40 protein-coding genes and 1 riboswitch (2 of these 41 running past the window's edge) are annotated in these 57,671 nt (G+C 57.0%); of the genes, 30 read left to right on the top strand and 10 right to left on the bottom strand.

Annotated elements, in window-relative coordinates; all coding sequences use genetic code 11:
• Nucleotides 1-899: the 5' portion of a Gfo/Idh/MocA family protein gene (locus PGY33_RS00985; RefSeq protein ID WP_117750902.1), read on the bottom strand. It extends 121 nt beyond the left edge of the window; the window shows 899 of its 1,020 coding nt (coding positions 1-899); the start codon lies at nucleotides 897-899; its stop codon lies beyond the left edge, outside the window.
• A gap of 303 nt (nucleotides 900-1,202) precedes the next feature.
• On the opposite strand from PGY33_RS00985, the gene hrcA reads away from it, so the two are divergent.
• The 5 genes from hrcA to PGY33_RS14435 all read left to right on the top strand — a co-directional run bounded on the left by hrcA (nucleotide 1,203) and on the right by PGY33_RS14435 (nucleotide 6,264).
• A complete protein-coding gene (gene hrcA, locus PGY33_RS00980; RefSeq protein ID WP_158557228.1) occupies nucleotides 1,203-2,249 on the top strand; it encodes a heat-inducible transcriptional repressor HrcA in 1,047 nt (348 codons plus the stop codon).
• 28 nt (nucleotides 2,250-2,277) lie between these two features.
• On the top strand, nucleotides 2,278-2,805 hold the full coding sequence (gene grpE / locus PGY33_RS00975; RefSeq protein WP_116705396.1) for a nucleotide exchange factor GrpE: 528 nt from the start codon (nucleotides 2,278-2,280) through the stop codon (nucleotides 2,803-2,805).
• Nucleotides 2,806-2,861: 56 nt separating this feature from the next.
• Nucleotides 2,862-4,694 (top strand): molecular chaperone DnaK, encoded by a 1,833-nt coding sequence (gene dnaK / locus PGY33_RS00970; RefSeq protein WP_270476956.1) that lies wholly within the window; start codon nucleotides 2,862-2,864, stop codon nucleotides 4,692-4,694.
• Between the two features lie 127 nt (nucleotides 4,695-4,821).
• Nucleotides 4,822-5,973: a molecular chaperone DnaJ gene (gene dnaJ / locus PGY33_RS00965; protein ID WP_118360297.1), complete on the top strand. Its 1,152-nt coding sequence runs from the start codon at nucleotides 4,822-4,824 to the stop codon at nucleotides 5,971-5,973.
• A gap of 132 nt (nucleotides 5,974-6,105) precedes the next feature.
• Complete coding sequence (locus tag PGY33_RS14435) at nucleotides 6,106-6,264, top strand: hypothetical protein (RefSeq protein ID WP_442861216.1); 159 nt, start codon at nucleotides 6,106-6,108, stop codon at nucleotides 6,262-6,264.
• Nucleotides 6,265-6,484: 220 nt separating this feature from the next.
• On the opposite strand, the gene ribH is transcribed toward PGY33_RS14435, so the two are convergent.
• From ribH to ribD, 4 genes are all read right to left on the bottom strand, one after another.
• Complete coding sequence (ribH, locus tag PGY33_RS00955; RefSeq protein WP_118479122.1) at nucleotides 6,485-6,946, bottom strand: 6,7-dimethyl-8-ribityllumazine synthase; 462 nt, start codon at nucleotides 6,944-6,946, stop codon at nucleotides 6,485-6,487.
• Nucleotides 6,947-7,026: 80 nt separating this feature from the next.
• On the bottom strand, nucleotides 7,027-8,235 hold the full coding sequence (locus tag PGY33_RS00950; protein WP_117491331.1) for a bifunctional 3,4-dihydroxy-2-butanone-4-phosphate synthase/GTP cyclohydrolase II: 1,209 nt from the start codon (nucleotides 8,233-8,235) through the stop codon (nucleotides 7,027-7,029).
• Nucleotides 8,236-8,250: 15 nt separating this feature from the next.
• Nucleotides 8,251-8,886 (bottom strand): riboflavin synthase, encoded by a 636-nt coding sequence (locus PGY33_RS00945; protein ID WP_270476954.1) that lies wholly within the window; start codon nucleotides 8,884-8,886, stop codon nucleotides 8,251-8,253.
• Nucleotides 8,886-9,971 carry a bifunctional diaminohydroxyphosphoribosylaminopyrimidine deaminase/5-amino-6-(5-phosphoribosylamino)uracil reductase RibD gene (ribD, locus tag PGY33_RS00940; protein ID WP_270476952.1) on the bottom strand — a complete coding sequence of 362 codons (1,086 nt, stop codon included), beginning with the start codon at nucleotides 9,969-9,971 and terminating at the stop codon, nucleotides 8,886-8,888. The genes PGY33_RS00945 and ribD overlap by 1 nt, the downstream gene beginning before the upstream one ends.
• 172 nt (nucleotides 9,972-10,143) lie before the next feature.
• Nucleotides 10,144-10,270: riboswitch (FMN riboswitch) on the bottom strand.
• A 288-nt stretch (nucleotides 10,271-10,558) separates the two neighbouring features.
• Here ribD and PGY33_RS00935 point away from each other — a divergent pair.
• From PGY33_RS00935 to PGY33_RS00855, 17 genes are all read left to right on the top strand, one after another.
• Complete coding sequence (locus PGY33_RS00935) at nucleotides 10,559-13,939, top strand: PD-(D/E)XK nuclease family protein (RefSeq protein ID WP_270476950.1); 3,381 nt, start codon at nucleotides 10,559-10,561, stop codon at nucleotides 13,937-13,939.
• On the top strand, nucleotides 13,920-17,495 hold the full coding sequence (addA, locus tag PGY33_RS00930) for a helicase-exonuclease AddAB subunit AddA (RefSeq protein WP_118479128.1): 3,576 nt from the start codon (nucleotides 13,920-13,922) through the stop codon (nucleotides 17,493-17,495). The genes PGY33_RS00935 and addA overlap by 20 nt, the downstream gene beginning before the upstream one ends.
• A 639-nt stretch (nucleotides 17,496-18,134) precedes the next feature.
• The gene (locus tag PGY33_RS00925; protein WP_117491317.1) at nucleotides 18,135-19,640 is read left to right on the top strand and encodes an IMP dehydrogenase; all 1,506 of its coding nucleotides are present in this window, start codon (nucleotides 18,135-18,137) and stop codon (nucleotides 19,638-19,640) included.
• A gap of 87 nt (nucleotides 19,641-19,727) precedes the next feature.
• Entirely contained in the window at nucleotides 19,728-21,020 is a 1,293-nt protein-coding gene (locus PGY33_RS00920) for a chloride channel protein (protein WP_118479130.1), read from the top strand.
• Nucleotides 21,021-21,140: 120 nt separating this feature from the next.
• On the top strand, nucleotides 21,141-21,797 hold the full coding sequence (locus PGY33_RS00915) for an HAD family hydrolase (protein ID WP_118479132.1): 657 nt from the start codon (nucleotides 21,141-21,143) through the stop codon (nucleotides 21,795-21,797).
• 110 nt (nucleotides 21,798-21,907) lie between these two features.
• On the top strand, nucleotides 21,908-23,296 hold the full coding sequence (locus PGY33_RS00910) for an MATE family efflux transporter (RefSeq protein WP_118479134.1): 1,389 nt from the start codon (nucleotides 21,908-21,910) through the stop codon (nucleotides 23,294-23,296).
• Nucleotides 23,293-23,751, top strand: a complete 459-nt coding sequence (locus PGY33_RS00905) for an S-ribosylhomocysteine lyase (RefSeq protein ID WP_118479136.1) — start codon at nucleotides 23,293-23,295, stop codon at nucleotides 23,749-23,751. The genes PGY33_RS00910 and PGY33_RS00905 overlap by 4 nt, the downstream gene beginning before the upstream one ends.
• A gap of 87 nt (nucleotides 23,752-23,838) precedes the next feature.
• On the top strand, nucleotides 23,839-24,042 hold the full coding sequence (rpmE, locus tag PGY33_RS00900; RefSeq protein ID WP_016147979.1) for a 50S ribosomal protein L31: 204 nt from the start codon (nucleotides 23,839-23,841) through the stop codon (nucleotides 24,040-24,042).
• A 697-nt stretch (nucleotides 24,043-24,739) separates the two neighbouring features.
• Nucleotides 24,740-26,020, top strand: coding sequence for a GTPase HflX (hflX, locus tag PGY33_RS00895; RefSeq protein WP_118479138.1), 1,281 nt, complete (start codon nucleotides 24,740-24,742; stop codon nucleotides 26,018-26,020).
• A 112-nt stretch (nucleotides 26,021-26,132) separates the two neighbouring features.
• The gene (locus PGY33_RS00890) at nucleotides 26,133-26,768 is read left to right on the top strand and encodes a YigZ family protein (protein ID WP_118479140.1); all 636 of its coding nucleotides are present in this window, start codon (nucleotides 26,133-26,135) and stop codon (nucleotides 26,766-26,768) included.
• A gap of 121 nt (nucleotides 26,769-26,889) precedes the next feature.
• Nucleotides 26,890-27,891 carry a deoxyguanosinetriphosphate triphosphohydrolase gene (locus PGY33_RS00885; protein WP_118285636.1) on the top strand — a complete coding sequence of 334 codons (1,002 nt, stop codon included), beginning with the start codon at nucleotides 26,890-26,892 and terminating at the stop codon, nucleotides 27,889-27,891.
• A gap of 58 nt (nucleotides 27,892-27,949) precedes the next feature.
• Nucleotides 27,950-29,716, top strand: a complete 1,767-nt coding sequence (gene dnaG, locus PGY33_RS00880) for a DNA primase (RefSeq protein ID WP_117489419.1) — start codon at nucleotides 27,950-27,952, stop codon at nucleotides 29,714-29,716.
• Entirely contained in the window at nucleotides 29,713-30,951 is a 1,239-nt protein-coding gene (rpoD, locus tag PGY33_RS00875; protein WP_110436306.1) for an RNA polymerase sigma factor RpoD, read from the top strand. The genes dnaG and rpoD overlap by 4 nt, the downstream gene beginning before the upstream one ends.
• A gap of 627 nt (nucleotides 30,952-31,578) precedes the next feature.
• Nucleotides 31,579-33,663 (top strand): elongation factor G, encoded by a 2,085-nt coding sequence (locus PGY33_RS00870; protein ID WP_118479144.1) that lies wholly within the window; start codon nucleotides 31,579-31,581, stop codon nucleotides 33,661-33,663.
• A 392-nt stretch (nucleotides 33,664-34,055) separates the two neighbouring features.
• On the top strand, nucleotides 34,056-35,990 hold the full coding sequence (locus PGY33_RS00865) for a sensor histidine kinase (protein ID WP_118479146.1): 1,935 nt from the start codon (nucleotides 34,056-34,058) through the stop codon (nucleotides 35,988-35,990).
• Nucleotides 35,980-36,654, top strand: coding sequence for a response regulator transcription factor (locus PGY33_RS00860; protein WP_158575087.1), 675 nt, complete (start codon nucleotides 35,980-35,982; stop codon nucleotides 36,652-36,654). Before PGY33_RS00865 ends, PGY33_RS00860 begins: the two co-directional genes overlap by 11 nt.
• A 176-nt stretch (nucleotides 36,655-36,830) precedes the next feature.
• Nucleotides 36,831-46,835 (top strand): S-layer homology domain-containing protein, encoded by a 10,005-nt coding sequence (locus PGY33_RS00855; RefSeq protein ID WP_270476944.1) that lies wholly within the window; start codon nucleotides 36,831-36,833, stop codon nucleotides 46,833-46,835.
• A gap of 396 nt (nucleotides 46,836-47,231) precedes the next feature.
• Here PGY33_RS00855 and PGY33_RS00850 read toward each other — a convergent pair whose 3' ends face one another.
• The 5 genes from PGY33_RS00850 to PGY33_RS00830 all read right to left on the bottom strand — a co-directional run bounded on the left by PGY33_RS00850 (nucleotide 47,232) and on the right by PGY33_RS00830 (nucleotide 51,852).
• Nucleotides 47,232-48,158, bottom strand: a complete 927-nt coding sequence (locus PGY33_RS00850) for an ROK family protein (protein ID WP_158575088.1) — start codon at nucleotides 48,156-48,158, stop codon at nucleotides 47,232-47,234.
• Nucleotides 48,155-48,895 (bottom strand): phosphatase, encoded by a 741-nt coding sequence (locus tag PGY33_RS00845; protein ID WP_158575089.1) that lies wholly within the window; start codon nucleotides 48,893-48,895, stop codon nucleotides 48,155-48,157. Before PGY33_RS00845 ends, PGY33_RS00850 begins: the two co-directional genes overlap by 4 nt.
• A gap of 107 nt (nucleotides 48,896-49,002) precedes the next feature.
• Nucleotides 49,003-50,508: a D-alanyl-D-alanine carboxypeptidase family protein gene (locus tag PGY33_RS00840; RefSeq protein ID WP_118479154.1), complete on the bottom strand. Its 1,506-nt coding sequence runs from the start codon at nucleotides 50,506-50,508 to the stop codon at nucleotides 49,003-49,005.
• Nucleotides 50,495-50,737, bottom strand: a complete 243-nt coding sequence (locus PGY33_RS00835) for a hypothetical protein (protein ID WP_110436314.1) — start codon at nucleotides 50,735-50,737, stop codon at nucleotides 50,495-50,497. Before PGY33_RS00835 ends, PGY33_RS00840 begins: the two co-directional genes overlap by 14 nt.
• Nucleotides 50,738-50,829: 92 nt before the next feature.
• Nucleotides 50,830-51,852 carry a sporulation protein gene (locus tag PGY33_RS00830; protein ID WP_118479158.1) on the bottom strand — a complete coding sequence of 341 codons (1,023 nt, stop codon included), beginning with the start codon at nucleotides 51,850-51,852 and terminating at the stop codon, nucleotides 50,830-50,832.
• A gap of 117 nt (nucleotides 51,853-51,969) precedes the next feature.
• Here PGY33_RS00830 and PGY33_RS00825 point away from each other — a divergent pair, with 117 nt between their 5' ends.
• The 8 genes from PGY33_RS00825 to recO all read left to right on the top strand — a co-directional run.
• Complete coding sequence (locus tag PGY33_RS00825) at nucleotides 51,970-52,230, top strand: YabP/YqfC family sporulation protein (RefSeq protein WP_116705406.1); 261 nt, start codon at nucleotides 51,970-51,972, stop codon at nucleotides 52,228-52,230.
• A gap of 16 nt (nucleotides 52,231-52,246) precedes the next feature.
• Nucleotides 52,247-53,470 (top strand): sporulation protein YqfD, encoded by a 1,224-nt coding sequence (locus tag PGY33_RS00820; RefSeq protein WP_118479160.1) that lies wholly within the window; start codon nucleotides 52,247-52,249, stop codon nucleotides 53,468-53,470.
• A 20-nt stretch (nucleotides 53,471-53,490) separates the two neighbouring features.
• Nucleotides 53,491-53,913, top strand: a complete 423-nt coding sequence (locus PGY33_RS00815; RefSeq protein ID WP_118479162.1) for a hypothetical protein — start codon at nucleotides 53,491-53,493, stop codon at nucleotides 53,911-53,913.
• Between the two features lie 391 nt (nucleotides 53,914-54,304).
• Nucleotides 54,305-55,312, top strand: coding sequence for a PhoH family protein (locus PGY33_RS00810; protein WP_110436320.1), 1,008 nt, complete (start codon nucleotides 54,305-54,307; stop codon nucleotides 55,310-55,312).
• Entirely contained in the window at nucleotides 55,312-55,803 is a 492-nt protein-coding gene (gene ybeY / locus PGY33_RS00805) for an rRNA maturation RNase YbeY (protein ID WP_116705409.1), read from the top strand. The genes PGY33_RS00810 and ybeY overlap by 1 nt, the downstream gene beginning before the upstream one ends.
• A gap of 3 nt (nucleotides 55,804-55,806) precedes the next feature.
• Complete coding sequence (locus tag PGY33_RS00800; RefSeq protein ID WP_118285623.1) at nucleotides 55,807-56,274, top strand: diacylglycerol kinase family protein; 468 nt, start codon at nucleotides 55,807-55,809, stop codon at nucleotides 56,272-56,274.
• Between the two features lie 194 nt (nucleotides 56,275-56,468).
• A complete protein-coding gene (gene era, locus PGY33_RS00795) occupies nucleotides 56,469-57,365 on the top strand; it encodes a GTPase Era (RefSeq protein ID WP_118479168.1) in 897 nt (298 codons plus the stop codon).
• Nucleotides 57,366-57,671, top strand: the 5' portion of a protein-coding gene (gene recO / locus PGY33_RS00790; protein WP_118479170.1) for a DNA repair protein RecO. Its footprint extends 450 nt past the window's final position; 306 of the gene's 756 nt are visible here — the first part of the coding sequence; its start codon is at nucleotides 57,366-57,368; the stop codon falls past the right edge of the window.

Raw genomic sequence — 57,671 nt, 5'->3', positions numbered from 1 at the left:
TCGATGAAGTCGACCATTTCCAACAGGTATGCTTCTGCGAAACGCTGCGGGAAGTTCTCGATGATCTCCTGACGGGCGCCGTACTGGTCGTATACCATAACGCGGTCTTTCCACGGTACACCGGCAACGCGGATATGCGCCTCGGTGCCGACGATTTCGGTCTCGGTGTGGTAGCCGTGCGGTGCAGTGCGGCCAACGTGCAGGAAAGCGACCGTGCCATTATCAAACTTGAGCATTGCCATGCCGGTTTCGGTGTCACCGTTCTCGGCAAACTCGGGGTGCTTGAAGTTGGTGCCTGCGGCGTAAACCTCGGTAACCTCACCGCCGAGGAACCAGCGCATCAGGTCGATATCGTGGGAAGCGGCGTCGATGAAGATGCCGCCCGAGGTCTTGGAGAACTTGATGCAGCTCTCGACCAGTGCTTCCGGGTCCAGACCGGTAGCCTTTACCAGATACGGCTTGCCGATGCGGCCTGCGTCGATCTGTGCCTTTGCATCCGCGTAGGACGGATCGTAGCGGCGCATAAAGCCAAGGAAGAAGATCTTGTCCGGGTGACGTTCAACGGCAGCCTCAGCGCGCTTGCACTCCTCAAGCGAGCAGCCGAGCGGCTTGTCGGTGAAGACGTGCTTGCCTGCATCGAGCGCGTACTCGATCATCCAGCAGTGCTCCGGAGAGGAGGAGACGATAACGACAGCTTCAATGTCTGCCTCGTCAACCATTTTCTTGTAGTCCGTGGTGGTGTACTCTACCTTGAGGTAGTCCTTTGCCCAGTCCAGCTCCTTCTGCACGAGCGAGCAGGCAGCGACCAGCTTGCAGCCGGGAATCTTGAACGCGAGATTCTGCGCGTGTACCGAACCGAGACGGCCCAAACCAACGATGCCAACTTTGATTTCCTTCATGTTTGTTCTCCTTTTTATAGAGCGGATTTTCTCTCTACGGCAATCGAACGATTGCCTGTCTCTCTCATAGTAATTCTATCACTGCGTGGACGCGAACGCAAGGAAAAACGACCAAATCAGAGCATTTTTCATACGGTGAAAATTGACATTTCAGCACTCGGCAGACGAGTGTGATAAAATTCCGACCATCATTTCATAAATTGTTCACAAACAGCACTTGACTTTGTCCGTATGTGGTGGTAAATTAAGTTTAGCACTCGGGGAGATGGAGTGCTAACAACCGAAAGAAAGGAGTCTGCTTCGGTGGAGCTTTCGGAACGTAAAAAGCAAATACTCAAAGCCATTATCGGCGATTACATCCGCACGGCTGAGCCGGTCGGCTCCAAGGCATTGACCGAGGGACACGAGCTGCCGTTCTCGTCCGCCACCATCCGCAATGAGATGAGTGAACTGGAGGACATGGGCTACCTCGAAAAGCCGCACACCTCTGCGGGACGAATCCCCTCACCGCAGGGTTATCGACTGTATGTGGATGAACTGATGGAGCGTCCGGCCGACAATGCGGAGGACGGAAACGCACTGCAGAACAGCGTGCTTACCAAGGTACGCGAGCTTGACCACCTCATTCAGGAGGCCGGCAAGCTGCTCACCAGTCTGACGAATTACGCGTCGGTTGCTATCACACCGGCCATGACACAGATCGCCATCCGGCAGTTTGAGATCATCGCAGTCGATAAGATGAATTTCGTAATCGTAGTAGTTACGGATTCGGGCACGGTCAAGAACAAAATGGTCCGCACGGTAGCTGAGGTCTCCAAGGATGAGGCCGAGCTGCTCACCTATGTGCTCAACCAGACGTTGACCGGACTGCCGCTCTCGAGCATCACTGCCGAGCGATTCGACATTGTGCGCCGCGCCGCGGGATTGACCGCGCTGCTCGCTCCGGTAGCCGAGTACATCGCAGAGCTGATCACCGAGCTGAGCGACCAGAAGGTTTACCTCGATGGTGCCAGCAAGCTGCTTCGTTTTCCGGAGTACCGCGATACGAAAAAGGCGCAGACGCTGCTCGATTACATGGAGGACGACCGCAAGCACCTGCTGCCGGCCACCCGCAAGATCGACGGCATCCAGTTCTTCATCGGACCGGAAAACGGCGAAAACCCGCTGAGTGAAACCTCGGCGATCTACGCAAAATACGATATCGGTAAGATCGGTCAGGGCGCGATCGGCATCGTGGGCCCGACCCGCATGGATTACGCCAAGCTGTCCGCACAGCTCAGCCGCTTCGCAAAAGGGCTGAACAAGCTGATCGCCGAGACATTTTTAGATGAAAAAGACGGAAATCACTGATTTCCTGTAAACGGAGGCACAAAACGAAATGAGCAAAAAGACAAAGCCGGAGGCGGAAGAACAGGAGCAGGTAAAGACCGAGGCTCCCGCAGAGGAGACCGCCAAGGCTGAAGCGAAGCCCGCGACGGACTGGGAAGCCAAGTATAACGACCTGAACGACCGTTATCTCCGCATGGCGGCGGAGTACGACAACTTCCGCAAGCGCAGCCAGCGCGAGCGCGAGCAGGCATACACCGATGCAGTCAGCCGCGCCGTAACCGCACTGCTGCCGACCTACGATAACCTCGAGCGGGCGCTCAAGGCAGAGACTGCCGACACCGAATATAAAAAGGGTGTCGAGCTGACCATGACGCAGCTGACCGAAAGCCTCAAGGGTATTAACGTCACCGTCATCGACGCTGCCGCAGGCACCGCATTCGATCCGAACTTCCACAACGCGGTTATGCACGTTGAGGATGAAAACCTCGGCGAGAATGTCATCGCGGAAACCTTCCAGCAGGGCTTCCAGATTGGCGATAAGGTTATTCGCCATGCGATGGTGAAGGTTGCAAACTGATTACTAACTACTAATTAAAGTAAACAAAATCCTATCATTTAAGGAGTGTATTTATTATGGGTAAGATCATTGGTATTGACCTTGGTACGACGAACTCTTGTGTATCTGTTATGGAGGGCGGCGAAGCCGTAGTCATCCCTAACGCTGAGGGTGCGCGCACCACTCCGTCTGTTGTTGCATTTTCTAAGGACGGCGAGCGTATGATCGGTCAGGTCGCTAAGCGCCAGGCTGTAACCAACGCAGACCGCACCATTATTTCCATCAAGCGCCACATGGGCACCGACTACCGCGTAAACATCGACGGCAAGCCGTACTCCCCGCAGGAGATTTCCGCTATGATCCTGCAGAAGCTGAAGGCTGACGCAGAAGCATACCTCGGCCAGCCGGTAAATCAGGCGGTCATCACCGTTCCGGCTTACTTCTCCGACTCGCAGCGTCAGGCTACCAAGGATGCCGGCAAGATCGCAGGTCTGGAAGTTCTGCGTATCATCAACGAGCCGACCGCTGCTGCACTGGCTTACGGCGTAGATAAGGAATCCGAGCAGAAGATCATGGTATACGACCTCGGCGGCGGTACGTTCGATGTATCCGTTCTGGACATCGGCGAGGGCGTTCTGGAGGTTCTGTCCACCGCAGGTGATACCCACCTCGGCGGTGATGACTTCGACCAGCGCATCATCGACTGGATGGTTGACGAGTTCAAGAAGTCCAACGGCATTGACCTGTCGAACGACCGTATGGCTATGCAGCGCCTGAAGGAAGCTGCTGAGAAGGCGAAGATCGAGCTGTCCGGCATGAGCCAGACCTCCATCAACCAGCCGTACATCACGGCTGACGCTACCGGTCCGAAGCACCTCGAGCTGACCCTGACCCGTGCAAAGTTCAATGAGCTGACCGCAGACCTCGTAGAGCGCACCATGGGTCCGGTTCGTCAGGCTATGAGCGACGCTGGTCTGTCCGCTTCCGATCTGTCCAAGGTCCTGCTGGTTGGCGGTTCCACCCGTATCCCGGCTGTACAGGAGGCTGTTAAGGGCATCACCGGCAAGGAAGGCTTCAAGGGCATCAACCCGGACGAGTGCGTAGCAATCGGCGCATCCATCCAGGGCGGCGTACTTGGCGGCGAGGTCAAGGACGTACTGCTGCTCGACGTAACTCCGCTGTCCCTCGGCATTGAGACCCTCGGCGGCGTATGCACCAAGCTGATCGACCGCAACACCACCATCCCGACCAAGAAGAGCCAGATCTTCTCCACCGCAGCTGACAACCAGCCGTCGGTTGAGATCCATGTTCTGCAGGGCGAGCGCGAGATGGCAGCGGGCAACAAGACCCTCGGCCGCTTCACCCTCGACGGCATCGCTCCGGCACCGCGCGGTATTCCTCAGATCGAAGTTACCTTCGATATCGACGCAAACGGCATCGTAAACGTATCTGCTAAGGACCTCGGCACCGGCAAGGAGCAGAAGATCACCATCACTGCATCCACCAATCTGTCTCAGGACGAGATCGACAAGGCAATGCACGAGGCTGAGCAGTACGCTGAGCAGGATAAGAAGAACAAGGAAGCAGTTGAGGTTCGCAACAACGCTGAGCAGCTGGTATTCCAGTCCGAGAAGGCACTGACCGATCTGGGCGACAAGCTGTCCGCAGATGAGAAGGCAGGCGTTCAGGCTGAGATCGAAAAGGTTAAGGAAGCGCTCAAGGGCACCGATACCGATATGATCAAGGCTGCAACCGAGGGCCTGTCTAAGAAGTTCTCCGATCTGGCTGGCAAGATCTATCAGCAGCAGGCACCGCAGGGCGACCCGAACATGGGCGGCGCACAGGGCGGCCAGCAGGGCGACTTTGTAGACGCTGACTTCACCGAGGTTAAGGACGACGACAATAAGTAATAAGCAAGAGTGAAAATAGAAGAGTGAAGAGTGGAGAGAAAAACTCCTCACTCTTCACTCTCCACACTCCACTCTAATGGAGAGGCGCACTTTGGTGCGCCTATCCCTGTGTATAGGATGATTTTTTATGGCTGATAAAAGAGATTATTATGAAGTGCTCGGCGTACAGAAGGGCGCAAGTGATGATGAGCTGAAAAAGGCATACCGCAAGCTGGCGCGCAAGTACCACCCGGACCTCAACAAAGATAATCCGGAGGCTGCGGATAAGTTCAAGGAAGCAAACGAAGCGTACGAAGTGCTGTCCGACAAGGAGAAGCGCGCTAAGTACGATCAGTTCGGCTTTGCCGGCGTTGACCCGAGCTACGGCGGCGGTGCCGGTGCCGGTGGCTTCGGCGGCGGCTTTGATATGGGCGATCTGGGCGACCTGTTCGGTTCGTTCTTCGGCGGCGGCTTTGGCGGCGGACGGTCGTCCCGCCGTAATGCACCGCAGCGCGGCGAATCCATCCGTCAGACGGTGATCCTGTCCTTCGAGGAAGCCGCATTCGGCTGTGAGAAGGAGATCACGGTCGAGCGCATCGAATCCTGTGATGACTGCGGCGGCACAGGTGCCGCAAAGGGCACTACGGCGGAGACCTGTCCGAACTGCCGTGGTACCGGCGTTGTTACGCAGACCCAGCGCACGCCGCTCGGCATGTTCCAGACGCAGGGCGCCTGCCCGAACTGCCGCGGCACCGGCAAGATCATCAAGAAGCCGTGCCCGAAGTGCGGCGGTCAGGGTCGTGTCCGCAAGACCCGCAAGTTCAAGGTCAACATTCCGGCAGGTATCGACGATGGTCAGTCCATCCAGCAGCGCGGTCAGGGCAATGCCGGTGTAAACGGCGGCCCTGCAGGCGATCTGTTCGTAACGGTTGCCATCCGTCCGCACCCGATCTTTACCCGCAACGGCTCGGATGTACATGTCGATATTCCGATTTCGTTCGCACAGGCCGCACTCGGCGATACGCTGCAGGTGCCGACCATCGACGGCCGCATCGAGTACAAGATTCCGGAAGGCACGCAGACCGGTACGACGTTCCGCATGCGCGGCAAGGGCATTCAGAATGTCAACGGCCGTGGTCGCGGCGACCAGTATGTCCGCGTAAACATCGAGGTGCCGAAGAACCTGTCCGAAAAGCAGAAAAAGCTGCTGCGTGAGTTCGAGGAAACGTCCACGGACGAGAATCAGGTAAAGCGCAAGAGCTTCTGGGATAAGGTAAAGGACGCACTCAAGGATAAATAATTAAAGGAGCATTGCTTTTTGAACGAATTCGGTAAACTGGAGCTTGTGCGCTGACCGGGAGGTCGGCTGTGCAGGAATCCGTAAACCACCTCCCCAAAGGACGAAAATATCGACTTTTTAGGAGGAATTCCCATGAATCGGGAGAATAAACGCAAGCAATATCAAAAGGGTTATTACAAAACGCATGCCTGCGACGACAGCTTCACCTGTAGGGTGTGCGGCCGTCCGGTCGTACCCGCAGGTGCGGTGTACTGCACTCTAACCGCGCAGCGGCGGACGATAACCCGATGAAGCTGATGTCCATCGCCATGAAGCCGGTGGCGTTCCCACCGTTCCCGCTGGAGCGGATTGAGGAGCTGACCGCGCTCATGGGCGGAGAAGGCTCGGTAGAATAAAGAAAACCACCCGGGATTTTCTCGGGTGGTTTTTCGTCTGCAGGAGGAAAATAGAATTGAGGATGGTAAATAAAAATGCTCTCTGAATCATCAGAGAGCATTTTTTTTGCACAATTTTAGAGCTGCGGCAGCAGGTTTGCCAGTTCGAGAGCGGCAATCGCTGCATCGGCGCCCTTGTTGCCGGCCTTGGTGCCTGCGCGCTCGATGGCCTGCTCGATGTTCTCGGTGGTAACCACACCGAAGGTCACCGGCACACCGGTCTGCAGGTTGACCTGTGCAATGCCCTTGGCAGCCTCGTTGCACACGAGGTCGTAGTGGCTGGTCGAGCCGCGGATAACCGCGCCGAGGCAGATAACTGCATCATACTTGCCGCTCTGCGCCAGCTTCTGCGCCGCCAGCGGGATCTCAAACGCGCCGGGAACCCATACGAGCGTGATGTCGTCGGTGTCTACACCGTGGCGCACCAGCGTGTCCTCCGCGCCGGAGATCAGCTTGGAAACGATAAATTCGTTGAAACGCGAACCAACGATCGCAAACTTGCCCTTGGTTGCTACTAACTTGCCTTCGAGTACCTTCATCTTAAAATCTTCCTTTCAATATGGTGAACAGATATATTGCAGGGCGAGGTGAGGTCATCCCGCCCTGCGGGATAGATTGATTACAATGTTTCACTAAAGAGGTGACCCATCTTAATTTTCTTGGTTCTGAGATAGAACGCGTCGTCCTTCTGCGGTGCGATCTCGATCGGTACGCGCTCGGTGATCTCTACGCCGAAGCCGTCCAGACCGTAAATCTTCTCCGGATTATTGGTCAGCAGGCGCAGCTCCTTTGCGCCGAGGTCCTGCAGAATCTGAGCGCCGATCCAGTATTCACGCAGGTCGGGCGCAAAGCCGAGCTTTACGTTTGCCTCGACTGTATCGAAGCCCTTTTCCTGCAGTTCATACGCCTTCAGCTTGTTGATCAGACCGATTCCGCGGCCTTCCTGGCGCATATAGAGCAGCACGCCGCGGCCTTCCTTGTCGATCTGCTGCATGGCTGCCGCCAGCTGCTGACCGCAGTCGCACCGGCGGGAACCGAACACGTCGCCGGTCAGGCACTCGGAGTGTACGCGGCAGAGCAGGTTCTTGCCATCGCCGATCTCTCCCTTGACGAGCGCAACGTGGTGCTCGCCGGTCAGGTCGTTGACGTAGCCGTAGATGCGGAACTCACCGAAACGGGTGGGCATTTTCGCACAGGCTTCGCGGACAACGTGCTTATCATGACGGCGGCAGTAGTCCTGCAGGTCCTTGATGGTGATGATCTTGAGACCCCATTCCTTGGCCTTCTCCATCAGCTCGGGCGTGCGCATCATCGTGCCGTCATCGCGCATGATCTCACAGCACAGACCGCACTGCTCGAGTCCGGCCAGACGGCACAGATCGACAGTCGCCTCGGTGTGGCCGTTGCGGGTCAGCACACCGCCGCGGCGTGCAACAAGCGGGAAAACGTGTCCCGGACGGCGGAGCTCCTCCGGCTTGGTGTGGATATCCGCACATTTGCGGCAGGTAAAGCCGCGTTCCTCGGCGGAAATGCCGGTCGTGGTGTCCACATGGTCGATGGAGACCGTGAACGCGGTGTGGTGGTTGTCGGTGTTGACCTTTACCATCTGCTCCAGACCGAGACGGAGTGCAACCTGCTCACTCATCGGTGTGCAGATCAGGCCCTTGGCATGGGTCGCCATGAAGTTGACGTTCTCGGTCGTGGCGAACTGTGCGGCGCAGATGAGGTCGCCCTCGTTCTCACGGTCCGGGTCGTCGATGGTGAGGATGAGGTGTCCGGCGCGAAGCTCTTCGAGCGCTTCTTCAACTGTATTGAACTGATATTCCATAAAAGAAAACCTCCGTTAAAATCCGTGTTGTGCAAGAAAATCCATTGTAATACCGCTGGATTTGTGCGGCGTGAGCATTTTTTCAACGTATTTGCCGATCACATCGCATTCGAGGTTGACCGGATCGCCCGGCTTTTTGCCGAGCAGAATGGTCTGTGCGCCGGTGTGCGGAATGATGGAGACCGAAAAGTCGGTGTCCGTCACAGCCGCCACGGTAAGGCTGACGCCATCAATGGCGATCGAGCCTTTTTCGACGATGTACCGGAGCAGGGGAGCCGGTGTTTTGATCGTTACCCACACGGCGTTGTCCTCGCGCCGCTGCGAGAGAACCGAGCCGGTGCCGTCGATGTGGCCGGATACGATATGACCGCCGAACCGTCCGTCGGCAGGCATCGCGCGCTCCAGATTGACCGGCGAGCCGCTCTGCAGACTGCCGAGCGCGGAACGCCGCAGGCTCTCCGCCATCACGTCGGCGCTGAAGCTGTCGTCCGTCAGCGCGACCACGGTCAGGCATACGCCGTTCGTGGCAATGCTGTCGCCGATTTTTGTATTTTCGAGCACGGTATCCGCCGCAATCGTCAGCCGAGCGCCTTTTGCACCGCGCTCAATGCGCCGCACCGTACCGATTTCTTCGATAAGTCCAGTAAACATTACAATCTCCCTTCAATCAGGAAATCTTCGTCCATCGGCATGCAGGTCACGTCCTTCAGCGGAAGCGCCTGCACCATCTTGTCAAATCCCAGACCTCCGACCGGACTTTTCGCGCCTGCACCGCCGATGATTTTCGGGGCAATGTACGCCTGCACGCGGTGTACCACACCGGCCTCCAGCGCGGAGAACGCAAGTGCCGAGCCGCCTTCAAGCAATATGCCGTCGATGCCGAGTGCGCCGAGCTGGCGCATCAGGTCGGCAAGGTCTACGCGCTCGTTTTTCGTTTTGCATTCGAGAATGTGTACACCGTGCCGTTCCAGTTCAGCGGTGCGCTCATTTCGACCGACAACCGCGATATAGGTCGGGATTTTGTTCGCCGTCTGTACGATTCTGCTGTCGATCGGCGTTCTTGCGCGGCTGTCGCAGATTACGCGGATCGGATCGCGCCCGCCGTCAATGCGGCAGGTGAGCAGCGGATCGTCCTCAAGCACGGTGCCGATGCCGACCATGATGGCGGGCAGCCGGTTGCGCGTTTCGTGCACATGACGGCGGGCGGTCTCGCCGGTAACCCAGCGGCTGTCGCCGGTGTGCGCGGCGATTTTGCCGTCCAGCGTCATCGCGTACTTGAGCGTCACAAACGGCGTTTTGTGCGTGATGTAGTGAAAGAAAACTTCATTCACGCGGCGGCATTCGTCCTCGCACACGCCGGTCTCGACTTCGATGCCTGCGTCGCGCAGGATCTGTGCGCCTTTGCCGGCTACCAGCGGATTGGGGTCCAGACAGCCGACGAACACGCGGCCGATCTTGTGCTCGATGACTGCATCTGTGCACGGCGGCGTGCGTCCCCAGTGGCAGCACGGCTCAAGCGTGACGTAAAGGTCTGCGCCGGTGCAGTCCTCGGTGCAGTGCGCGAACGCATTGCGCTCAGCATGCAGGCCGCCGATGTGCTCGTGCCAGCCTTCACCGATGATTTTTCCGTCCTTGACGATGACGCAGCCGACCATCGGATTCGGATTGACGTGACCGGCTCCGCGCTGGGCCAGCGCCAACGCCTGACGCATATATTCCTGTTTTTGCTCCTGCATAGAATCACCTGATATAATAATTCTGTAGAAAATTTCACGATAGTTTGGCGACAGCCAAAAAAACGTCCCAAAGACAGAATCTTCGGGACGCTGAAAAAAGCATTGTGAAAATAAAAAGTCTGAAACACCGAATCGGCATTTCAGAACAGCAAACAAACGGAAAATCTTTCCGTGCATTCTTCTTTTATCCAGACTATACTGTCGGCCTCGGAATTTCACCGAATCATGCTTCCGCCGAATGGCATCCGCTCGCGGGCTGTACCGCCGGTAGGGAATTGCACCCTGCCCTGAAGAATCAAATATTTGGTTTTGCGGGGCAGAGCCTTTATTGTTCCGCCTGAGGAAAGTATAGTCCCAAGCGGAGAAAAATGCAAGAGTTTTTTGAAAAAATAATTTTACAGAATATGTGAATGCAAACAAAGCACCGCAAAAGTTCGAAAAAGACTGGAAAATACGCAGATAACGCACAAAAAATATAAAATGACCATACGGTTGTTATTGGTAATTTTCCGTTTTCCATTACCAATTTTCAATTTGCTCCGGTTGTGCTATAATCAAATAGCTATGAAATGAAAGGAGAGTGTGCCATGCGGATCTGGACCGGACGAGCGGGGAGCGGCAAGACAACGGCCATCCTGCGGGAGATCGCGGCGCTGAGTGAAAAGGGAGAGGGACGGCAGATTCTGCTCGTGCCCGAGCTGAACTCGCACCTGATGGAGCGGCGACTTGCTGCAGCCACGCACAACCACGGCGCACGCACGGCCGAGGTGCTGACGTTCTCACGATTGGCTGACCGTGTGTTCTCTGAGGTCGGCGGACTGGCACAGCAGATGCTGACGCCGGCAGGTCAGCTTTTGACCTTGCAGGAGGCGGCACGCCGTGTGCAGGGCGGGCTGAGTGCGTGGAAGGGTCTGGCAGACAAGCCGGAGCTGCTGCAGGAGGCGCTGCGGCTGATCGACGAGTGCAAAACCTGTGCGGTCGCGCCGGAGACGCTGTTTGCGGCTGCCGAGGAGAGTGAGGACGCGGTACTTGCAGAAAAATTGTCCGATCTTGCACAGATTTTAACAGCTTATGAGCGTCTGTGCGAGGAGTCCCTGCCCGACCCGAGAGACCGTCTGACACATTTGCGCGACCGCCTGGCAGAAAGCCACACGCTGGACGGTGCAGCGGTCTATCTGGATGGTTTTCTCGGCTTTACCGTGCAGGAAAGTGCAGTGGTCGATGCCATGCTGGCAGCGGGTGTGCCGCTCTCTGCGGCGGTAACCTGTGATATGGATTACCCGGAGATTTTCCTTACCGGCTGTAAAACAGTGCAGAAATTAACCCGAATGGCAAAGCATCATAACCAGACGGTCGAGCGCATCGAACTGGGCGAAAGCAAGGTGGCCCGACCGGCGGGACTGGCTGCGCTCGAGCGCGAAAGCCTGCTGCCGGTGCGCACCCCGCAGGAGAGCGCGGCCGGCGTTCGTTTGTACGAGGCGGCTTCGCCGTTTGACGAGTGCGAGCACGCGGCGGCTTACATTCGGCGCAAGGTGCGGGACGAAGGCGCGCGCTGCCGCGATTTTGTGGTTGCGGCACGCGATATCGAGCCGTACAGTGCGTTCCTTGCAATGGCGATGGCGCGGTACGACATTCCGGTGTTCCTCGCGGAAAAGCCGGATCTGCTGTCTCGTCCGCCGATGGCGCTGGTCACGAATGCACTCGAGGCGGTACGAAATCACTTCCGATATGAAGATCTGTTCTCCTGTCTCAAGACCGGACTTGCGGGCTTGGATTGGGACGAAATTGATAAATTAGAGAACTATGTGCTCACCTGGAACATCCGCGGCGGAGCATGGGAACGCGAGTGGACCGAGCATCCGGACGGCTATGGTCTGTCCATCGACGAGAATGCGAAGGCGCAGCTTGCCGAACTGAACACACTCCGCAAACGGGCAATCGCGCCGTTCTCCGCACTGCGCGAGGCACTTGCAGGTGAGCAGCCTGCAGGTGACTGCGTGCGTGCGCTCTATGCATTCCTTCTCGCGGTGGATGCGCCGCAGCGCATGACCGACCGCGCCGCCGGACACGAGCAGGCGGGCCGTCTGCAGCTGGCCGACGAGTACCGCCAGCTGTGGGAAATCCTGGTTTCTGCGATGGAGCAGTTTGCATGGGTGTGCGGTGATATGCCGCTGACGCTCGACCGTTTCGCGCAGCTGTTCCGGCTGGTGCTCGGCGAGTATGATGTGGGTACGATTCCGGTTTCGCTCGACCGCGTGACCTGCGGCAACATCGAGCGTGCGTGTACGGAAAATGCGAAATATGTCATCCTGCTGGGCGTCAACGACGGCCTGATACCGAAAACCCCGTCCTCGACCTCGCTGTTGAGTGACATGGACCGCGACAAAATGGATGCGCTCGGCGTGGAACTCAAAGCCTACGGCGAAGAACGCCTGCTGATGGAGCAGGAAACGCTCTATCGAGCACTCGCGTGCCCGACGGACGAGCTGCTGCTGACGTATCACACCATCGACGCAGGCGGCGGTGAAACGCGGCCGTCCTACTTCGTAAACACAGTGCGCGAATTGCTGCCGGATGTGCCGTTTTCCACCCACCGGACGGAGACCGTGCGTGACCGCCTGCAGGCAGAACGACCGGCGGTCGAACTCGCGTGCGCGTATCTTTCGGGCGACCGGACAGCCGCCGTGCGGGCTGCCTATGACTACTATAAGGATGATGAGCGCGTCAAAAACGCGCAGGCGCAGCGGCACGGCAGAGGACCGCTGAGCAGTCCGCACACGATTGACGGATTGTACGGAAAAAGCCTCAATCTGACCGCTTCGCGTGTGGATACGTTCTATTCCTGCCGGTTTGCGTTCTTTATGCAGTACGGTCTCAAGGCCAAGCCGCGCCGCGTGGCGAAGTTTGATGCGCTCTCGACCGGCACGTTCATCCACTATGTGCTCGAGCATGCGCTGGATGCTCTGGGAAAGTGCGAGGGCGGCGCTGCCCATGCCGATCAGCCGACCGTGCGCAAAGCCTGCCGTGAAGCGGTACGGCAGTATGTCGCGGAGGAACTGGGCGGCCTGGAGAACAAAACCGCGCGTTTCCAGTACCTGTTCCGCCGACTGGTGCGCGCCGTGGAGCAGATCCTCGACAACGTGATCGAAGAACTGCGCGTATCCGACTTTGCGCCGATCGACTATGAGCTGGACTTCTCGCGCAGCGGAGACCTGCCGCCCGTGCAGTGTGAGGACGGCGATGTGTCGGTTTCGCTCTCCGGCAAGGTGGACCGCGTGGACGGCTACATCAAAAACGGTCGTCTCTATCTGCGCGTTATGGACTACAAAAGCGGCAAAAAGTCATTTTCGCTGTCCGACATCTGGTACGGACTCAACATGCAGCTTATCATCTATCTGTACGCGCTGCAGCAGGAGGGTCTGGACCGCTATCGTGCCCGCCTGACCGCCGAGCTGAACGAAATCGTACCGGCAGGCGTGCTGTATGTTCCGGTACGCGATGAGCTGCCGGATGCGGCGCGCGACACGGACGAGGACGGGCTGCGCATCCTGCGCGACAAGGCGCTGCGGCGTTCGGGTCTGCTGAGCGACGATATGTCGCTGCTCGAGGCGATGGAGCACGGTCTGGAAGGTGACGGACGGTTTATTCCGGTCTCTATCAAGACCAGGAAGGGCGAGGACGAGCCGACGCTTGCCGCCAAGTCTGCGGTAGCTGATCTGGCGAAATTCGGCAGACTGGCACGCTATACGCAGAAAAAGCTGCTCGAAATGGGACAGGCTCTGCGAAACGGCAGCATTGAAGCTGATCCGCGCAAGACCGACCGCAGCTATTGCGAATGGTGCGATTTCCGGGCAGCCTGCCGGTTCGACGAGACCGCCGGAGATAAGGTACGCTGGCTGAAAAACATCAAGGACAAGGAATTCTGGGAGCAGTTAGGAGGGAACGACAATGCCGAAGTGGACACCTGATCAGCAGACTGCGATCGACGACCGCGGCGGCGCATTGCTGGTTTCGGCGGCAGCCGGCTCGGGCAAGACCGCCGTACTGACCGAGCGCGTACTCCGTCGGCTGACGGACGAGAAGGATCCGGTCGATATCGACCGCCTGCTGCTGGTTACCTTTACCAACGCAGCGGCAGCCGAAATGCGCGAGCGAATCGGTGCGGCCCTCGGTGCGGCTGTAGCCGCAAACCCGCGGGATACCCGTCTGCGGCGGCAGCTGTTCCTCGTGCACCGCGCGAAAATCACGACTGTGCATGCGCTGTGCCTGTCGCTCGCGCGCGAGCAGGCGGCGGTGCTCGGCATCGCGCCCGACTTCCGCCTGATGGACGAAAACGAGGGCAGGCTGCTGCGCGCCGAGGTGCTCGAAGAAGTGCTCGACACGGCCTACGAGCAGGCGGACGAGAAGTTTTTCGCGCTCTGTGACCTGCTGACGGCGGGGCGCGACGATAAAAAGCTGGGCGAGGTCATTCTCGGCACCTACGAGAAGATTCAGGCGCATCCCGATCCGCGGGCGTTCCTTGAGGACGTGCGTGCGGGGTTGTACACGCGCGGCATGGACACGCCGCACGGCTGTGTTCTGCGCGAGCAGGCAAGGTCGGCAGCACAGCACGGTGCGGCATTTCTGCACATGGCTGTGGATGAATTGACCGGCATTGATGAGCTGGCGGACAACTATCTGCCCGCGCTGACGAGCGACTTAAATCAGGCCGAGCATCTGCTGGACGCACTGTTTGGCGGCAGCTGGGATGACTGCGTGAAGGCTGCCCGGTCGATTTCGTTTGACCGACTGAAGGCCGCGAGAAAATTTGAGGACAAGGCGTTCCTCGAGCAGATCAAGGCCATGCGCGAGGAGTGGAAGGGCGTTGCCAATAACATTCGGGAGAAATGGCTGACCGTCACCGCAGAAGAAGCGGAGTACGACCGCGGCCTGACAGCCCCCGCGCTGTTCGCACTCATTGACATGGTAAACGCCTTTGACGATGCCTTTACGGCAGCGAAACGTGCGAGAAATGCTGCGGATTTCAACGATTTGGAGCACTTTGCCGTGCGTCTGCTGTATACAGACGGCAAGCCGTCCGCACTGGCGAAAACCATGTCTGAGCAGTTCACCGAAATTGCGGTGGACGAGTATCAGGACACCAACGCCGTGCAGGATGCCATCTTCCGTGCACTCTCCAGAGACGAGACCAACCTGTTCATGGTCGGTGACGTCAAGCAGAGCATTTACGGCTTTCGACTGGCTGACCCGTCCATTTTCCTTGAGAAATACCGCAGCTTCGGTGAGGCGGCGGATGCCGCCGACGGGCAGCCGCGCCGCGTCGTGCTCGGGCAGAATTTCCGCTCGCGGGCGGCTGTGCTGGACGCGTGCAACTACCTGTTTGCCGCCGTCATGGGCGAGACCGTGGGCGACCTCGCGTACACGGACAAGGAGGCGCTGCACCTCGGTGCGGACTACTATCCGGAGGCCGGAAACGAGCGGTACAAGACCGAAGTCCTGCTCGTGGACGCGGACGGACTCGGCGAGGACGATGATGCGCCGGATAAGACCGAACTCGAAGCACGGCTTGCCGCGAAGCGGATTCGTGCGCTGCTCGACGAAGGCTTTCCGGTGACGGATAAGCAGACCGGAAAGCTGCGTCCGGTCACGCCGGGCGATATCGTAATCCTGCTGCGCTCGCCCAGAAGCAAGGCGCCGACCTACATTGCGGAGCTGGAGCGCATCGGCGTAACAGCCAGCGCCGAACAGCGCGGCGGCCTGCTCGAGACTGCCGAGGTCGGCACGATGGTGTCGCTGCTCAGCGTCATTGACAACCCGCGGCAGGACGTTGACCTTATCGGTGTGATGCGTTCGCCGCTGTTCGGATTCACCGAGCAGGAACTGGCAGATATTCGCCTTGTGGATCGCAAGATCAGCTATTATGACGCGCTTCTGCAGTCGAGAACGGATTTCCCGAAGGTGGAAACCTTTCTGCAGCGGCTGGACTTTCTGCGCACTTTTGCGTGCGATCAGCCGGTGTACCGCCTGCTGTGGGAGATTTACGATCAGACCGGCGCACTCGGCCTGTACGGTGCGCTGCCGAACGGCGCACAGCGCCAGAGCAACCTGCTGACATTCTTCGAGCGGGCGCGCTCGTTTGAGGGACAGGGCTTCCGCGGCCTGTTTGACTTTGTGCGCCTGCTGCGCGGCATGCTCGAGCAGGGTGAGGATTTCCAGACGGTCGGTGCCGAGGCCACCGGCGGTGCGGTCCGCATTCTGTCCATCCACAAGTCTAAAGGACTGGAATTTCCGGTCGTTATCGTGGCGGACTGCGCCAAGCAGTTCAACGACAGCGACCTCAAGGAGCCAGTGCTCGTGCACCAGAACCTCGGCTTCGGCAGTAAGTGCCGCGACCGTGACCGCGGTGTGCAGTACGACACAGCCGAGCGCATTGCAGTCTCGGTGCAGATGCGCCGCGAAATGATATCCGAAGAGCTGCGCGTATTATATGTAGCGATGACGCGCGCCAAGGAAAAACTGATTCTGACGGCAGCCACCGGCAGCCTGCGGAATTCGCTGAAAAAGTGGTCGCTGCTGGCGTCGCTCGACGAGCTGCCGCAGTACGCCATGGGTGCGGCACGCACGCCGCTTGCGTGGATTCTGACACCGCTGCTGCGGCATCCATGCGCGCGTGCCTTCCGCGAGGAGTATGCGCCGGAGGTGCCCGGGCACGGCACGGACAATGATGCGTTTGTGCTCAAGGTGTATTATCCGAGCGACCTGCAGCCGCAGGAAACTGAAATCCTGCGTTTCGAGGACATGGTGACCGGCGACTGCACCGTGCAGCCGCACTTCGACTACCCGCATGCTTACCTTGCGGAGCTGCCGAGCAAGCTGACCGCCACCGGTGTCGGCCGCGGCTACCGTGCAGACGAGGCCGCCGAGCAGACAACGCCGCCGCGGAAAGAAGTGCAGCTGCGCGCACCACTGTTCGAGCAGGGAGAAAAGAAGCTGACGCCTGCCGAGATCGGTACAGCGCACCACCTGTTCATGCAGTTCTGCGACTTTGACGCCGCCTGTGCGCCGAACGGCGTGGAAAACGAGCTGAACCGTCTGGCGGAAAAGAAGATTTTGTCCACAGAACAGGCGCATGCTGTGGATAAACGCAAGATCGAACGGTTTTTCGCCTCCGACCTGTACAAAACCTTTATGGCGGAAAATAAGGTGCGGCGTGAGTTCAAGTTCTCCGTGCTTGTTCCGGCGCAAACGTATTTTCCAGTTGCGGCGGACGCACCCGAGGAAAATGTGCTCCTGCAGGGCGTTATCGACTGCCTGATTGAAACCAGGGACGGCTTTGTTATCCTTGACTTCAAGACCGATCGCATCAAGAAGGGCGGTGCGGTCGAGAGAGCCGAGCAGTACCGTCCGCAGCTGGCCGCCTACGCGCGTGCCGTGCATGAGATTTACGGCAGACCGGTCCGCGCCTGCGTGCTGTACTTTTTCCACACCGGCGATACCGAATGGGTGTCGCTTGACGAGGACTGACAGCATTTGACCGCCCGGCAGTTAAGAGCGTGTTAAGATTCATTTGCATGCATTGACATTGCGTCCGCACGATGGTAAATTGAGTACAGCAAAAGCGAAGGGGCACCGGAAAAATACCGGACGGCTCCGCAGGACTTCAATATGCCACCATCATTCATTCCTCATTTCCAAATGAAAAATCCGCAGACGGGAACGTCTGCGGATTTTTCTATCTCTAATCTATCGAAAAGGAACAGGCTATATCAATTAAGCGCGATAGCGCGCATAAAATAGAATTTACTGTGCAAATTCGTAGCCCGTAGGCCTCTATCCTTAAAAATGTTTAATGAGAGCAAACCGGGAGCATGTATCGGCGCAGCGCGTCCAAGAATCCGCGCAAGGATAGCGCAGGTTTTACACCCTGAGAGGGAGAAAGTTTCCGTATGGGAACTTTCGGATGACTTTGGAACGGCCCACGGTCCGTTCCTGCTTGTCAGCGAAACTGTAGTTTCGCGACAGTTTATTGCACGGATTGCATAACACGCATGCGGCAAAAATCGTGAAAAACCGTCATATGCCCGCTTTACTTTACAGGGCAAAAAGGATATAATAAACTTAACTATCAAAAACGACCTATCTGGAGAAAAGGAGAACGACGAAATGGCGTATTATTTCAGTGAACCTTCGCATACCTTTAACGAATATCTGCTGGTACCGGGGTATTCCTCTGCGGAGTGCATGCCGGCGAACGTAAGCCTGCGCACACCAATCGTTAAGTACAAAAAGGGCGAGGAATCCGCGCTGTATGCCAACATTCCGATGGTTTCCGCAATCATGCAGGCGGTATCGGATGATCGTATGGCGATCGCACTGGCGCAGGAGGGCGGCATCTCCTTTATCTTCGGTTCGCAGTCGATCGAGAGTGAGGCTGCCATGGTTTCCCGCGTAAAGAGCTACAAGGCAGGCTTCATCGTATCCGACTCCAACGTAAAGCCGGACACCACCCTTGAGGAAGTCCTCAAGCTGAAGGAGCGCACCGGTCACTCCACCATGGCTGTTACCGATGACGGCACCGCGAACGGCAAGCTGCTCGGCATTGTCACCAGCCGCGACTACCGTGTTTCCCGTATGGAGCGCAGCGTTAAGGTTGAGGAGTTCATGACGCCGTTTGACAAGCTGATCACCGCTCCGGCAGATACCAGCCTCAAGATCGCAAACGACATCATCTGGGACAACAAGCTGAACTCTCTGCCGCTGGTAGACGACAAGCAGCATCTGGTTTATATGGTATTCCGCAAGGACTACGACAGCCACAAGGCAAACTCTCTTGAGCTGCTCGATGAGCACAAGCGTTATGTAGTCGGCGCAGGCATCAACACCCGCGACTACGCAGAGCGTGTTCCGGCACTGGTTGAGGCCGGCGCAGATGTTCTCTGCATCGACTCCTCCGAGGGTTTCTCCGAGTGGCAGAGCCGCACTCTGTCCTGGGTACGCGCAAAGTACGGCGACAGTGTAAAGGTCGGCGCGGGCAACGTTGTTGACCGCGAGGGTTTCCGTTTTCTTGCTGAGGCCGGCGCGGACTTCATCAAGGTCGGCATCGGCGGCGGCTCCATCTGCATCACTCGTGAGCAGAAGGGCATCGGCCGCGGTCAGGCTACCGCTCTGATCGAGGTTGCAGCCGCTCGTGACGAGTATTTCGAGGAGACCGGCATCTACATTCCGATTTGCTCGGACGGCGGTATCGTTCACGATTATCACTGCACGCTGGCGCTGGCTATGGGCGCCGACTTCCTCATGCTCGGCCGTTACTTCTCTCGTTTTGACGAGTCCCCGACGAACAAGGTCAACATCAACGGCAGCTACATGAAGGAGTACTGGGGCGAGGGTTCTGCCCGTGCCCGCAACTGGCAGCGCTACGACATGGGCGGCGACAAGAAGCTGTCCTTCGAGGAAGGCGTTGACTCCTACGTTCCGTACGCAGGCTCGCTGAAGGACAACCTCGGTCTGACCCTGAGCAAGGTCCGTTCCACCATGTGCAACTGCGGCTCTCTGTCCATTCCGGAGTTCCAGAAGAAGGCAAAGATCACGCTGGTATCCGCAACCTCGATCGTCGAGGGCGGCGCACACGATGTTGTGCTCAAGGAAACCGCATCTACGAGCAAATAAGCATAGTTTACTCACAAATTGCCCCACAGGTTATCTCTGCGGGGCAATTCTTATCGGAAATGAGATCGCATGAAGGGGAGGGGCGCTATGCCTCAGAATAATAAGCCGGGACGCCGTCTGCTGCGGCGGCTGTACGGTTCGTGGTACCGCGTGCGGCGCAATATCAGCGCGTTTGCGCGGTGGTGCCTGTTTGCAGTCATTATCGGCGTGGTGGTGGGCGCAGTCGGTGCGGCGTTTGAGCACGCACTCGAATGGGCGACCGAAACCCGGCAGGAGCAGAGCTGGACGTTGTATTTTCTGCCGCTGGTCGGTCTGTTTATCGCGTTCTGGTACAGTAAAATGGATATGCCGCTTGAACGCGGCACCAACTTCATCCTGACCTCGGTGCGGCAGGATCATCCGGTGCGGCTGCGGCTTGCTCCGAGCATCTTTATCACCTCGGTGCTGACCCACCTGTGCGGCGGCTCTGCCGGACGAGAAGGTGCGGCGCTGCAGCTCGGCGGTGCGATTTCGGGCAATATCGGACATCTGATGCACCTGGACGACAAGGATTCCCGCACGATCACCATGTGCGGCATGGCAGCGTGCTTTTCGGCGCTGTTCGGCACACCGCTTGCGGCGAGCGTGTTCGCAATGGAGGTTATCAGCGTGGGCGTGATGTACTACGCGGCGCTGTTTCCGTCCATCCTTGCGAGCGTGATCGCGCATCAGGTAGCGCTGCAGCTTGGCGGCGGCACGACCGCGTTTACGCTCTCCGGTGTGCCGGAAAATACGGATGTGCTGCTCATTGTAAAGCTGGTGGCGTTCGGCGTGGTCTGCGCCGGACTGAGTGCGCTCGTGTGCATCATCTTCCATAAAATCGGTCATCTGTTCAAGCATTTTCTGCCGAACCAGTACGCCTGCATTGCGGTTGGCGGCGCGGTCGTGGTGCTCATCAGCCTGCTGCTCGGCACGCGCGACTACAACGGTGCAGGCATGCAGGTCATTGAACGCGCGATTGCCGGTCACGCGGCATACGAGACGTTTTTCCTCAAGCTGGTGCTGACGGCGATTACCATCGGCGTCGGCTATAAGGGCGGTGAGATCGTGCCCGTGCTGTTCATCGGCGCAACCTTTGGCGCCGCCTACGGCGGATTTTTCGGTCTGGCGCCGTCCTTTGCGGCCGGTCTCGGTATGACGGCCGTGTTCTGCGGCGTGACAAATTCGCCGCTTACATCTATCCTGCTGGCGTATGAGCTGTTCGGAGGTCAGAGCCTTGCGCTGTTTGCGCTGGTCATCGCCATCGCGTACATGCTCTCCGGGTACTACGGCCTGTACAGTGAGCAGAAGATCATCTATTCCAAGCTCCAGCCGAGATATATCGACCGAAAAACCAAATAACCAACCATCCGTAGGGCGCGACGACTCGGCGCGCCGTGTAAATCATGTGCAGTTGCTGAAAAGGCGGCGTGCCGAGGTCGTCACGCCCTACGATATACGTTCTCGAAAGGAACAAAACCAATGCAGAATTTCAAAGGTGCAATTTTCGACATGGACGGCACGCTTTTGGACTCCATGCCGGTCTGGAAACGACTGACACAGCGCTACCTTGCGCAGTTCGACGTTCACATCACAGACGCGGACTACGCGGTATGCGAGGGTTTTTCTCAGCCGCAGGTTGCGGAGTATTTTCTGAAACGCTATCCGAATCTGCCGCTGACCCGTCAGCAGATGCTCGACGGCATGGACGAGTTGATTACCTCCCGCTACGAGACGATTGCAAAGCCCAAGGACGGTGTAATCGACTTTCTCGAAGGTCTGCGCGCACGCGGCGTCAAAATGGCCATCGCTACGCTGACGGCACGCCGCCACGCGGAGAAGGCGCTCATCGACCGCGACATGATGAAATATTTCGAGTTCATGCTCACCATCGAGGATGTGGGCGTGCCCAAGTACGAGCCGGACATTTATCTCGAAGCAGCAAAGCGCCTCGGTCTGACAGCAGGCGAGTGCATGGTGTTTGAGGACGCGCCGTATGCGGGCGTAACGGCGAAAAAAGCCGGTTTTGCGCTCTGCGGCATGGCCGAACCCGCCTACGCGGAGGGCGAAGACACGCTCCGGCAGGTCAGCGATGTGTTCGTCGAGCATTCCTTTGCCGAACTTGCCGGAAAACTGTAAAAAACACTTGCAATATAACGCATCATATCCTATTATATATAGGAAAGAGAGTATGGAGCTGCGTTAGGAATCCTAACGCGGCTTCCTTTTACGTTGGGAGGCTGGAATTTTTGGAACAACAGAATAAAATGGGCACCGCGAAAATGGGTCCGCTGATCTTTTCGATGGCACTGCCGGCGATGATCTCCATGATCATCAACGCGCTGTACAACATCGTAGACAGTATCTTCGTGGCCAAGTATTCGCAGGATGCGTTGGCGGCGGTTTCGCTCGTATATCCGCTGCAGATGCTGGTCGTGGCGATCGGTGTCGGCACTGGTGTCGGCGTAAACTCGCTGATCGCACGCCGTCTGGGCGAAAAGCGCCAGAAGCACGCGGACTCGGCGGCAGAGCACGGCGTTGCGCTGGCGGTTGTTGGCGGCATCGCATTCTTCATCCTCGGCTGGGGATTTTCGGGTGTATTCGTCGGCGCATTCGGTGCGAGCGAGGCGGTTTCGGCTTACGCTATCCAGTATTCGCACCTTGCGGTCGGCATGAGTATTTTTGTTATGATCTCGATGATGTGCGAGAAGATCCAGCAGTCCGGCGGCAACATGATCATCCCGATGTGTCAGGGCCTGACCGGTGCGATCATCAACATCATCCTTGACCCGCTGATGATCTTCGGTATCGGTCCGTTCCCGGAGATGGGTATTCGCGGTGCGGCGCTCGCGACCGTTATCGGCCAGATCTTCGGCATGGCGCTTGGTCTGTGGGGCGTGTTCCGTCAACAGAAGGTGCTGAATGTCAACATGCGCGAGTTCAAGTGGCGCGGACAGACGATCAAGGATATTTACCGCGTTGGTCTGCCGGGTATTGTCATGCAGAGCGTCGTTTCTGTTATGACAGCGGGCATGAACGGCATTTTGATCGCCTTCTCGCAGACGGCGGTCAACGTACTCGGTGTGTATTTCAAGCTGCAGACCTTCGTCTTTATGCCGGTATTCGGACTCAATCAGGGTGCGCTGCCGGTTATGGGCTACAACTACGGTGCACGCAACCGCAAGCGTCTGATGGGGGCATACAAGATCACGCTGACGGCGGCTGTCGTCATTATGGCGCTTGGTCTGGTGCTGTTCCAGCTGCTGCCCGAGCAGATGCTTATGCTGTTTGTGGACAAGTCCGATGCAGCGGCAGCACAGGAGATGATTGAGGTCGGCGTTCCGGCGCTCAAGACCATCAGCCTGTCGTTCCTCGGCGCGGCGTTCGGCATCATCAACTCCACGCTGTTTCAGGCCACCGCACGCGGCATGAACAGCCTGATCGTGTCTGTCTGCCGTCAGCTGGTCGTTATCCTTCCGGCGGCGTGGATTCTGGGTCAGCAGTTTGGCCTGAATGCGGTATGGTATGCATTCCCGATTGCAGAAATCGCAGCATTCTTTATCTCGTATATTCTGCTCTGGCGCGAATACCGCTCGGAACTGCGGTTCCTTGATGTAGAGAAGGAGGCAAAGGCATGAAACGAATTGCCAGCTTTGAAGTAAACCATGATAAACTGAAGCCGGGTATGTATACCTCGCGTATCGACGGCGACATCACCACCTATGATATCAGAATGGTGTACCCGAATGCGGGTACTTACATCCAGCCTGCGGCGGGTCACACGTTTGAACACCTGTTTGCAACGTATGCGCGCAACTCGAAGTTTGCCGATCGGATCATCTACTGCGGTCCGATGGGCTGTCAGACCGGCTTCTACTTCCTTGTGCGCGATATGAAGCCGTCGGACGCGATTGCGCTCGTGCAGGAGAGCATGGCGTTTATCGCCGCTTACGAGGGCGAGATTCCGGGTGCGAGCCGCATTGAGTGCGGTAATTATCTACTGCACGATCTGGCAGGCGCAAAGCAGCTTGCCGCTTCCATGATTCCCGTGCTCGAGGGCTGGAAAGAAGAAAATCTGATTTATGAAAAATAATGCTTGCATTTTCGGAAAACATGTGGTAAGATAATTTTACGACTGTTGGAGATATGTAAACATATCCGTGGAAAGAGGTGAAACAACATGAAACAGGGCATCCATCCCGACTACAAGCAGACCACGATCCGCTGTGCCTGCGGCAATGTCATTGAGACCGGCTCCACCAAGGAGAACATCGTCGTTGACGTTTGCTCCAAGTGCCACCCCTTCTTCACGGGTAAGCAGAAGCTGGTAGACACCGGCGGACGTGTTGATCGCTTCAAGAAGCGTTTCAATCTGGACAAGTAATGTGAAAAGCCATCGAAACGTGTTTTCGGTGGCTTTTTCGTTATCTGTTTTCAGATTGCGGAAGGGTGTTTGCGGTACAGGCGGTCTGGTGCGCTTGAACCGCGCAGGCGGTTCATCCTGTCCGGGCGGAAAGTTTTTCGCTGAACCTCAGCGGAGAGTTGCCGTCTGCGGACGGCAGGAGATTCGCCGTACCCACGGCGGTGGGCAAGAGGGTAGACACCTGCGGTTTCTACCCTCTTAACTCCCGTTTCCCTTTGTTTCTTAGCTTGGCGCAGACCAGAGACCGGCGACCGCTCCGAAATAGGGGAACGGCAGTCGGGTTACCCGTCTGTAGGGGCGCGCATTGCGCGTCCATTACTCGACCGATTCGCAGTTCTAGGATACCGTACTGCTACACAGAAGGTTTAGTCTGCGCAGGCGCGGCATATCTGTGCCGCGCAACTCGTTGGTCTGGTGGCTATGGACGGCAACTACGAGTTTAATTTGATAACGAATGTTACCGCAGGGTGCGTCGACTTACAACGATAGGGCATTTTCTATATAACAAAAATCCGCCACGACTGGTCGTGACGGAAAAAAGATTCACTTTTTCTACCCTTATATTACCACAAAACAGACGGAAAATCAAGTCTTGTACGGTTTTGCGTTTGGGTGTAATAAATACAGAGGATAATTTAACAGCAAGGAGGAATTTTCCATGCCGTTTACCAATCAAACAGAAGAAAAGCAGATCGAACGGGCGGTTCTGGTTGGTCTGTCGTGTCCGAGCTTCAACGCCGATCAGGATGCGGACGAGCGCACGATGGACGAGCTGCGCGCGCTGGCGGAGACTGCCGGTGCAGAGGCTGTTGCGATGACGCTGCAGCGCCGTCCGGCGCCGGATGCCCGCACGTTTATCGGTGAGGGCAAGGCGGAAGAGGTCAAGCAGCTTGCCGAGATGAACGACGCAAGTCTGATCCTGTTCGACAACGAGCTGTCGCCGTCGCAGATGAGCAATCTGGAGGAGCTGACCGGCCGCACGGTACTCGACCGCTCGGCGCTCATCCTCGATATTTTCGCGCAGCGTGCGCGCACCGGCGAAGGCAAGCTGCAGGTCGAACTGGCGCAGTACCAGTACATTCTGCCGCGTCTGGCGGGTATGGGCAAGGCGATGAGCCGTCTCGGCGGCGGCATCGGCACGCGCGGACCCGGTGAGAGCAAGCTGGAGAGCGACCGCCGTCACATCCGCAGCCGCATCGACAAGCTGCGCCGTGATTTGGAGCAGGTGCGGCAGGTGCGCTCTGTGCAGCGCCGTCAGCGCAAAAAGGCCGAGCTGCCGCTGGTTGCCATTGTCGGCTATACGAACGCGGGCAAGTCCACACTGCTGAACACCCTGACCGGTGCGGGCATCGAGGCGAACGACCGTCTGTTCGATACACTCGACCCGACTACGCGCAAAAAGCGCATTTCGGACACGCAGGAAATTCTCCTGTCCGATACCGTAGGCTTTATTCGCAAGCTGCCGCATCATCTCGTATCGGCGTTCAAGGCCACGCTCGAGGAGCTGGCGTATGCCGATCTGCTGCTGCACGTTGTGGATGTTTCGGACGAAAACTGGCAGATTCATGCACAGACTGTGGATAAGGTTGTGGCACAGCTCGGCGCACAGGATATTCCGCGTGTGATGGTGTACAACAAGGCGGATAAGTGCGACCCGGACGTCATTCCGTTCATTCGGCCGGATGAGGGTGTGAAGATTTCCGCAAAGAGCGGCGAGGGCGTTGACGACCTGCTGACTGCCATCGAAAAGGCGCTCGGCAAGGGCAAGCATAAGGTGAAGCTGTGCATTCCGTACAGCGACGGCGCCGTGCTCGATATGCTGCACCGCGAAGCACAGATCGACTCGACCGACTATGCCGCGGAAGGCACGATTGTCGAGGCGGTCGTGGATGATAAGACCTACGGCAGAGTTTCGACATACATTATGGATAATGAGTAATTAGTAATGAGGAATTAGAAATTAAGGTGCGCGAAGCGCATTTTGAATCATCGCGCATGGCGCGATACCGCAATTACTAACTACTAATTCCTGATTATTTAAGGATTTGCTGATGGAAAAAGACTACTTTGTGCCTTTTGCCGATTACGGCGAGGACAAATTTGAAGAAAAACGCTCCAAGTTCACCGGACGGCTGTGGCACGTCGAAACCGCCGAGGAGGCGGTAGCGAAGATAAAGGAGATGCGCGAGACCTACTGGGACGCGACACACAACTGCTACGCCTACATTCTCCGTGAAGGCAATGTGATGCGCTACTCGGATGACGGAGAACCGCAGGGCACGGCAGGCATGCCGATCCTCGAGGTTCTGCGTCACGAGAACCTGACCGACTGCGTTTGCGTTGTTACGCGCTATTTCGGCGGCATTCTGCTCGGTACGGGCGGATTGGTCCGCGCGTACACGCAGGGCGCGCAGGTGGCTGTCGCGGCGGCCGGTGTGCAGAGAATGAGCCTGTACACGGTGGCGCTCATCGCGTGCCCGTACAATCTGTACGAGATTATTCTGCACCTGCTGCCGGACCACGACTGCGCGGTCGAGGAGACCGACTACGGCGCGGATGTAACGCTGACCGTGACGCTGCCCGCCGGTCGGGAGGACAAGCTCAATCAAGCGCTCGCCGAAGCCACGGCAGGGCAGGTCTACGCCGAGGTCATGGAGACCCGATTCATGGGTCGGCGTGTCAAGTAAATACCGGCTTGCAAGGCTCACAAAATTCTGAAAAAATTTTTGTGAAAAAAAGAGGATTTTCAGATTTCGTTTCGTATAACTATTATGTGACGGATTCTCCGAGGCTGAGGAGGCGGTACATATGACCATTCGAGAGCAGAACGAACAGCGCGAGCACGCGGTGCTTGAGCCGTGGGCGACCTTTGCGGACAGCTCCGCAGGCAGGCTGCGCCCGATGGAACCGTGTCCGTACCGCACCTGCTTTCAGCGCGACCGGGACCGCATTATCCACTCGAAGGCGTTCCGGCGGCTGGGCAACAAGACGCAGGTATTTATCTCGCCGGAGGGCGACCACTACCGTGCTCGGCTGACGCACACGCTTGAGGTCGCGCAGATTGCGCGGACAATCGCGCGGGCGCTCGGACTCAACGAGGATTTGACCGAAGCGATCGCGCTCGGACATGATCTCGGGCACACGCCGTTCGGTCACGCCGGAGAGGCGGCACTCGATGAGGTTTGTCCGTTCGGGTTTCGGCACAACGAGCAGAGTCTGCGCGTGGTGGATGTGCTCGAGGATTTGAACCTTACGCGCGAGGTGCGCAACGGCATTGTCTGCCATACCGGCAGGCGCAAGGCGAGTACGCCGGAAGGCCGCATTATCCACTTTGCCGACCGCATTGCCTATATCAACCACGATATTGACGACGCGGTACGCGCGGGCATTATCCGCGAGAGCGATATTCCGCAGCATTTGAGAAAACGCCTGGGTGGGACGCACGGCAAGCGCATTGATACGCTGGTGACGGCGATGATCGAGTACGGCCAGCGGTATCTGGAGATCGGCATGGACGAGCAGATGCACGAGGACATGATGGAGCTGCGGCAGTTCATGTTCGATCATGTGTACCACGGCACGGCCGCACAGCGTGAGGAAAAACGCGCAAAATCCATGCTGCGCAGTTTGTACGAATATTTTATCGAGCATCCTGACGAGCTGCCGGACGATTACTTCGTGCTGCAGGCCCGGGGGGAGGCGCTCGAGCGGATTGCGTGCGACTATGTTGCAGGCATGACCGACCGCTACTCGATAGCGGTCTATAAGAATTTGTTTATTCCGAAAAGCTGGAATAAGATTGAGGATTAACGAAAATGGGTATCATATATTCGTTTTCGTTCGATAAATAGGGAAGGAGGGACACGAAATGCCGTTTGACCGTATATTTCTGGACGAGCTGTCCGCGCGGAACGACATTGTAGAGATCGTTTCGCAATATGTGCAGCTGAAAAAGAGCGGCGCGAACTATTTCGGTCTGTGCCCCTTCCACAACGAGAAAACCGGTTCGTTTTCGGTCTCGCCGGACAAGCAGATTTTTCACTGCTTCGGCTGCGGCGCAGGCGGCGGTGTCATCACCTTTATTATGAAGGCGGAAGGTCTGACCTTCCCGGATGCGGTACGCTATCTCGCCGAGCGGGCGGGCATGCAGATACCCGAACAGGGCGAAGCCGAGCGCAAAGCGGCGCGCCACAGAGAGCGTCTGTACGCGCTCTGCAGGGATGCCGGACGCTATTATTATGACACACTCTGGCGGCCGGAAAACCGAACCGCACAGCAGTATTTTATCAACCGAGGTCTGTCCCGAAGGACGATGAACCGCTTCGGACTCGGCTATGCACCGGATTCCTTCCACGCGCTCATTGACGCGATGACGGCCAAAGGCTACACGCGCGAGGAACTCATGGATGCCGGTCTGGTCAGCCGCAGCGAAAAGGGACATATTTACGACCGGTTCCGCAACCGTGTCATGTTCCCGATCATCGACGTGCGCGGTCATGTGATCGCATTCGGCGGCCGTGTGCTGGATGATTCCAAGCCGAAGTACCTGAACTCGCCGGAAACGCCGATCTTCCACAAGAGCCGCAATCTGTTTGCGCTCAACCTGTCAAAAAGCACGAAGAACGATTATTTTATCTTAGCCGAGGGCTATATGGATGTCATCGCGCTGCATCAGGCGGGATTTGATTCTGCGGTTGCATCGCTTGGCACCTCGCTGACCGAGGAGCAGGCACGCATTATCGCGCGGCACACCGACCGCATTGTCATCTCGTATGACGCGGACGGAGCCGGTCAGGCGGCGGCACAGCGCGCGATCGACATCCTGAAAAAATGCGATCTGCAGGTCAAGGTGCTGCGTATTCCGGGGGCCAAGGACCCGGATGAATTCATCAAGGCACGCGGCGCGGATGCGTTCCGTAGCCTGATTGAGCGAAGCGAGGACCACAACGCGTTCCGCATCGAGCAGATCGCCGCAAAGTACGATCTGGAGGATGATGAAGCACGCGTGCTGTTCCTCAGAGATGCAGCGCGCATGCTCGCCGGCATCGAGAGCACCATCGAGCGCGAGGTCTACGCCGGACGTGCCGCTAAGATGGCAGGCGTGACCGCCGAAGCCATGAACGTTGAGGTTCGGCGCGAACTCGGCATTCAGCGCAAGCGGCGAAAGGCCGCCGAACGGCGTGAGATACGCTCTCCGGTCGGACTGGCGCAGCCGAAGGACAGGTCGCTGGCGTATACCGACATGAAATCCGCCAAGGCCGAGGAGAATGTGCTTAGACTTCTGTTCTCGGACCAGAAATTGATTGCCGTTGCCGAAAAGGATTTGCAGCCGGCGTGGTTTTCCGCACCGGTGCTGCGTAAGATATACGAGCGTGTGCTGGAGCTGAACCGAAACGACCAGATGGTCGATGTGCTGTCCTTTGAGGGATGGCTGGAGCCTAACGAAATGAGCCTGCTGTCCGCGATACTCGAACCCGGCATTCCGGCCGGAGAGCATCGAGGGGAACTGCAGGAATACATAAACACCATACGAATGCAGCGCGTCAAGGATGGAACCATTACGCAGGCGGGAGAGGACCCGCTGCTTACATTCGGACGCATCAAAAAACAAAACGCGGGAGGACAAACGATATGACGAAAGCAAACGCAAATGCAGCCGCAAACGCACAGGAGCAGCAGGCAGCACAGCAGCAGATCCTGCGCGACCTGCTCGCGCTTGGCAAGAAGAACGGCCGACTGACCCTCAAGGAGATCTCGGATGCACTGAGCCATCTGGAGCTGTCGAGTGAGGACATCGACAAGGTGTACGAGACGCTCGAGACCATGGGCATCGAGGTCGAGACGAACGGTGTGCTGGAGAAGGTCATCGGTGACGATGACGACTCCTTTGAGCCGGAGGAAGTGGAAGAGGTTCCGGAGGAAGAACTGGTCGATACCTCTGCCATGGCTGAGACGTTCGCCATTGACGATCCGGTCCGCATGTATCTGAAGGAGATCGGCAAGGTCGATCTGCTGTCCCCTGAGGAGGAGGTAACGCTCGCAGAGCGCATGCAGAAGGGCAACGAGGCCGCAGAGCGCATCGCAAACGAAGGCGATGCCATTCCGGCGGAGGAGCGCGCACAGCTTGAAAAGGATATCAAGCTCGGCGACCGTGCCAAGAAGCGTCTGGCTGAGGCGAACCTGCGACTGGTTGTCTCTATCGCAAAGCGCTATGTCGGCCGCGGCATGCTGTTCCTCGATCTGATCCAGGAGGGCAACCTCGGTCTGATCAAGGCAGTTGAGAAGTTCGACAGTACCAAGGGCTTTAAGTTCTCTACCTACGCAACGTGGTGGATCCGTCAGGCGATCACCCGTGCGATTGCGGATCAGGCGCGTACGATCCGTATTCCGGTACACATGGTTGAGACCATCAACAAGGTTATCCGCGTTTCCCGCCAGCTGCTGCAGGAGCTGGGCCACGATCCCAGCCCGGAGGAGATTGCCAAGGAGATGAACATGCCGGTTGACCGTGTGCGCGACATCCTGAAGATCGCGCAGGAGCCGGTATCGCTCGAGACGCCGATCGGCGAGGAGGAGGATTCTCACCTCGGCGACTTCATCCCGGACGACGATGCGCCGGAACCGGCAGAGGCGGCCTCCTTTATGCTGCTCAAGGAGCAGCTCGTTGAGGTGCTCAAGACTCTGACGCCGCGTGAGGAAAAGGTTCTGCGCCTGCGCTTCGGTATCGAGGACGGCCATACCCGCACCCTCGAGGAGGTTGGCAAGGAATTCAACGTAACTCGCGAGCGTATCCGCCAGATTGAGGCAAAGGCGCTGCGTAAGCTGCGTCATCCGTCGCGCTCCAAGAAGCTGAAGGATTTCCTGAACTAAAGAAGCCCAAAGCCGCTTACCGACAGGTAAGCGGCTTTTTTATGGAAACGGAGAATTGAGGATGGAGAATGAAACCGTTGCGTTAATTCTCCATTCTCAATTACTGCGGTATTCGAGATACCGCATAAAATGCTTGACCGGCGGCAAAGGTTTCTATCGTGTTGTAAAACTGCGGCAGAATTTGCCTGAGATCGGCAGAACGGACAGCTGTGCAAAATGCCGTCACAGGCTTCCCTTTGTCAGATTATACGAAGGGCGTTTTTTTCTTCCTTTGTGAAGTAGCACTAAAATTATATCATTTTATTTGTAAGAAGTAAACAAAAACGAGCGATTTTGCTGAAAATCTTCCGGAAATGCAAAAAACAAAGGAAAATTCGGATTTTTTATCAGAATGTGTGCGAAACGTGCACTAAGTGGCCGCCGCTGTTATTCGACGGCGTTGTGAAAAATGCTACATGAAAATTGCACAAAAAACAGCTTGCATACCTGACTTATATGGTGTATAATAACGAAGAAGGGAAACGATCCCGCAAAGAGAGGATCGCTCCCACGAAACAAAGCGCCCAGGAGTATAACGTGCCGGCAGGGCACGATAACAGGTTAGGGCAGGGGAGTGTAATATAAACTATGGCGAATTATCCGGTTAACAAGATCCGTAATGTATGTCTGATGGGTCACGGCGGCGACGGCAAGACCTCGCTGGTCGAGAGCCTGCTCAATATCGCCGGTGTAACCGACCGCGTTGGCAAGATCGCGGACGGCAACACGGTTTGTGACTTTGATCCCGAAGAGATCAAGCGCAAGTTTTCCATTTCCACGGCTGTAGCGCCGGTAGAGTGGAACGGCTGCAAGATCAATCTGCTCGATACCCCGGGTTTCTTTGATTTTGAAAGTGAAGTGCAGTGCGCACTGCGCGTTGCGGAGTCCGCACTCATCGTCGCAACCGGCAAGTCCGGCCCGGGCGTCGGCACCGAAAAGGCATGGGCTCACTGTGAGGAGCACGCAATGCCGCGTATGTTCTACATCTCCAAGATCGACGAGGAAAACTCGGATTACTATAACTCTCTGCACAAGCTGCAGAAGCAGTTCGGCGTATCGGTAGCGCCGATCGTTGTCCCGATCTTTGAGGGCAACCGCGATACCGTCGGCATTGTGGACTGCGTTATCCGCAAGGCGTACCGCATGGAAGGCAACAAGCGTGTCGAGATCCCGATCCCGGACAACATGAAGGACCGTATCGACCAGCACCGTGCAGCACTGTGCGAGAACATCGCCGAGCTGTCTGAGGACCTGATGGAGCGTTACTTCGCAGGCGAGGAGTTCTCGGATGAAGAGCTGATCGCCGGTATCCGTCAGGGTGTGAAGGATCTGGTTCTCGCGCCGGTATTCTGCGGCACTGCTGCAACCGGTATCGGCTCCTACGCACTGCTCAAGGGCATTGCGGACTACATGCCGTCTCCCGATGAAAAGCCGGTTGAGATCTGCGAGGACGAAAAGGGCGAGCTGATTGAGATCAACTGCACCCCGAACGGCTCTGCCTGTGCATTTGTATTTAAGACGGTCGCTGACCAGTATGGCCGTTTCTCCTACTTTAAGGTTATGTCCGGCGAGGTCAAGCAGGATATGACGCTGGTCAACAAGCGTGCCGATGCAAACGAGAAGATGGGTCACATCTTCACCGTATGCGGCAAAAAGACGACCGAGGTTCCGGTGATCGGCTGCGGCGACATCGGCGCCGTTTCCAAGCTGGTTACCACCAAGACCGGCGATACGCTTTCGATGAGCGTTCGCAAGGTTGAGCTTGAGTCGATCGAGATTGCGCCGCCGTGCTACACGCAGGCAATCGCGCCTAAGGTAAAGGGCGTTGAGGAGAAGATCTCCACCGGTCTTGCTCGTCTGCGTGACGAGGATCCGTCCTTCGATACAGAGTTTAACCCGGAAACCAAGCAGCACCTGATCTCCGGTGCCGGCGATATTCATCTGGACGTTCTGTGCTCCAAGCTGAAGGATAAGTTTGGCGTAGAGGTTACGCTGACCGATCCGATCGTTCCGTACCGCGAGAAGATCCGCAAGGCTGTTACGGTAGAAGGCAAGCATAAGAAGCAGTCCGGCGGCCATGGTCAGTACGGCCACGTTAAGATGGAATTTGCACCGTATGCCGAGGGCGATTACCTGTTCCAGGAGAAGATTTTCGGCGGTTCCGTACCGAAGAACTTCCATCCGGCAGTTGATAAGGGCATCCGCGAGGCGATGGAGCACGGCGTTCTGGCCGGCTATCCGATGGTTGGCCTGCGTGCAACCCTGCTCGACGGCTCCTACCACGATGTAGACTCCAACGAGCTGTCCTTCAAGATGGCGGCCCGTCTGGCCTACAAGGCTGGTATCCCGCAGGCAAATCCGGTTCTGCTCGAGCCTGTCTGCTCGCTCAAGGTTGTTATCCCGGATTCCTACATGGGCGATGTTATCGGCGATCTGAACAAGCGCCGCGGCCGCATCATGGGCATGAATCCGCTCGACGGCGGCAAGCAGGAGATTGTAGCCGAGTGCCCGATGGCAGAGCTTGGCGATTACGCGATCAAGCTGCGCTCCATGACGCAGGGCAGAGGCTCGTTTGTTTCCCAGTTCGAGCGCTACGATGAGGCACCGGTTCCGGTACAGGAAAAGGTTATCGCAGCGAATAAGGCTCGTCTGGAGGCGCTGAACAAGGAATAACATTCCCTGTATTTTGTGAAATTGAAACCGGCTGCGTGAGCGGCCGGTTTTTCTTTGCTTAACCGGTTAGGAATGGGTGTTTGACGCTTGCGAAGCGAACGAAACTTGCCTACCCGGCAGGGGCACAAGAGGGTAGACACCTGCGGTTTCCACCCTCTGATTTTCACCCCTTTCCCTTAGAGGGCATGGCGAAAATCAGAGAGCGGCGACCGCTGTGAAAAAGGGGAACGGCAGAGGATTTTTTCTATCGTAGGGGAGCACAGTGTGCTCCCATTTCTTTACCTCTACGCAGTGCCGGATACTTTGCTGCTGCACAGGCGGTTTCATTCTCACTCCTATCTTGCAGAAACTGAAGATTTCTCCTATAATGAGATTTGAAGGGGGAGCTGCCCATGAAGAACGAACGAATGCGCTATATCTCGATAACGGCGGCTATCCTGCTGGTTTTTGTGCTGCTGATGCTGCTGTTTTCTAACCGATCGGGAGATTTCAGCGCAATGGAAGCGCAGGACGGCGTACTGGATGCAACATCAGCGGATTTTTCGTCGGCGGTATATGAGATAGACGGTGAATGGATGTTCTATCCTGAGGTACTCGGCAGCGGCGCAGAGCTGGACGCTGCCCAACCGGGAGAACGCAATGAATCCATTCCATACGGCTCATATCGGCTGAAAATACACGCGCAGCCGAAACAATACCTGACACTCGGCGGCTACTCATTCGATTACAGCACGCGTGTGCTGGTAAACGGCAGTGAAGTGCTCGAAATCGGCAAGGTGGGGGCGTCTGCGGCGGAGTCTGAGCCGCGCATCGACTATATGCTCATACCGATTTACACCGGCGAGGATGGCACGGTCGAGGTGGTCTGCCAGTACGCGAATTTCGTGCACCGCGAAGGCGGCGGTCTGACGCAGATGCACCTGTCCACCGCGGAGAACATCGACCGCATGCGTCGAAGCCGGAATCTGTATTCACTGGTGCTTGGCGGTTCGCTGTGCCTGTTCGGCATGTATTTTCTGCTGTTTGTGGTATTTCAGGGCGAGATCAAGTATGTTTTCCTCGCGGTCATCTGTGTGCTGCTCGGTCTGCGCGACCAGAATTTCTATGTGCTGCATCTGCTGCCTGCAAACTACAACTGGGCAGTCGCATATCGGTTTCTGGTGCTGATGATTACGCTGCAGCCGTGTTTTCTGCTGCTTTTGCTGCAAAGTCTGTACGAAAAACTGGCGAAGCCAATCGTTGTGCGGTGCTATGCGGCGCTGTATGCCGTGCTGGCGGCGGCGCATTTTATCCTGCCGACGCAGGATATCGCACCGCTGAGTAAAATCGGGTACTATCTCTCGACGCCGTTTTTCCTGTATCTGGTTGTGCAGCTGATTCGGCGGTTCTGGCGTATCCGGCGGTTTGAACGGGACGATGTGCTTGTTCTGCTCGGCTATCTGCTGTTGTTCGGCTCGAACGTGTACGAGGCGGTATTTGGCCGCATCGTGACGACCATCACGCGCCACGGAGCAGCGCCGCCGTATCTGCTGGTGTTCGTGTTCCTGATTGCGGGAGCCATCAGCCTGAAGATCAACCGCCGGGAACAGGAGCTGTCCGAGAGCCGCCGTCAGCGCGAGGTGCTGACCCAGCTCAACCGGCTGAAAAGCGAATTTCTGCACCAGATGGCGCATGAACTGAAAACACCGCTCACGGTCATGAGCGGCTACGCGCAGCTGACCGACTGGCAGCTTGGCACCGGAGCGGTCGGTGCGAGCGCGCATGAACACATGCAGACCATTTCGTCCGAAGCGCAGCGGCTTTCTGCGCTCGTATCGCGGCTGATCGACCTCGCCAACGGCGGTTCACCCGATATTGAGATGGGCGTCATTGACGCGGCGCAGCTGCTGTCCGGTGCGGCGGATGTATGCCGTCCCATGCTGGAAAAAAAGCACAACCGGCTGGAAAGCGACAGCGGAGACGGTATTGCGCTCTGGGGCAATCCGGAAATGCTGCTGCAGGTGCTCATCAACCTGACGGTCAATGCCAATCGCCACACGGAGAACGGCGTGATTGCCTACCGCATTACGGACGAGGGCGAGCGGGTGTGCCTGCGCGTGAGCGACACCGGCAGCGGCATTGCGCCCGACCTGCTGCCGCATATCTTTGAGAAGGGCTGCAGCGGCGGCGGCGGCAGCGGTATCGGCCTGACGATCTGCGCGGACGCGATGAAGATTCACCACGGCTCGCTCGAGGTGGAGCATACCGATGCAGACGGCACGGTGTTCCGGCTCGAACTGCCGAAAAAGCCGCTCAAAACACAAGGAGAGAACGATTGTGGAAGATAAACTGATTTTGCTGGTGGAGGACAATCCGCACATCATGGCGATCAACGACGCGGCATTGCACATGCGCGGTTACCGCACCCTGCAGGCAGAAACCGCACACAAGTGCCGGGAGCTGCTGTGCTTTCACGCGGTGGACTTGATCGTGCTGGATATTCTTCTGCCGGACGGCGACGGCGTGGCGCTGTGCCGCGAGATCAAGCAGGAATACGATGTGCCGATCCTGTTCCTGACCGCTATGGGCGAAAACGAGGATATCGTCAAGGGTCTGACCGCAGGCGGAGACGATTATCTGACAAAGCCGTATGATTTGGAGGTGTTCATGGCCCGCGTGGAAGCGCGTCTGCGTGCGGCGCACCCGAAGGAACGCGCAGTACGGCTTGGCCCGCTGCAGATGAATCTGCTGAGCGGACGCGCGTACATCGGAGAGACCGACCTGAACCTGACACAGAAGGAGTTTGCGGCGCTGCTGTATCTGGCGCGGCACCCGAACCGCAGCGTCAGCGCGCAGGAGCTGTATGAGGCGGTCTGGCAGCAGCCGATGGGAGCCGACCCGCATGCCGTGCGCATGACGATCTCACGGCTTAAGCAGAAGCTCGGCGGCGAGAATGCGAGGGTCACGGTCAATTCGTACCGCAGCAGCGGATATCGGCTCGAGGAGCAATAATTGAATATTTACAGCGGACGGCGAAGGTAACAAATTTGGTACCTTCGCCGTCCGCCGCCTTTTTGCCCTTATACTGAAAGTACGGTGAAATACCTGTATCCTCGGACGGTGCTCCGCAGTAAAGCAAGGGGAAAGCCGTGGAAACCGTTTATTTCATAAGGCAAGGAGGAAGAAAAATGAAAAAACGAATTTGTAGTTTGCTGCTGATATGCAGTATGCTGGCAGGTCTGCTGCCGCAGATCGTGCTGCCGCAGGCGGCGGCAGCGGATACTGCAGCAGCAAAAGACGGCTTTGGTCTGCCCACGGAAGAAAAAACGGGCATAAAAGACACAGCCACACTTCGTAATAACCCGTACGGCACGCTGGGATGGGTTCCGCTGTTCCAGAACCACGAGTTGGTTGTAGCCGGCGTGGACTCGGATGAGTTCCAGACGACATACGAGGGCGCAGTCAAAGGAAAGGGCAAGCAGATGTCTACGTTTCGGTGGAGCAACTCGACCGATGTCGGCAATGCCGAGCGCATTGCGACTGTGGCGTTTGATCCGAACGGCACCGGCAAGGATGAGTACATCGCTAATCTGGTGTTCGATAAGAACGCAAAGCGGCTCAAGCTGTATGTCACCAACAAGGACCGCAAGGTGTCTGATGTTATGGATGTTTGCGGTGGCGACAGTGAGTACATCAAGAAACTGAAATTCTACCAGACCCGCGCTATGCTGAGTCTGACCGCAGGCGATTTTGACGGCGACGGCAAGGACACCCTGATGGTCTACACGCCGGGCAACAACAAGAGTACGGATACGGTAGACAGCATTAAGGAGTATACGTTCAGCGGCAGCACACTGACTGACAAGGGTCGCGTAATTAACCTCGGTGACGTCATTGACGGCGGCCGAGACGCGCTGAAAGCAATGCTGTACCACGACGGCAACGGCGATAACGAGCTGCGCGCGCATCTGAGCGTTGATATGGAAGTCGGCGACGTGGATATGGACGGTATCGACGAGCTGGCAATGACGGTCAATGTCAATGACCTGAAGGAGAAATCGTATGACGGTCATACCGACTACGAGAAATCCTATCTGACGGTTTACGATTACAACAACAATAAAAGCTGGAAGCAGATGATGAACAAAAAGCTGCTGAACAGTAATGACGGCGCAAGCGGCCGTGCTCGCTTTGCGGGTGTAACCATCGGTTATGTCAGCGATGCGCCGAGCGGCAGCATGCCGCCGGAAGTCGTTGCAGTTGGCTATTACGATAAGAACGGCAACTACAAGGACTGCGACTTTGACAGGAGCAAGCTGCTGGCATACAGCTATCAGTACAGCACGAAGGATAATTCGTGGACAGAAAAATGCAAGGCGACCGAAGTTGTCACCAACGGCTTTACCAATACCGGCACCAAGGGTGACGATGTGCAGAATCCGATCGCAGTAGCGGCTGTTGCAGCGGACGGCGTGAACACCCAGGAATATCTGTTCATTTCCGGCAGTATGTATAAAGTCGGCACGGTGAACGGCAGCCAGCAGCTGTCTATCCTGGACGGCTCGAATAAGGGCCATGACCGCTGGCTGGGCGGCCGGCTCATCAACAACAGCGGTATTCTGGACTATGCTGTCGGCAATTTTGACGGCAACAAGCAGGGCATGGAACAGGTATACTACGTTGAGTACCGCAAGCAGGAGACCTTCGACAAGCAGTTTTTGAAGATTGGTCAGCTTTATAAAAAATCGAGTACGAGCACCTCGGGCGGTCAGACAACGGTTACGCCGGACAGCAAGTTCAGCCGCTGGGAGGATGACTGGACATACTATGACAAGGGCAACTGCAATCTGGCGCTTACAACGGCAGATGTAAACAACGATGCCATGCTCGCGAAGATCCAAAGCGTCAGCACCGGCTACACCGATCCGAAGGTAATGGCGATTCTGGAGGCGTCGCCGCATTTTGCGGAGGTGAATGACGGCGATATCGGAAACTCGCAGACCGGAATCGGATACAGTAAGGATAATACTGTAGCAGTAACGGCATCCGGTTCGTTTGGTTTTGATATCATGGCGGGCTTTGAATATGTTGCACCGCTGATTGAGACCGGCGGCGGTGTTGAATTTAATACCAGTCATACTTTTACTGTTGGTGCAACAAAATCTACAAGTAAGGAAATAACGGTCGAGTATTCTAATGATACGAACAACAATATGGTGCTCATGTATGCAACACCGATGACATATTACGAGTATCAGGTGAAGTATCCGGATGACACAAAGAAGGGCAATTCGCCGAAGCTGACCAGTTCTATGACGCTGGCGGTTCCGGGTAATCCTTCTATGAACATGGTTTCGGTAGATACTTATAATAAGGCTGCTTCGGCGTACGAGGGTATGCAGCAGATTGGCAGCAACCTGCATCTGGGCACGTCCGGTCAGCCGAATACGTATCGTTCCAGTCTGCCGAGCGGTAAACATTCGGAGCAATCCGGTAGAGTTGGTCATTACAAAGATTCGGGTACACAGCTGCAGAGTTTTACGGCTGCAACCAGCAGCGGCGTAAACTTTGAGTACTCCTATGAGGGTTCGGTGCAGATGTATGGTGTAGTTGGCGGCTTCAAGGCTGGCGGCGGCTATCACTGGGGAGCAAGCGCCGGAACCGAAAGGGTAAACACAAATACGATTACCAAACTGGGCGCTGTTACCGGCGGCGGCGATTCGCGCTATAACTTTGACTGGAGCTTCGGCACATGGACGGTACCGTTCAACGGCGATGAAGTACCGGTATTGGGCTATGTTGTCAGCAATGTGACGGCACCGCCGTCTCCGGCGCAGGATCTGTCGCTGAGCGAGCAGACCACCAACAGCATGGTGCTGTCGTGGGAATCCGGCGACCGTCCGGCAGAGTATTACAAGATTTACCGCTATCTTAAAGATAATAAGGAAGAACCGTTCGTATTGATTGATACTGTGGATGCGGCTGAATCTTCGAGTGGTCAGTATGAGTACACGCTGAAGGATCTTGCACCTAATGCGAAGTATCAGTATGCGATTACCTCGGGATATTACACCAGTCAGGAAGAATCGGTTGAAAGCGAGATTATTGCCGGTACAACTCTGGCAAATGATAAGAGCCGTCCGGACATCAACGGACCGGATAACGCAATCGTTCAGATGAACGGCTCGGCAACCTTCGAGGTACTGGCTTCTGTACCCGATGAGTACAGCAGCACGAGATACCAGTGGCAGCAGCGTCTGCCGGGCAAAAAGTGGGGCAATATTGCAGGGGCAACTAGGGACAGCTATACTGTAAAGTCGGTATCGAGTGACCTGAACGGTGCGATGTACCGTTGCGTGGTAACATGTTATGACGGTGCAAGAACGCCGATTTCGTTCTACAGTGATGCGGCAACGCTGACGGTTGGTACACCGCAGGCAACCGCCGGTTTGACGGTATCCGGTACTTCGGAGGGCAGCGGCACTCAGGATACCCCGTATATCGGTCAGAGTAATTTCAACACGGTTAAAACCACGACAGAATCCGTAAAGACAACCGTTCCGTGCACCGTAGAAGCCGATGACATGACGCTGAATGTTTACGAGGTAAAAGATCAAGCGGGTACGGTGCAGGGATATGTCGGCATCGGTGAAAAGAAGGAAGACGGTTCGATATCGACCGTATACTACGCCGTAACAAAGAATGGCGAGACGTATACCGCAGGTGCGGAACTCACCATGAATACCACCTATCAGTGGAAGAACGGTGATGCAGACGCAGCGGTGCCGAGCACAATTACGCCGGAAACCGTGGTGATAGACAAAAACGAAAACGAAAACGCAAAAGCAAAAGCGTTTACGCTGGACAGTACAACGTATGTACCGACAGCCGCGGAATACGACGAAAGCAAGTACCGGAACGGCGAGCAGTACCTGATTCACGGTATGGATACCGTGACGGAGAACGGAGTTGAAGTTCCGCGCTATATCCTCAGCAAGATGGATAAGTCGACCAGTGGTGCAGACAGTGCCGCAGAGGACACCTATACCGTCAAGTATTATCAACTGCTGAAGAAGGCAGAGAACAGCTATGAACTGACCAAGCTGACCTGCACACAGCAGACGACCTTGGGCAGTTATACGGAGCCTTCCTTCACACTGGTAACAAAGAAAACTACGGTTGAAAATAAGGTTACGACCTCTACGCCGGGTCCCGGTACGGCGCTGACCCTGACGACGAAAACGGCGGAAAAGGCGGAAAAGAACGGCGCTGCACTCGGCAATGTGGAGTACACGCTGACGATTACGAACACGTCGGACGGCACGGTCAGCACGATTGTCGGCAGAACGAACAGCAGCGGCACGGACAGCAAAACGTGGACTGCACCGACAGCCGGTCTGTATGCCATCACAACCACCGCAACCGGCGGCTTGACAAGTGATACGGTATATTATCTGGCAGGCGTGCAGAGCGTAAAGGACGGCGATACCAGCACAACGGAGACCGTTTACACGCTTAAAAGCACTGTTGGCAAAGAAAACAAGATTACGAGCGTATACGGCACGCCGATTGCTCTGACCGTGCAGCAGCAGACTGTAACGAAAAACGGAAACGCTGTTACCGCAGGCAACAAAACAGAGGTTACGGGAGATATCGCCTACACCTGGCGTCAGTCCGGTCAGAGCGAGAGTAAGGAAACGGCTATCACTGACAGCATTTTCCGACCGGAGAAGGCGGGAACCTATATCATTACGGCATATCAGGATGATAGCGATACTTCCAAGCGCACCAAGCTGGCATCCACGACCATTACAGTAAAGCGCAAGCCGCTGGAGCTGTATGTTACCTGGGATAAGGATAACGCCACGCACACTTCGACCGAAGCGCCGGACAGCAAGGGCGCATTGGTGGTCAAGGCGGATGCGCTGGAGACAGGTGATTCCCTGCCGTCGGCAATTACAGCCGCATGTGCGCTGTATGCTGACAATGGCAATCGAAAGAACGTCAGCGGCCGCTTTGAGGTAACGATTGCGGTCAACGGTGAGGACGCGGCTGTGAAGTCGCTGCTCGAGAAGTACGAGCTGAATCTGACCAAGCGCATGCTGGTTGTCAAGCAGGACACCTTGAGCGTAACCTATCGCGCCGGGGAAGGCGGCTCGCTTAGTGCAAGCTACAACAGCGGCAACCTCGACCAGAAGTTTGAAAGCGGTAAGAACATCGCTAAGAACACCAGGCTGATGTTTGATGCCAAGAGCAACGACGGTTTCATTGTAAAGGAATGGAAGGTCAACAGTCAGTCCATTACCGGTAATACCAATTACAAGGTGACGGATATTCTGTCGAACGGCAAAAAGGTCGGCGAACGACTGACGGTAGCGGCGCTGACGAAAAAGCTGGACGTAGAAGTAGCCTTCAGCAGTGATTCGCACACGATTATCTTCAGCAGCGGCGAAGGCGGTGAGCTGACCGCAGCACTAAAGGACGGCGGTGCAGTCACGACCGGACAGAAGATTGCGGAAGGCGCAAATGTGACGTTCACGGCTGCGCCGATCACCGGTATGTCGGTAGCACGCTGGGTGGTGGACGACAAGCCGTATTACTGGCCGGGTACGACCGATCTGTACCGTGAGAAAACGCTGACGCTGGAGAACATCGAAAAGGATCACACGGTCAGCGTATCGTTCAGCAACGCCAAGACCCATAAGGTGACCTTCACCTACGTGAACGAATCCGGTACGGCGATCGGTGAGCAGCAGACCTCTGCAAAGCTGGCGGACGGAACGGAGGCAGACCTTAATGCCATTCCGGACGGCGCGGCAGTGACCTTTGCGCTGGAAAATCTGAACGATAACTACACGGTCAAGGAGTGGCAGGTAGACGGCAAGGCGGCAGTCGGTTCGGGTGCAAAAACCAGCTTTACGCTGCGCAATATCACGCAGGATCACACGGTCAAGATCGTGATCAGTGCAGCACAGGCGGCAAAGATCACCTTCAAGGCAGTGGACGCAGACGGAAAGGAAATCACGGACACGAATATCGCGTCTGTCACCGCGAAAATCGGCAGCACGGAAATCCACAGCGGCGATACGATTCCGGCATACACCGAAGTGACCTTCACAGCTGCGGTAGGTGAGGACTACTACGTTTCCGGCTGGAAGAACGCAGCGCAGGACGCACAGGACGCCAACAAGGCGGTTCTGACCGGCTGGAACACCGATACGGCAGTTGAAGTAACGGTGTTGGAGAAGCCGACTGTCACTGTAAATGCGGCAGAAAACGGCACAATTACCGTTAAGGGCACGCGCCTGAACGAAGTAACGCTTGACAAGGACAGCGCGGATAAGCACGTTGACCATGACAGCGCGATCACGGTCAAGGCAGAGCCGGCAGACGGCTACTACGTCAAGAGCATTACGGTTAGCGGTCAGAAGTTTGATTATGATTCTCAGAATACCTATCAGTCGGGTACTCGCACGGAGACCGTAACGAATATCACGGCGGATACCGCGGTGACGGCTGTGTTCGGCAAGGAACCGATTATCGTGTTCTCCGGCACATATGCGGATATTACCGCGCAGAACGGTTCGCTGAACAGCGGCAGCTTTGTATTCATGCACACGCCAATGCTGGAATTCCTCGCGGCGCCGCATTTCGGCTACGAGCTGACCGCATGGAAGGTGAACGGCAATACAATCACGAGCGGGATTGAGCAGAAGCCGGAGGAAAAGCAGCTTTACAAGCTGAACGGTCCGATTACTGCAGATCAGACCGTCGTTGTTACGGCAACCGAGATTCCACAGTACGACTTCACCCTGTCCGTTGATTCGCTCGGTGACGAGGGAGACGGCGGCACGGTTTCCGCAGAAATCACCCGCAAGGGCATGAGCACATACAAGCGGGAGAACCTCGATGCAGGCAAGCACAGCGTCTACCGCGACTCGGATATCACGATCACGGCGGTGCCGAGCGCAGGCTACCGCGTACAGGACTGGACCATCAACGGCCAGACCACGGCGGATACCGCAACGAGCAAGATACTGTACAATCTGCAGGGTGAAACGACGGTACAGGTTCGCTTTGTCAAGCTGGTGACCGGCATCACCTTCGGTCCGACAGACGAAACGAGCGAAGGCGGCTACATCAGCGAGGCAAATCTGGTAAACAATAATGAGTCGATTCTTGAGAGCGCAAATACCGGTGCCAATATTGCGGAAGGTCTGTCAATCAAGTTCACGGCAGAGGTAAAGCCTGGTTACGAAATCGAAGGCTGGTACGTTAACAATGTGCGTGACGAGGAAGCAGGCAATTCGGAAACCTATATCTATCCGAATACGACCAGTGCGAACTCGATTTACATTGCACCGAAGTTCCGGCAGGTTGAGTATGACATCACCACAGGCGATAACGTCACCGCAAACGGCGGCAAAACGACCGCACGCGGCGGCGAGCAGCTCACCTTTACCGCAAATCCACCGGCAGGTCAGACCGTGACCGGCTGGACGGTAAACGGCGAGGCTGTACAGGGCAGCGGCAATACGCTGACGTGGACGGTCGAGAACGGCTGTCTCACGAAGCCGAACGTAACGGCATATCATGTTGAAGCACAGTTCAGTGCAGGAGAGTACGAAGTAACGTACAGCCAGCCGGCAAACGGCACGTTGCGTGCATCGGTTGCAGATGGCACACAGGTCAACGGCGGCACTAAGGTTGCCTTCACCGCAGAACCCGATAAGGGTTATGAGATTGACGAGTGGACGGTAAACGGTCATTCGGTTGTCAACAGCGGCAGCACCTACACCCTGAACGTAACCGAAAACAGCACGGTTGCAGTCACCTTCAAGGCAATGGTTCCGGTCAGCGCTGTGCGGAACGGCCGAAACGGCAGTATCGCCATCACCGCAAACGGCAAGACGATCACGGACGGCTATGTTTCCTCCGGTTCGGACGTAACCTTCACCGTAACGCCGGAGAATACAGACGATATGGTGCAGGCATGGCAGGTGAACGGCTCGACAGTCGCTGAGATGACCGATACGGCGGATGTACCGCTCAGTTACACCGTGCAGAATGTAACCACAAAGACTGAGGTTTCCGCAACGCTGATTGAGCGCCCGACATACACTATTACGGTAACAAGTGAGGGCAGCGGTACGGCGTCGGCAGAACCGGCAAGCGTCAAGCGCGGCGGCAGCACGACTATTACGGCAGTGCCGAGCAGCAATAGCTACTATCTCAAGGAATGGTCGGTTAACGGCGGTGCTGCACAGGCTGCATCCGGCAATACGCTGGCACTGACGGAAATTCGCAGAAATACCACAGTCAAGGCCGTATTTGACGGCGCGATCAACTACGATGTAACCCTGGATGTTCAGGGTGCAGATACCGGCACAACGGTTGCTGCAGCGGCAAACGGCAAGGCCATTACGCCGCAGAAGAACAGTCCGGCAAGTGTTACCCGCGGCAGCAAGATCGTATTCACGGCAACGCCTGCCGTAGAAAACGGACGAAACAAGCAGATGGTCGCACAGTGGACGGTAAACGGTGTAGATCAGAATAACATCTCTAACGAGCTGGTTATCCCGAGCCTGACCGGCAAGACCGATGTAGCCGTCAAGTTTGTGGACTACGCAGGCTTCGCTATCCCGACCGACGGCACCGGCTGGAAGGTCTCCGACGTAAAGCGCGTACCGGATGATACGCAGCCGACGAGCGAAATCCGTAAGAACGGCGAGCTGACATTTACAGTCGGTCTGGCAAGCGACTACACGGTAATCAGCAAGCTGGTCATCAACGGCTACGACTGCATCAACGACAAACCTGCTGGAAATGCAGCGCTGCACGGCTGTGACGCAGTGGAAGCCAAGAAGAACGCAAACGGCAGTTACACCGTCACGATCAAGAACGTAACGGAAGTGCCGGATATGAGCGTAGAAGCGCATCAGGTAATCATCGGCAGTCTGACCGTTCCGGAGAAATTCAAAAATATTCCGGAACTGGATACGGTCGAAAAGATTCAGGCAAAGCTGACAGCGAAACTGACCGGCAGGAAGGATGGCGTGGCGTTTTACGACATCGCGCTTAAATACTATGACGGCAGCAAGTGGATTCCGGTAGACGAAAGCAACTTCCCGGATGAAGGCGTAGACGTTGTTCTGACGTATCCGAACGGTACGGACAGCAAGGATACCTTCCAAATCGTCCATATGCTGACCAAGACCGGCTCCGAGGGCGAAATCGAGAATGTTCCCCATACCAAGGAGATCGATGGCCTGCGGTTCCATGTAACCAGACTGTCTCCGTTCGGCGTAAGCTGGACGAAGTATACCGCGCCGACGACGGGCGGCGGCAGTGGCGGCGGCGGAGCCGTTGCCCCGACCACCTACGACATCGTGATCCCGTCCGCACTGGCGAATACCGTCAAGGCGGATAAGACCAAGGCGGCCGCAGGCGACACCGTAACGCTTACTGTGTCCGGAGAAGGTATGCTGACTGTCACGGACGCAAACGGCAAGACGGTTGCCCTGACCGACCTCGGCAGCGGCAAATACACCTTTAAGATGCCGTCGGCTAAGGTCAGCGTGAGCTTCAAGACCACCGCAGACCAGCCGTGCGATGGCGGCAAGGATTGTCCGTCCGCACCGTTTACGGATGTAGATACTGCAAAGTGGTATCATCTGTCCGTTGATTATGTGCTCACGCACAAAATGATGAACGGTGTATCGAGCCGTGCATTTGCGCCGAACGCCAACCTGACGCGCGGTATGCTCGTGCAGATCCTGTATAACCTGGAAGGCAAGCCGAAGGGCACAGCGGCGAACTTCTCGGATGTGCAGGCTGACGCATGGTATGCCGAAGCAGTCGGCTGGGCAGCGTCCAATAAGGTCGTAACCGGCTATGCAGACGGTACCTTCCGACCGAATGCCGCCGTCACCCGTGAGCAGGCGGCAGCGATCCTGTATCGCTACGCCCAAAGCAAGGGTATCGACGTAAGCGTGGGTGAGAATACCAATATTCTCAGCTATGTGGATGTTCAGCAGGCCAGTGAGTACGCGATTCCGGCTCTGCAGTGGGCAGTCGGCGCAGGTGTGCTGAACGGTAAGAATGGCGGCCGTCTGGCACCGACCGGCACCGCCACCCGTGCCGAGATCGCAGCGATCATGCAGCGCTGGTGCGAAAATATCATCAAAAAATAAAAGGCAGATAGAGCAATAAGATGAACAAAGGGCTGACCTGTGGGTCAGCCCTTTATGTTGGTGCATTTTGGGAATAATTAGTAGTTAGGAATTAGGAATTGGCGCAGTGGGAGGGAATGACGCGCCGTACTGGAAAACGAGTTGCGCGGCACAGTCATGCCGCGCCTACGGAGAGCAAACCGTCTGTGTAGCAGTACGGTAGGCGAGAACTGCGAAAAGGTGGAGAAAGACACGCAAGAGTAACCCGACTGCCGTTCTCTTTTTCGAAGCGGTCGCCGGTCTCTGGTCTGCGCCAGACTATCTTAGGAAAGGGGTGAAAATCAGAGGGTGGAAACCTTGGTGTCTACCCTCTTGTGCCCCTGCCGGGCAGGCAAGATTCGTTCGCTTCGCAAGCGATTACTCTACAAGCATCGCTGCGCCCACCAGACCTGCGTCATTGCCGAGCGACGCACAGACGATCTCGGTATTTCGGTTCTCACCGCGGAAGGTCTGCGGGAAGGTGAGCCGCCGCAGCGGCTCGAGCAGCTTTTCGCCGTAGCCCGCCAGTCCGCCGCCGAGCACGATGCTCTCCGGCTGGAACAGATTCACAAAACTTGCCAGACCGTTCGCCAGATTGTCGCAGTATTCGTCGAACAGCTCCTGCGCGAGCGTGTCACCTGCGTCTACTGCATCGCAGATCTGCTTGGCGTTCAGCTGACCCTTGTGTACGGCAAGCACGCTCTTTCGTCCGTCCTCGAGCGCACGCTCGGCAAACCGCACGAGCGAAGCCGCCGAGCAGTACGCCTCCAGACAGCCGCGCCGTCCGCAGTTGCACGGCTCGCCGTCCTTTCGGATAACCATGTGCCCGATCTCACCGGCAATGCCGTTGCAGCCGGTGTACAGCTGGCCGTTAATGATAATGCCGCCGCCAACGCCGGTGCCGAGCGTTACCATCAGCATGTTGCGCGTGCCCTTGGCCGCACCGGCAGTCGCTTCGCCGAGCGCGGCGCAGTTTGCGTCGTTATCCAGATGCACCGGACAGCCGAACTCAGGCAAAAACGCATCCGCAAAGCTGACGTTATTCAGACCCAGATTGGTACCGAACCGCAGGGTGCAGGTTTTTTTGTCAAACGAGCCGGGCACGCCAATGCCGATTGCCGTTACGTCCTCTACCGCACAGCTGTGCGCCCTGCACAGCGAGAGCGCCAGCGTTTTCATATCTGCTTTCAGGCCGGCTGCGTTGCCGGTCCGGGTCGGAAGGCTGTCTTTGCACAGCAGCGTGCCGTCCTCGGTGCAGAGCGCCGCCTTGACGGTCGTGCCGCCCAGATCAATACCGATTCTCACAGCAAATCCTCCTCGTCGAACAGATGCAGGCCGCGGCCCTTGAAATAGTTGTTCAGCCGCTCCACACTGCTGTTGATGATCAGCTCCTCCGGGAAACCAATTTCCTCGAGCATTTCCAGTGCGCCCTCCACATGACCGACGCGGTAGCAGATATGGCTGTCGCTGTCCACCGAGATAGGCACCTCATACTTCATGCACAGGCGGGCGATGTCCATGCAGTTGTCATGGCTGCCCTTACGGATGGACAGAGATGCGTTGTTGATCTCGACAATCTTGCCGTGGTCGTTGCAGCGGCTGATGATGTACTCGTGGTCGAACGGGAAGTTGGAGTTGCCGAGGTGGCCGAACGCGTTGACATACGGGTTGTACAGGATAGCCTCGAGCGCCGCCGTGTGCACACTGCTGTCCACCGGCGGGAACATGCACTCGTGGAAGGAGGCAAGCGCAAACTCAATGGGCTTGAGACTCTTGTTGGAAATGACGTTGATGCCGCCTGCCGGAGCGGTGATGTCGAATTCGATGCCGCGAATGACCGTTACCTTGCCGATCTTGCGCGGAATGAGGTCAAGGTTGGAGAAATGCCACTCGTGCGGGCCGTCCGGATTGGTGGGGCCGTGGTTGGTGATGGCGATAGCCGCAAGACAGCGGTCCTCGGCCGCCTGCACCATTTCGGTGAGCGTGCTGAACGCGTGGTCGGTTACATTGGTGTGGGTATGTAGGTCTGCGATGATTTGCATGGGAAAAGGCTCCTTTTGACGTATGATTTTTTGGGGGGAAGATGAAAGGCGGACACATGGGTCCGCCTCTGTATTTGCAGTTCGCTGAACCGCCGGTATGCGATTGTTTATCGGCGGTGTCTGCGAGGATAATCATCGTTATCGTAGCGCTTGCGCATCGCCTTGCGGCGACGGCGGCGCCGGATTCCGCCGAATGTGATGTTGAACAGAATGTACAGCACGATGAAGATTGCGGCTGCGATCAGCACGATCTTGAATACGGTGCTCTGAAAGAAATGGCTCAGCTTGTCCGAGTAATAGAGCACGCGGCTCATTTCCACATCGCTGAGCGCGACCAGCTCGACCGTGCCGTAGGACGTGCCGTTGCAGCTGTATGTCATGCTGCCGATCACATCGCCGGCCTTGATGGGCGCGTCAACGGCTTCCGGCAGATTGGGTGTCGCTTCCAGCGAATCGGTCTCTACATCGGCAGGGAGCAGCGCCACCAGATCGGTTTTCGCGGTCAGCACCAGCTGATCGGTCTGCGTGGACAGGTCCACCTTTACATGGGCGAGCGTGTCGCCCTTTTTCGCAACGGTCTTGGTTTTAAAGTGGGTGAAGCCCCACTTATACAGCGATTTGGTATCCGTGAAGCTGGCCGCTACCGTCGGGTACTCCTTGGACGAGGTGGCACTGCCGAGCACGACCGAATACAGCTTGGCATCGCCGTACTCCGCGTAGCCGACAAAGCAGTTGCCCGCCTGCGAGGTGTGTCCGGTTTTGATGCCCTTGTTGTACGGGTATGACCACGGGTTGAACGAGCTGAAGATCAGCTGGTTGGTGGTGAAGATGATGCGCTCCTCGTGCATATTGGTCTTGGGCATACGGTACTGCACGGTGTCGATAATGTTGGTGAATGTGTCGTTCTTCATGGTCTCGCGGGCAATGAGGTACAGATCACGGGCGGTGGTGTAGTGATCTTCCTCGTGCAGGCCGCACGGGTTGCTGAAATGCGTTCCGGTGCAGCCGAGCTCCTCGGCGCGGGTGTTCATCATGTCCACAAAGTGCTCGCTCGTGCCGCCGACATGGCGCGCGAGCATGTACGCTGCCTCGTTTGCGGAGGGCAGCATGAGCGCATACAGCAGGTCGATGACGCGCACGGTCTCACCGACCTTGATGTCTGCGTTCGAACTGTCTGCTGTAACCTTGGTGAAGTCGCCCTGTTCGGCCGTGACGGTCTCGTTCAGATCCTTGACATTCTCAAGCGTCAGCAGCGCGGTCATAATTTTGGTCGTGGACGCCGGATAACGCTTCTTGTCCGCATTTTTCTCATACAGCACCATGTCGGAATCCGGGCTGATGAGCAGGGCGGCGGTAGCCGTTACGGCCGGCGCTTCGCTTGCCGCTGCGATAACATCCTTGTCATTGTCGGCGGTCATGTCCTTGGTGTCCTTGGAATCCTTGCTGCCCGAATCGGTGGACGAGGTGTCCGTGCTGTCGGAATCCGACTGGCTCGATGAGGTATCGCTCTCGTCATTCACGGCATAGGCGTGGGTGATCGGCGCCGCACCGAGCAGCAGCGTAAAGCACAGCGCCAGTGCGGTAAGACGGTTTTTGAAATTATTGCTCTTCATCGGTATCTCCTAAAGAAAAATCGGCATCGGTGAAGTGCCCGCGCAGAACCGCCGGCTTGGGCGGGGTGCGCCGCAGCGGATCGTAGCGGAAGGAACGGCAGTGATCGGTGCCGTTTACCACACCGCGTTTGCGGCAGGCAATGCGTTCGCCGTCCGCCAGCGGAGAGCCGTGCGCGCAGTAGGTGCAGCGCGGTTCTATATTTTTTCGCAGCAGCTTTTTGAGCCTCATGCGTAGGGTCACTCCAATCGGTTAAAATCAGTGGTAAAAGTGTCCTGTCGAGTGGTGTCGGTCAATACAGGACGTATATAAAATATTATATATCATTTCCTGCGCTTTTTCCACCCCCAAATTGGATACAAAGCAGAAACGAACAGCACAGCAAGCGTATACCGGAACCGTACCGATAACGGTGTCAGCTCCGGTGAGGAAACCGTCAGCACGGCAGGCGAGAGGGAAAACAGGAAAGCTGTCAGCACAGCTGCGAGCGTACCGTGCAGCAGCTTTGCGGCAAACAGGCCGCGAACCGGCAAATCGTGTGCTTCCGCGAGAGCGCGCACCTGAAACTGCACAGCCAGTCCGCCAAATCCCAGCAGGAAGGACGCAAGCGTCAGCCGCGTCCTGCGCGGCAGCGTCAGCACCGCCAGCTCGTCTAAGCCGTTGGTCAGCTCGATCATGCCGTCCAGTGCGTTTCCGTACGGCAAAAGTGCCAAAACCGGCGAAAGCAGCCGCAGCAGGATGGAAAACATGGTCAGAAATGCCGTTACCGTCAGCGCCGTGGACGCTGCCTGCTGCACGGACGCGCAGAAAATAGAGGGGAATGAGGTGCGGTTCCGGTTATGGATACGCTGCGACACGGCAGATAACGGGGTACGCGCGAAAAACAATCCGACGAGCAAAGCCGAAACGATATGTATCCCGTACAGCATCGCGCCTGCCCGCGCGGAGCCGAACACGCCGAGCCCTACCAGTCCGATGCAGAAGCCCGGACTGGCGCAGTTGCAGAACCGGTTCACGCGCTCTGCCGCTTCGCGGGAAAGCACACCCTCGGAGAGCAGCGCACATGCGGTCGCGGCGCCGACCGGATACCCGCCGATGAGTCCGAGCACCAGAGCAGGCGCAGCCTCGGGCGGCAGGCCGTATAAGCGGGCAAGCGGCTTTGCCAGCAGCGGCGACAGCCGCGCGGTATCACAGCGGACAAGCAGTCCGCTGACAACGAAAAACGGAAATAAAGCCGGTAAAGCCTGCACTGAGGCTAAAGAAAGCCCCTCGCGGACACCATCCGCGCAGGCAGTCGGGCAAAGCAAAAACGCGGCAAAAAGAGCCAGCGATAAGAACAGCTTCATAGCGTCACCTCGGAACAGTGTATGAGAAGCAGGAAAGTTTCAGTACGCTGATACATAACATATACCGTTATACCTGCCCTACGGAGAAGGTAAAATGCGATATGAAGGTGGCGCGATATGCTGAAAGATAACTTATACGCCGAACTCATGGAGGACCTCCACCCAAACCGCCCGCGCGTGGAAATCCTCGGAGACAGCCGGGTGATCGTGGAGAACCACTGCGGCATACAGGAATACGACGACAGCATCCTGCGCGTCAGATGCCGCGGGTGCGAGGTACGCATTCTGGGTGCAGACCTGGAGCTGACGGCGCTTTCCATGGACGAACTGGCGGTGATCGGCGTGATTTCGTCGGTGGAATACATCACGACCGAGTGAGGAAGGAGGGGCGCGAATGATCGGGCGGCTGTGGCTGCTGGCTTGCGGGCAGGTGCGCGTGCGCGTGACAGGCGCAAGCCTGACGCGGTTTCTCAACCTGTGCGCGGCGCAGGGTATCACGCTGCGGCAGATGGACCGCACGGCATGGAATGAGCTGCACGCAACCCTGTCCATCCGGGATTTCCGGACGCTCAGGCGGCACATGGGCCGCACCGGCTGCCGCGTGCATATTCTCCGGAAACGCGGTCTGCCGTTCCTTGCGGCGCGTCTGTGTCCGCGTACGGCGCTCTGGGGCGGAGCTATAGCGGCAGCGGCGCTGTGCTGGCTACTCGGCACGCATGTATGGGCGATACAGACCGAGATCGCACCGGCGATAGATGAGGTGGCTGTCATGCAGCAGCTGAGCGAAATGGGGGTGCATATCGGCATGCCCATCAAGGACCTGAACACCCGTCAGATACGGTGGAAGATGATGCAGCTGCAGCCGAATATCACGTTTTTCTCGCTTAATCTGCGGGGCAACAGCCTGACCGTGGTCGCCTACGGCAGTACCGACCCGCCGGAGGTACTGGACGAGCACGCGGTCACCAAGGTGGTGGCCGCGCGGGACGGCGTGGTAACGCAGGTGCGTGCGCTCGAGGGACAGCCAATGGTGCAGGCAGGAGATGCCGTGCAGACCGGTGATACGCTCATCAGCGGTCTGGTGGAGCCGACACGCGAAGGCGGGAAGTACCGCACAGCGCATGCGCACGGCACCGTGCAGGCATACACCACGCATACGGTTCGGGCAGCGCGGCCGCTCACCGAGCAGAGAAAGCGGTATACGGGTAAAATTCGTCATCAATATGCACTGGTGATGGGAAATAAACGGTTAAATTTCTATATTGGCAGTGGAATTGCAGGGGGTACTTGTGATAAAATAATAACGACCAGACATTTTTGGCTGTCGGACAGCGTGGTGCTGCCGGTGGCGCTGGTCACACAAACGTATACATTCTACGAGCGGGAGCCGACGACGCGCACCGCCGAGGACGTGCGGGTGGCTATGCTGTCGCGCGCACTGGGCGAGACCGCCGCGGATATCGACGGCATGGTGACGAGCCACAGCGAAACGCTCACCGAGCAGAACGGCGCGGCTGTGCTGTACCTCACCGTCCACGCCGAGGAGCAGATCGGCACCGAGGCCGTGGATGACAGTACCGTTCCGGAGGAAAATGCGGAGATGGAGCAAGTGCCGTAGAGACAGAAAAGGAGACGCCTATGAACCGTAAACCCGCGACGATTCTCGCAGGACTGAGCACCGCAGCGGCGTTTGCTGCTAACGGCTCGGACTGGCTTCACGGCGGTTCCGCGAGTGCAGGCAAATTCTGCGTCAGCGCGGTGTTTATCGTGCTGGTATCGCTGCTGGTGTATGCATGGCGGAAAAGCAATACCGCAATGTGTCTGCTGACGATTGCATCGGCTCTGATTTCGATTGGAGCGGCATCCGGTTTGCTTATGACGGTGGATATCCTTCCGGCAAATTCGGTGCTGCTGCCGTTTACCGTGTTCCTCGTGCCGTTTTTCGGCGTGACGAATTTTATGACGTCCACAGCTGCCGCAATGTTTCTGCCGACGGCGGTTTCGGTGGTGTGGCTGATTGTCGCGGTTGGAAACTGGATTCACAATTGGAAAAACGTATGATTTTACGTTGTGTGGGCGAACAATGTTCGCCCCTACGGTTAGGCAATGTGCAGATCGATTACAACGGTGCGCTGAGTCGTACCCCAGGGCACCTTCTCTTGCGGCGTTGCCGCAATTCACCTTGCCGCACCCTACGGTAAAACATCATGTATTGCTGCAGATATATGAAAATTAACTGTATGTAACCGTATGCAACTGTATGTTGAACGAGTTATTGCAACAGATACATACACTTGCATACAGTTTATTTGATAGATAAACACTATCCGCAGGAGAGCAGGTAACGACAGGAAAAACGCCTGCCTCCTGCCTTGCACGGATGAAAACTAACATTTAATTCCTAACTCTAATTACTAATTAAACATAAGAGGGTGTAATCATAGAACAGGTAATGCAGATTGAACAAACCGAACTGCTGATGGCAGTATTCGGTGCATTTGACGAAAACATCAAGCAGATCGAGCGGGAACTGAACGTCTCGGTCATCAGCCGCGGAACCGAGCTGAAGATCACCGGCGAGGACGAAGGCGTGTCCATCGCTGCACGCGCGATTACGGCGCTGCTGGCCATGGCAGGGCGAGGAGAATCCATCGGCACACAGACCGTGCAGTATGTGATCGGGCTGGCGAAGGACGGCCGCGAGAGCGAGGTCCACACGATGAGCCGCGATGTGCTGTGCATCACGGCCAAGGGCAAGCCGGTCAAGGCGAAAACGCTCGGCCAGAAAAAATACATGGAGGCTATCCGCAAGAACACCATCGTTATGGGCGTTGGCCCTGCCGGTACCGGCAAGACCTATCTCGCCGTTGCGGCGGCTGTTGCGGCCTTTCGGGACAAGCAGGTCTCCCGCATCATCCTGACCCGTCCGGCGGTCGAGGCGGGCGAAAAGCTCGGCTTTCTGCCCGGCGACCTGCAGAGCAAGGTAGACCCGTATCTGCGCCCACTGTATGACGGTCTGTTTGACATGCTCGGCGCGGAAAACTTCACCAAGTATCAGGAGCGCGGCTCCATCGAGGTTGCCCCGCTCGCGTATATGCGCGGACGTACGCTTGACGACAGCTTCATCATTCTCGATGAGGCGCAGAATACCACGCCCGAGCAGATGAAAATGTTCCTCACCCGACTGGGATTCGGCTCCAAGGCAGTCATTACGGGCGATATTACCCAGATCGACCTGCCGGACGGCAAGCAGTCCGGTCTGCGCGAAGCGCTGCGCGTGCTGGACGGCGTAGAGGGCATCGCCCAGTGCTTCCTGACCGAAAAGGACGTTGTGCGCCATGAGCTGGTGCAGCGCATCGTCAAGGCGTATGCAGAGTATGAAAACAAAAAGGGCAAGGGCAAGCCTGCCGCAAAACCGGCAGGAAAGCGCCTTCCGACCCGCCGCAAGGAGGGAAAATGATGAATCATCAGATCAATATCGGCTTTGAGACCGAGGTAGCAGACGAAAACAGCGTACGTGAGCTGATCCGCACCTGCGCCGAGCGTGTGCTGACGAGTGAGCAGGTGGACTTTGACGCCGAAATCGACGTTACCGTTGTCGATGCCGACGCCATCCGCGAAATGAACGCCGAATACCGAAATAAGGACGCCGTGACCGACGTTCTTTCGTTCCCGATGTACGAGTTCCTCAACGGCGAGCCGCAGGAGGAGCTGGAGGCCGAACCGGACTCCGGCTGTGTCATGCTCGGTGATATGATCCTGTGCTACACGCGCGCCTGCGAGCAGGCGGAGCAGTTCGGGCACTCGCCTGCAAGAGAGTGCGGCTACCTGACCACGCATTCCGTGCTGCACCTGCTCGGCTACGACCACGAGCGCAATGACGAGGACACTCGCCTGATGCGCAGCAAGGAAGAGGACAACCTTGCGTTCCTCGGCCTGACGCGGGACTGAGCCATGAAAAAGAATATCCGAAAACTGAGCGAAAGCTTTCTGCACGCGTTCCGCGGCCTGCGGCTGTGCATCCATGACGAGCGCAACTTCCGCGTGCACATGACGGCGGCGTTCTACGTCATCCTGTTCGGTGTATTCGGCGGCGTGAGCATGACCGAAGCGGCCATCCTGTGTATCTGCTTCGGCCTTACCATGGGCGCGGAGCTGCTGAATACCGCCATCGAGCGCCTGTGCGACAAGCAGGCGAGCGGGTATGACGGCATGGTACGCAACGCGAAGGATATCGCGGCGGCAGGTGTGTTTGTGTGCGCGGCAGCGTGCGTCGCGGTCGGCGCGTGTATCTTTATCGGAAACGGCGTGCTTGCGGCAGCCATCAAATTTTTGTGGTACAGGCTGTGGCTTGGCATGGCGGTTGTGGTCACCGTGCCGATTGCTGTCTGGTTCGTGTTCCACTTTGGAAGAATTCAATAATAATGGAGAATGGAGAATTCGCACAAGGATAGCTCGTCGCAGCGCGGACGGAACTCGCGCAAGGATAGCTTGTCGCAGCGCGGACGGAACTCGCGCAAGAATAGCTTGTCGCAGCGCGGACGGAACTCGCGCAAGGATTGCGACATTTTCAATTTTCCATTCTCAATTCTCAATTACTGTACTGGAGATAAATAATGAGCAAGATTACAAAAACTGCGGTCGTATCCGTTGTAGGACGGCCGAACGTGGGCAAATCCACGCTGACAAACAAGCTGGTCGGTCAGAAGGTGGCCATCGTATCCAGCAAGCCGCAGACGACGCGCACGCGCATCACGGGCGTACTCAGCCGCGGTGAAACGCAGTATGTTCTGCTGGACACCCCGGGTCTGCACAAGCCGCGCTCCCGTCTGGGCGACTACATGTGCAAGGTGGTGACGGACACGGTTTCCGAGGTGGACGTTGCCGTTCTGGTGGTAGAGCCGATCCCGAACATCGGTCCTGCCGAGGAAACCCTGATCGCACAGATCAAGCAGCATCACATGCCGGCAATCCTCGTTATCAATAAGATCGACACCGTCAAGAAGGAAGAACTGCTCGCTGTCATTTCGACCTACGCGGCAGCGCATGAGTTCGACGCGGTTGTGCCCATCTCGGCACGCACCGGCGAGGGCGTAGAGGAGCTGCTCACCGAAATCGACAAATACGCCATCGAGGGCCCGCAGCTGTTCCCGGAGGACATGGTATCCGATCAGCCGGAGCGTCAGCTTGTCGCTGAAATTATCCGCGAGAAGATGCTGCGCCTGCTTGACCGCGAGGTTCCGCACGGTGTAGCCGTCGGCATTGAGCGCTGGAACGAGCGCGAGGACGGTCTGGTGGAGATCAACGCGGTGATCTACTGCGAAAAGGCCAGCCACAAGGGCATTATCATCGGCAAGCGCGGCGCGATGCTGAAAGAAATCGGCCAGCAGGCGCGCGCGGACATCGAGCGCATGCTGGATGCCAAGGTATTCCTTGAGCTGTGGGTCAAGGTCAAGGAGGGCTGGCGCAACAACCAGTACCAGATGCGCAACTTCGGCTACGAGGATCAGTAAATGGCCGAGGTCAAGCTGCGGGCACTCGGTCTGCGCGAGGTGGATTTCGGTGACTTTGACCGCTATTTGACCGCACTGACCGAGGACGGCCGCAGGATTGAAATCCTGTGCAAGAACGCGCGGCGCGGAAAAAAGCAAAATCCGGCGGCACGGCAGCTGTGCTACTCGGAGTTCATTCTGTCCGACAGAGGCGGCAGCTACACCCTGCGGGACGCCGACCTGGTACACTCGTTTTTCGCGCTGGCAGGCGATATTGAGAAGTACGCGCTGTCGTGCTACTTAAACGAGCTGACAACCGCTCTGACT

The organism is Butyricicoccus sp. AF18-9LB, from assembly GCF_027684505.1.
Lineage (GTDB): Bacteria > Bacillota > Clostridia > Oscillospirales > Butyricicoccaceae > Agathobaculum > Agathobaculum butyriciproducens.
The sequence above is the reverse complement of the archived record's forward strand: the minus strand, read 5'-3'. Positions and strand labels throughout refer to the sequence as shown.

Bases quoted from the DNA above. Each gene is read 5' to 3' on its own strand.
- grpE (WP_116705396.1), top strand. From the start codon at position 2,278: ATGAGCAAAAAGACAAAGCCGGAGGCGGAAGAACAGGAGCAGGTAAAG.
- dnaK (WP_270476956.1), top strand. From the start codon at position 2,862: ATGGGTAAGATCATTGGTATTGACCTTGGTACGACGAACTCTTGTGTA.
- dnaJ (WP_118360297.1), top strand. From the start codon at position 4,822: ATGGCTGATAAAAGAGATTATTATGAAGTGCTCGGCGTACAGAAGGGC.
- PGY33_RS14435 (WP_442861216.1), top strand. From the start codon at position 6,106: ATGAATCGGGAGAATAAACGCAAGCAATATCAAAAGGGTTATTACAAA.
- ribH (WP_118479122.1), bottom strand. From the start codon at position 6,946: ATGAAGGTACTCGAAGGCAAGTTAGTAGCAACCAAGGGCAAGTTTGCG.
- PGY33_RS00950 (WP_117491331.1), bottom strand. From the start codon at position 8,235: ATGGAATATCAGTTCAATACAGTTGAAGAAGCGCTCGAAGAGCTTCGC.
- PGY33_RS00945 (WP_270476954.1), bottom strand. From the start codon at position 8,886: ATGTTTACTGGACTTATCGAAGAAATCGGTACGGTGCGGCGCATTGAG.
- ribD (WP_270476952.1), bottom strand. From the start codon at position 9,971: ATGCAGGAGCAAAAACAGGAATATATGCGTCAGGCGTTGGCGCTGGCC.
- PGY33_RS00935 (WP_270476950.1), top strand. From the start codon at position 10,559: ATGCGGATCTGGACCGGACGAGCGGGGAGCGGCAAGACAACGGCCATC.
- addA (WP_118479128.1), top strand. From the start codon at position 13,920: ATGCCGAAGTGGACACCTGATCAGCAGACTGCGATCGACGACCGCGGC.
- PGY33_RS00925 (WP_117491317.1), top strand. From the start codon at position 18,135: ATGGCGTATTATTTCAGTGAACCTTCGCATACCTTTAACGAATATCTG.
- PGY33_RS00920 (WP_118479130.1), top strand. From the start codon at position 19,728: ATGCCTCAGAATAATAAGCCGGGACGCCGTCTGCTGCGGCGGCTGTAC.
- PGY33_RS00915 (WP_118479132.1), top strand. From the start codon at position 21,141: ATGCAGAATTTCAAAGGTGCAATTTTCGACATGGACGGCACGCTTTTG.
- PGY33_RS00905 (WP_118479136.1), top strand. From the start codon at position 23,293: ATGAAACGAATTGCCAGCTTTGAAGTAAACCATGATAAACTGAAGCCG.
- rpmE (WP_016147979.1), top strand. From the start codon at position 23,839: ATGAAACAGGGCATCCATCCCGACTACAAGCAGACCACGATCCGCTGT.
- hflX (WP_118479138.1), top strand. From the start codon at position 24,740: ATGCCGTTTACCAATCAAACAGAAGAAAAGCAGATCGAACGGGCGGTT.
- PGY33_RS00890 (WP_118479140.1), top strand. From the start codon at position 26,133: ATGGAAAAAGACTACTTTGTGCCTTTTGCCGATTACGGCGAGGACAAA.
- PGY33_RS00885 (WP_118285636.1), top strand. From the start codon at position 26,890: ATGACCATTCGAGAGCAGAACGAACAGCGCGAGCACGCGGTGCTTGAG.
- dnaG (WP_117489419.1), top strand. From the start codon at position 27,950: ATGCCGTTTGACCGTATATTTCTGGACGAGCTGTCCGCGCGGAACGAC.
- rpoD (WP_110436306.1), top strand. From the start codon at position 29,713: ATGACGAAAGCAAACGCAAATGCAGCCGCAAACGCACAGGAGCAGCAG.
- PGY33_RS00870 (WP_118479144.1), top strand. From the start codon at position 31,579: ATGGCGAATTATCCGGTTAACAAGATCCGTAATGTATGTCTGATGGGT.
- PGY33_RS00865 (WP_118479146.1), top strand. From the start codon at position 34,056: ATGAAGAACGAACGAATGCGCTATATCTCGATAACGGCGGCTATCCTG.
- PGY33_RS00855 (WP_270476944.1), top strand. From the start codon at position 36,831: ATGAAAAAACGAATTTGTAGTTTGCTGCTGATATGCAGTATGCTGGCA.
- PGY33_RS00845 (WP_158575089.1), bottom strand. From the start codon at position 48,895: ATGCAAATCATCGCAGACCTACATACCCACACCAATGTAACCGACCAC.
- PGY33_RS00840 (WP_118479154.1), bottom strand. From the start codon at position 50,508: ATGAAGAGCAATAATTTCAAAAACCGTCTTACCGCACTGGCGCTGTGC.
- PGY33_RS00835 (WP_110436314.1), bottom strand. From the start codon at position 50,737: ATGAGGCTCAAAAAGCTGCTGCGAAAAAATATAGAACCGCGCTGCACC.
- PGY33_RS00830 (WP_118479158.1), bottom strand. From the start codon at position 51,852: ATGAAGCTGTTCTTATCGCTGGCTCTTTTTGCCGCGTTTTTGCTTTGC.
- PGY33_RS00825 (WP_116705406.1), top strand. From the start codon at position 51,970: ATGCTGAAAGATAACTTATACGCCGAACTCATGGAGGACCTCCACCCA.
- PGY33_RS00820 (WP_118479160.1), top strand. From the start codon at position 52,247: ATGATCGGGCGGCTGTGGCTGCTGGCTTGCGGGCAGGTGCGCGTGCGC.
- PGY33_RS00815 (WP_118479162.1), top strand. From the start codon at position 53,491: ATGAACCGTAAACCCGCGACGATTCTCGCAGGACTGAGCACCGCAGCG.
- PGY33_RS00810 (WP_110436320.1), top strand. From the start codon at position 54,305: ATGCAGATTGAACAAACCGAACTGCTGATGGCAGTATTCGGTGCATTT.
- ybeY (WP_116705409.1), top strand. From the start codon at position 55,312: ATGAATCATCAGATCAATATCGGCTTTGAGACCGAGGTAGCAGACGAA.
- PGY33_RS00800 (WP_118285623.1), top strand. From the start codon at position 55,807: ATGAAAAAGAATATCCGAAAACTGAGCGAAAGCTTTCTGCACGCGTTC.
- era (WP_118479168.1), top strand. From the start codon at position 56,469: ATGAGCAAGATTACAAAAACTGCGGTCGTATCCGTTGTAGGACGGCCG.